49 protein-coding genes, 1 tRNA gene and 2 pseudogenes (1 of these 52 running past the window's edge) are annotated in these 57,386 nt (G+C 63.0%); 28 read left to right on the forward strand and 24 right to left on the reverse strand.

Annotated elements, in window-relative coordinates; all coding sequences use genetic code 11:
* Positions 1-386: 386 nt before the first annotated feature.
* The 4 genes and pseudogenes from AC2CGW_RS16470 to AC2CGW_RS16485 form a co-directional block, all read right to left on the reverse strand.
* A pseudogene (locus AC2CGW_RS16470) lies at positions 387-854 on the reverse strand (phage tail protein); the annotation flags it as partial.
* Positions 851-2,023: a baseplate J/gp47 family protein gene (locus AC2CGW_RS16475; protein ID WP_484574314.1), complete on the reverse strand. Its 1,173-nt coding sequence runs from the start codon at positions 2,021-2,023 to the stop codon at positions 851-853. The gene AC2CGW_RS16475 and the pseudogene AC2CGW_RS16470, both read right to left, overlap by 4 nt.
* On the reverse strand, positions 2,020-2,337 hold the full coding sequence (locus AC2CGW_RS16480) for a DUF2590 family protein (RefSeq protein ID WP_063541464.1): 318 nt from the start codon (positions 2,335-2,337) through the stop codon (positions 2,020-2,022). Before AC2CGW_RS16480 ends, AC2CGW_RS16475 begins: the two co-directional genes overlap by 4 nt.
* Positions 2,337-2,933, reverse strand: coding sequence for a hypothetical protein (locus tag AC2CGW_RS16485; RefSeq protein ID WP_484574315.1), 597 nt, complete (start codon positions 2,931-2,933; stop codon positions 2,337-2,339). Before AC2CGW_RS16485 ends, AC2CGW_RS16480 begins: the two co-directional genes overlap by 1 nt.
* A 58-nt stretch (positions 2,934-2,991) precedes the next feature.
* On the opposite strand from AC2CGW_RS16485, the gene AC2CGW_RS16490 reads away from it, so the two are divergent.
* Positions 2,992-3,567: a hypothetical protein gene (locus tag AC2CGW_RS16490; RefSeq protein WP_484574316.1), complete on the forward strand. Its 576-nt coding sequence runs from the start codon at positions 2,992-2,994 to the stop codon at positions 3,565-3,567.
* Between the two features lie 97 nt (positions 3,568-3,664).
* Here AC2CGW_RS16490 and AC2CGW_RS16495 read toward each other — a convergent pair.
* From AC2CGW_RS16495 to AC2CGW_RS16540, 10 genes are all read right to left on the reverse strand, one after another.
* A tRNA-Thr gene (locus AC2CGW_RS16495) sits at positions 3,665-3,740 on the reverse strand.
* Positions 3,741-3,837: 97 nt separating this feature from the next.
* On the reverse strand, positions 3,838-4,092 hold the full coding sequence (locus AC2CGW_RS16500; protein WP_226938352.1) for a hypothetical protein: 255 nt from the start codon (positions 4,090-4,092) through the stop codon (positions 3,838-3,840).
* Between the two features lie 21 nt (positions 4,093-4,113).
* Positions 4,114-4,383: a hypothetical protein gene (locus AC2CGW_RS16505; protein WP_484574317.1), complete on the reverse strand. Its 270-nt coding sequence runs from the start codon at positions 4,381-4,383 to the stop codon at positions 4,114-4,116.
* A gap of 129 nt (positions 4,384-4,512) precedes the next feature.
* Positions 4,513-4,719, reverse strand: a complete 207-nt coding sequence (locus AC2CGW_RS16510; protein ID WP_043211003.1) for a helix-turn-helix domain-containing protein — start codon at positions 4,717-4,719, stop codon at positions 4,513-4,515.
* Positions 4,720-4,728: 9 nt separating this feature from the next.
* A complete protein-coding gene (locus tag AC2CGW_RS16515) occupies positions 4,729-5,307 on the reverse strand; it encodes a hypothetical protein (protein WP_054895538.1) in 579 nt (192 codons plus the stop codon).
* Between the two features lie 479 nt (positions 5,308-5,786).
* On the reverse strand, positions 5,787-7,004 hold the full coding sequence (locus tag AC2CGW_RS16520; RefSeq protein ID WP_484574318.1) for a methyltransferase: 1,218 nt from the start codon (positions 7,002-7,004) through the stop codon (positions 5,787-5,789).
* Between the two features lie 116 nt (positions 7,005-7,120).
* Positions 7,121-7,810 (reverse strand): ABC transporter permease, encoded by a 690-nt coding sequence (locus AC2CGW_RS16525; RefSeq protein ID WP_186665732.1) that lies wholly within the window; start codon positions 7,808-7,810, stop codon positions 7,121-7,123.
* Positions 7,807-8,502: an ABC transporter permease gene (locus tag AC2CGW_RS16530; RefSeq protein WP_186665733.1), complete on the reverse strand. Its 696-nt coding sequence runs from the start codon at positions 8,500-8,502 to the stop codon at positions 7,807-7,809. Before AC2CGW_RS16530 ends, AC2CGW_RS16525 begins: the two co-directional genes overlap by 4 nt.
* A gap of 57 nt (positions 8,503-8,559) precedes the next feature.
* Complete coding sequence (locus AC2CGW_RS16535) at positions 8,560-9,312, reverse strand: ABC transporter substrate-binding protein (RefSeq protein WP_186665736.1); 753 nt, start codon at positions 9,310-9,312, stop codon at positions 8,560-8,562.
* A 12-nt stretch (positions 9,313-9,324) separates the two neighbouring features.
* Entirely contained in the window at positions 9,325-10,098 is a 774-nt protein-coding gene (locus tag AC2CGW_RS16540) for an ABC transporter ATP-binding protein (RefSeq protein ID WP_054895291.1), read from the reverse strand.
* Positions 10,099-10,741: 643 nt separating this feature from the next.
* On the opposite strand from AC2CGW_RS16540, the gene gabP reads away from it, so the two are divergent.
* Complete coding sequence (gene gabP / locus AC2CGW_RS16545) at positions 10,742-12,130, forward strand: GABA permease (protein ID WP_054895290.1); 1,389 nt, start codon at positions 10,742-10,744, stop codon at positions 12,128-12,130.
* A gap of 77 nt (positions 12,131-12,207) precedes the next feature.
* Here gabP and trmL read toward each other — a convergent pair whose 3' ends face one another.
* A complete protein-coding gene (gene trmL, locus AC2CGW_RS16550; protein ID WP_186665737.1) occupies positions 12,208-12,663 on the reverse strand; it encodes a tRNA (uridine(34)/cytosine(34)/5-carboxymethylaminomethyluridine(34)-2'-O)-methyltransferase TrmL in 456 nt (151 codons plus the stop codon).
* Between trmL and AC2CGW_RS16555 the strand changes: the two genes are divergently transcribed.
* Positions 12,662-13,099: a hypothetical protein gene (locus AC2CGW_RS16555; RefSeq protein WP_402762789.1), complete on the forward strand. Its 438-nt coding sequence runs from the start codon at positions 12,662-12,664 to the stop codon at positions 13,097-13,099. The two genes, trmL and AC2CGW_RS16555, sit on opposite strands and share 2 nt — an antisense overlap.
* 467 nt (positions 13,100-13,566) lie before the next feature.
* On the opposite strand, the gene ntrC is transcribed toward AC2CGW_RS16555, so the two are convergent.
* The 4 genes from ntrC to glnA all read right to left on the reverse strand — a co-directional run bounded on the left by ntrC (position 13,567) and on the right by glnA (position 18,448).
* Positions 13,567-15,003 carry a nitrogen regulation protein NR(I) gene (gene ntrC / locus AC2CGW_RS16560; RefSeq protein WP_063541426.1) on the reverse strand — a complete coding sequence of 479 codons (1,437 nt, stop codon included), beginning with the start codon at positions 15,001-15,003 and terminating at the stop codon, positions 13,567-13,569.
* Positions 15,000-16,085, reverse strand: coding sequence for a nitrogen regulation protein NR(II) (gene glnL / locus AC2CGW_RS16565; protein WP_186665741.1), 1,086 nt, complete (start codon positions 16,083-16,085; stop codon positions 15,000-15,002). Before glnL ends, ntrC begins: the two co-directional genes overlap by 4 nt.
* A gap of 263 nt (positions 16,086-16,348) precedes the next feature.
* A complete protein-coding gene (locus tag AC2CGW_RS16570; RefSeq protein WP_484574319.1) occupies positions 16,349-16,891 on the reverse strand; it encodes a chorismate mutase in 543 nt (180 codons plus the stop codon).
* 150 nt (positions 16,892-17,041) lie between these two features.
* Positions 17,042-18,448, reverse strand: a complete 1,407-nt coding sequence (gene glnA, locus AC2CGW_RS16575) for a glutamate--ammonia ligase (protein WP_063541420.1) — start codon at positions 18,446-18,448, stop codon at positions 17,042-17,044.
* Positions 18,449-18,928: 480 nt separating this feature from the next.
* Here glnA and thiI point away from each other — a divergent pair, with 480 nt between their 5' ends.
* The 5 genes from thiI to AC2CGW_RS16600 all read left to right on the forward strand — a co-directional run bounded on the left by thiI (position 18,929) and on the right by AC2CGW_RS16600 (position 24,685).
* Entirely contained in the window at positions 18,929-20,383 is a 1,455-nt protein-coding gene (gene thiI, locus AC2CGW_RS16580; RefSeq protein ID WP_484574320.1) for a tRNA uracil 4-sulfurtransferase ThiI, read from the forward strand.
* A 127-nt stretch (positions 20,384-20,510) separates the two neighbouring features.
* Positions 20,511-22,331, forward strand: coding sequence for a translational GTPase TypA (gene typA, locus AC2CGW_RS16585; RefSeq protein ID WP_186665747.1), 1,821 nt, complete (start codon positions 20,511-20,513; stop codon positions 22,329-22,331).
* Positions 22,332-22,665: 334 nt separating this feature from the next.
* Complete coding sequence (locus AC2CGW_RS16590) at positions 22,666-23,253, forward strand: 2OG-Fe(II) oxygenase (protein WP_484574321.1); 588 nt, start codon at positions 22,666-22,668, stop codon at positions 23,251-23,253.
* 2 nt (positions 23,254-23,255) lie between these two features.
* Positions 23,256-24,098 (forward strand): hypothetical protein, encoded by an 843-nt coding sequence (locus AC2CGW_RS16595; RefSeq protein WP_484574322.1) that lies wholly within the window; start codon positions 23,256-23,258, stop codon positions 24,096-24,098.
* A gap of 38 nt (positions 24,099-24,136) precedes the next feature.
* Entirely contained in the window at positions 24,137-24,685 is a 549-nt protein-coding gene (locus tag AC2CGW_RS16600) for a hypothetical protein (protein ID WP_186665750.1), read from the forward strand.
* Between the two features lie 203 nt (positions 24,686-24,888).
* On the opposite strand, the gene AC2CGW_RS16605 is transcribed toward AC2CGW_RS16600, so the two are convergent.
* Entirely contained in the window at positions 24,889-25,293 is a 405-nt protein-coding gene (locus tag AC2CGW_RS16605; protein WP_054895281.1) for a YkgJ family cysteine cluster protein, read from the reverse strand.
* A 187-nt stretch (positions 25,294-25,480) separates the two neighbouring features.
* Between AC2CGW_RS16605 and AC2CGW_RS16610 the strand changes: the two genes are divergently transcribed.
* The 3 genes from AC2CGW_RS16610 to AC2CGW_RS16620 all read left to right on the forward strand — a co-directional run bounded on the left by AC2CGW_RS16610 (position 25,481) and on the right by AC2CGW_RS16620 (position 29,788).
* A complete protein-coding gene (locus AC2CGW_RS16610; protein ID WP_186665751.1) occupies positions 25,481-27,931 on the forward strand; it encodes a glycogen/starch/alpha-glucan phosphorylase in 2,451 nt (816 codons plus the stop codon).
* Positions 27,932-28,177: 246 nt separating this feature from the next.
* Positions 28,178-29,188 (forward strand): class 1 fructose-bisphosphatase, encoded by a 1,011-nt coding sequence (locus AC2CGW_RS16615; RefSeq protein ID WP_054895279.1) that lies wholly within the window; start codon positions 28,178-28,180, stop codon positions 29,186-29,188.
* Positions 29,189-29,191: 3 nt separating this feature from the next.
* Entirely contained in the window at positions 29,192-29,788 is a 597-nt protein-coding gene (locus AC2CGW_RS16620; RefSeq protein WP_186665752.1) for a DUF924 family protein, read from the forward strand.
* A gap of 52 nt (positions 29,789-29,840) precedes the next feature.
* Here the strand turns inward: AC2CGW_RS16620 and AC2CGW_RS16625 are convergent, their stop codons facing one another.
* Positions 29,841-30,671, reverse strand: a complete 831-nt coding sequence (locus AC2CGW_RS16625; RefSeq protein WP_426351717.1) for a methyl-accepting chemotaxis protein — start codon at positions 30,669-30,671, stop codon at positions 29,841-29,843.
* A 24-nt stretch (positions 30,672-30,695) separates the two neighbouring features.
* Positions 30,696-31,931, reverse strand: a pseudogene (locus AC2CGW_RS16630) (HAMP domain-containing protein); the annotation flags it as partial.
* A 21-nt stretch (positions 31,932-31,952) separates the two neighbouring features.
* On the opposite strand from AC2CGW_RS16630, the gene bamE reads away from it, so the two are divergent.
* Positions 31,953-32,207, forward strand: coding sequence for an outer membrane protein assembly factor BamE domain-containing protein (gene bamE / locus AC2CGW_RS16635; RefSeq protein ID WP_186721366.1), 255 nt, complete (start codon positions 31,953-31,955; stop codon positions 32,205-32,207).
* Positions 32,204-32,776 (forward strand): lipocalin family protein, encoded by a 573-nt coding sequence (locus AC2CGW_RS16640; protein WP_186665756.1) that lies wholly within the window; start codon positions 32,204-32,206, stop codon positions 32,774-32,776. The genes bamE and AC2CGW_RS16640 overlap by 4 nt, the downstream gene beginning before the upstream one ends.
* A gap of 56 nt (positions 32,777-32,832) precedes the next feature.
* Here the strand turns inward: AC2CGW_RS16640 and AC2CGW_RS16645 are convergent, their stop codons facing one another.
* Positions 32,833-34,197: a formimidoylglutamate deiminase gene (locus AC2CGW_RS16645; protein WP_484574323.1), complete on the reverse strand. Its 1,365-nt coding sequence runs from the start codon at positions 34,195-34,197 to the stop codon at positions 32,833-32,835.
* Between the two features lie 143 nt (positions 34,198-34,340).
* Here AC2CGW_RS16645 and hutC point away from each other — a divergent pair, with 143 nt between their 5' ends.
* The 11 genes from hutC (at position 34,341) to hutG (ending at position 47,205) form a co-directional block, all read left to right on the forward strand.
* Complete coding sequence (gene hutC / locus AC2CGW_RS16650) at positions 34,341-35,051, forward strand: histidine utilization transcriptional repressor HutC (RefSeq protein WP_186666102.1); 711 nt, start codon at positions 34,341-34,343, stop codon at positions 35,049-35,051.
* A complete protein-coding gene (locus tag AC2CGW_RS16655; protein ID WP_484574324.1) occupies positions 35,048-35,623 on the forward strand; it encodes a HutD/Ves family protein in 576 nt (191 codons plus the stop codon). The genes hutC and AC2CGW_RS16655 overlap by 4 nt, the downstream gene beginning before the upstream one ends.
* Before the next feature lie 437 nt (positions 35,624-36,060).
* Positions 36,061-37,740, forward strand: a complete 1,680-nt coding sequence (gene hutU / locus AC2CGW_RS16660) for a urocanate hydratase (RefSeq protein ID WP_186665762.1) — start codon at positions 36,061-36,063, stop codon at positions 37,738-37,740.
* 160 nt (positions 37,741-37,900) lie between these two features.
* Positions 37,901-38,869 (forward strand): ABC transporter substrate-binding protein, encoded by a 969-nt coding sequence (locus AC2CGW_RS16665; RefSeq protein ID WP_411383418.1) that lies wholly within the window; start codon positions 37,901-37,903, stop codon positions 38,867-38,869.
* 26 nt (positions 38,870-38,895) lie between these two features.
* Positions 38,896-39,747, forward strand: a complete 852-nt coding sequence (locus AC2CGW_RS16670; RefSeq protein WP_186665766.1) for an ABC transporter permease — start codon at positions 38,896-38,898, stop codon at positions 39,745-39,747.
* Positions 39,744-40,574 carry a quaternary amine ABC transporter ATP-binding protein gene (locus tag AC2CGW_RS16675; protein ID WP_186665768.1) on the forward strand — a complete coding sequence of 277 codons (831 nt, stop codon included), beginning with the start codon at positions 39,744-39,746 and terminating at the stop codon, positions 40,572-40,574. The genes AC2CGW_RS16670 and AC2CGW_RS16675 overlap by 4 nt, the downstream gene beginning before the upstream one ends.
* 8 nt (positions 40,575-40,582) lie before the next feature.
* A complete protein-coding gene (locus tag AC2CGW_RS16680) occupies positions 40,583-42,106 on the forward strand; it encodes an HAL/PAL/TAL family ammonia-lyase (protein ID WP_484574325.1) in 1,524 nt (507 codons plus the stop codon).
* A 23-nt stretch (positions 42,107-42,129) separates the two neighbouring features.
* Entirely contained in the window at positions 42,130-43,662 is a 1,533-nt protein-coding gene (gene hutH / locus AC2CGW_RS16685) for a histidine ammonia-lyase (protein WP_186665771.1), read from the forward strand.
* 104 nt (positions 43,663-43,766) lie between these two features.
* Positions 43,767-45,170 (forward strand): amino acid permease, encoded by a 1,404-nt coding sequence (locus AC2CGW_RS16690; protein ID WP_484574326.1) that lies wholly within the window; start codon positions 43,767-43,769, stop codon positions 45,168-45,170.
* A gap of 15 nt (positions 45,171-45,185) precedes the next feature.
* Positions 45,186-46,391: an imidazolonepropionase gene (gene hutI, locus AC2CGW_RS16695; RefSeq protein WP_186665775.1), complete on the forward strand. Its 1,206-nt coding sequence runs from the start codon at positions 45,186-45,188 to the stop codon at positions 46,389-46,391.
* A gap of 10 nt (positions 46,392-46,401) precedes the next feature.
* Complete coding sequence (gene hutG / locus AC2CGW_RS16700; protein WP_186666104.1) at positions 46,402-47,205, forward strand: N-formylglutamate deformylase; 804 nt, start codon at positions 46,402-46,404, stop codon at positions 47,203-47,205.
* 57 nt (positions 47,206-47,262) lie between these two features.
* Here hutG and AC2CGW_RS16705 read toward each other — a convergent pair whose 3' ends face one another.
* The gene (locus AC2CGW_RS16705; protein WP_484574327.1) at positions 47,263-52,776 is read right to left on the reverse strand and encodes a dermonecrotic toxin domain-containing protein; all 5,514 of its coding nucleotides are present in this window, start codon (positions 52,774-52,776) and stop codon (positions 47,263-47,265) included.
* Between the two features lie 176 nt (positions 52,777-52,952).
* Here AC2CGW_RS16705 and pip point away from each other — a divergent pair, with 176 nt between their 5' ends.
* From pip to mdoH, 4 genes are all read left to right on the forward strand, one after another.
* Positions 52,953-53,924, forward strand: coding sequence for a prolyl aminopeptidase (gene pip, locus AC2CGW_RS16710; RefSeq protein WP_186665779.1), 972 nt, complete (start codon positions 52,953-52,955; stop codon positions 53,922-53,924).
* The gene (gene dtd, locus AC2CGW_RS16715) at positions 53,921-54,358 is read left to right on the forward strand and encodes a D-aminoacyl-tRNA deacylase (protein ID WP_065863878.1); all 438 of its coding nucleotides are present in this window, start codon (positions 53,921-53,923) and stop codon (positions 54,356-54,358) included. The genes pip and dtd overlap by 4 nt, the downstream gene beginning before the upstream one ends.
* 263 nt (positions 54,359-54,621) lie before the next feature.
* Complete coding sequence (locus AC2CGW_RS16720) at positions 54,622-56,367, forward strand: glucan biosynthesis protein G (RefSeq protein WP_288377173.1); 1,746 nt, start codon at positions 54,622-54,624, stop codon at positions 56,365-56,367.
* Positions 56,360-57,386: the 5' portion of a glucans biosynthesis glucosyltransferase MdoH gene (gene mdoH / locus AC2CGW_RS16725; protein WP_186665783.1), read on the forward strand. Its footprint extends 1,547 nt past the window's final position; 1,027 of the gene's 2,574 nt are visible here — the first part of the coding sequence; the start codon lies at positions 56,360-56,362; the stop codon falls past the right edge of the window. The genes AC2CGW_RS16720 and mdoH overlap by 8 nt, the downstream gene beginning before the upstream one ends.

A 57,386-nucleotide genomic window follows, 5' to 3' on the forward strand; every position in this document is an offset into this window, starting at 1 on the left:
TCCAGAAAGAAATCGGGAGCACAGCATCGGGGATCAGGTAAGCGCTTTGAATGTGGGGTTCATGGAGCGCTTACGTTGAAGTCGCGCCCCGTCGCTTGGTGGAGATCATCGATCGCGGCCAAGCTTGTGAACCCGCCGGACAGCAACTTGAGCGCGCCCAGGGCCTCGACCTTCTTCACCCCGCCCACCGTCTCGGTGGAATGGTCGTCCACGTTCCTGGTGTGGCTCTGGAACTGCTCGCGGTTGGCCAGCGACTCCACTTCGCGTTCGATCGCCTTGTCCCGGATCTTTCCGTCCGTCTGGCGCAGCCAGTTGCCGTCCGCGTCGACGCGCTGCTGGCAGGCCTCGCTGTGCTGCCAGACCTGGTCGCCTTTCGGTACCCGAGGCAGGCTCACAGGGGTGATCGACACGAAGTCATAGCGGCGGCATGTGCGCCCGTACTGCTGCACCAGGACGCGCAGCAGCTCGGGGTTTTCCGACAGCTGCGAGTCGGAAAGGCGCAGGAGCACCACGTCCCAGTCCCGATCGGGCATGCGCTCATCGATCTCGATGTAGCCCACGCCCAGGCGGCGCAAGATGCGCTTGAGGCCTGCCGTGCTGCCCGCGTCCACCGCGTTGATGAAGGCGTACTTCACGCGCAGGCGATACAGGCGCTCGGGCTCGTTGCTGAAGCGGGTGATGTCCCGCTGCCAGGCCATCAGATCCAGGATGGTCAGGTGACAGGTCTCGGCGTCGGCCTGCAGGAGCGGCCACTGGACCCAGCCCTCCACCCTTTCCCACCAGGACTGCGCCGCTGCGGTGAGCTTGGCCAGCTCGGCGCCACCGAGCCAGAACGGCAGTTTCATGCGGATCATGCGAACGTCACCTGCAGGCTGGCGATGCGGGGAATATCGAGTTGCGACACGATGTCTTCGCCGGCGAAGCGCAGCGACTCGATTTCGGGGAACTCCTGGTGCAGCTCCTCACCGAGGCGGCTCAGTGAAAAGCGCGACTGAGGGTAGGTCAGGGTCGGGCGGTAGTCGCTGGCCGTGCTCTCGCGGAACGCGGCGCGGATGAATAGCGCGATGTTGTCGTGCAGGGCCTGGCTCTGCAGGGCGGTGAGGTTCGGTCGGGGCCACACGGTCACGCTGATGGCGTGCGGGGTTTCCGGCATGACGAACACCACCAGGTCATCGCCATGGCCGTGGTTCCCGCCGTCGCGGATGTGGGCGTTGATCTGCTCCAGGAACGATTCCGCCGGCACGCCGGCGTCGAACAGAACGTAGGCGTTCGCGCTACCAGGACCGCGTGGCGCGCCGTGCTCGAAGTAGATCCCATCGGGCCGCACCCCCGGGAACGCGGCGATCATGGCGCGATACACGGCGTCGGTGTGCCATTGGTTCACCGCGCTGAATTGGTTACGGACACGAAGGCGCAACTGGTCGTCTGGCTCAGGATCCGCACCCGGTGCAGTCATCCAGTCGTCGGTGTTGATGACCTGGGCAATCCCCGGTACCGGCTCGAGCAGGATCGCGTAATAACCCGGGGCGAGGTTGTAGCCGCTGCCGACCTCGCGGGCGTTGACCTTGACCGACACCTGCAGGCGCCCGTCCGGGAACGTCGCGTCCTCGATCGTCACCAGTTGGTAGACGTGCCCGTTGATCGCAGCGGACTGCACGATCACGCCGGCGGGCATCTGCAGCTCGCCGGCGGTGTTCTCGCGGGTGAACAGCAGCACGCCCTGGGCCTTGGTTGCGCCCTTGCGCTCGGTGTTCACCGCCCACGCCAGGGTGTCCAGCCAGGCACCGCTGGCCGTCTTGACGAAAAAGTTGGGCAGGACGGTGTCGCTCAGGAACGTCAGCAGCCACATGACAGGCTTGGTCACCAGCGCAGTCACGACTCGCCAGAACGGGCTGTAGGCGCTGGTGTTGCTCAGCTTGCTGCCCTGGGCTGCCACCTCGGCCTCCCAGGCCTGGCGCAGGCCTGCCTCGGTCGTCGGAATGCCGGCATCGCTCAGCGCCCGGCGGAAATCTACGTCACTCACAGAAACACCTCGATATCGCCGAATTTCAGTGTTTTGGCCGTGACCAGGTACACGCCTGGCCGGTCCTCGAGGATCCGGGCGGTGCCCGGTACCAGGCGTTCGTCGTCTTCCACCAGCAGCTCCAACTGCAGGATGCAATCGGCCTGGCGTTGGCGGCTGCGCTCGGCCACCAGGGTCACCAGCAGCCCGCTTTCGCGGATCATGTGGGCGATGTCCTGAGCGATGCTGGCCCTGTCCTCAATCAGCAGCGGCTGGCGGGAGGGATCCAGGACCAGGTCGTTGTCCTGAATCAGTAGGTCGATGTACTCGCTCATCAGCCCACCGCCATGCCGATCATGTTTTCCAGCTCCAGCGGGGTCATTGGCTTGCCGCCGGTGTTGATCTCCACCTTTTCAACGTGCATGCGTCGATCCTGGCTCTGTGTGTTGTTCTGAATCTGCTTCATCAGCCCGCCCTGGGGCACCGCATTGGGCCGAACGGGTGTGATGCTGGGCGCAGCCTGAGCCAGGCGCTCGCGGCTACGCTCGGCCTGCTCGATCTGTGCTGTCGGCATGGCGTCCGTGCGCATCAGCAGCGGTGTGACCGGCTCCACGGACGCTGGGAGCGCAGCACCCGGCGCAAGCGCTGCGCCAGGAAGCGCCACAGGCATTGGCGTGACCCCGATCGGCACAGCCTGGCCAGGGATCTGCGGCACGTTGGGCGGGGTAGGCACGTCGCCGAAAGTGGTCTCGATGTTCACGCCCGGGATCTTGTTCAGCATGTCGATCAGGCCGCTGATGGACTTCTGGAAGATGGCCACGATGCCGTCCCACGCGGACTGCGCCATGGCTCCCCAGCCGGCCATCGAGCCGAACCAGTTGTTCAACTGCTGCACCTGGTCAGCGATCCATTGGAATGCCTGGGTGGACATCTAGCTGAGGTGGTGACACTCAACCCCCTAACAAGTCTCGGAACCAAGGAAGTAGGTAATGGGTGAAACGTTGGATTGGTATGTAGTCGTTTGGAATTTGGCCGCCCCGGCAGCCCCTGCCGTGCCAAACAAGACGACTGACTGGAGCACGCTGGGTGTGGCCCTGATAACCGCCTTTGCAGGTATTGGCGGCACCTATTTAACTGCTGCTCGGCAATCCAAGGCTGAGAGTCGGAGCGTCCGGGCGGCGATCATTGCTGAGGTACTGGCTCTTGTCGAATTGTTCGAGCGAAGGGCTTATCTGGACAAGCTGAGAACCGAAGCAAAAACCCTGAAAAAACCGCGTCCACTGAATTTGCCTCTGACCTTCCAGATCAACCTTCCAGAGCATTACAACCGAATCTACCAAGAGAACGCCAAGCGATTGGGCTCCTTGAGCAGTATTGAAGCTGCGCAGGTGGTCCGCTTCTATCAATTGATTGATAGCTTGCGGTCTGACGTAACGGAGGGGGGGGGCCTGTTTAATGGGACCCGTGATGCCCAACACTTTGAATCGGCAGCCGAAGTGCTTTCGGCAGCTTTGGAGGTTGGTAACTCTATGACTCTGGACAGGAAATCATGGTGGCGGGGGTAGCGGCAGTGTGGACACATTGTGGACGTTGGAAGTGTCCGCAGTAGACGCTTGTCCACTTCCAGAATGACGAAAGCCCCGCATTGCGGGGCTTCTAAGGTGGTGCCGGCACCAGGAATCGAACCCGGGACCTACTGATTACAAGTCAGTTGCTCTACCATCTGAGCTATACCGGCATAGGCGCGTCATTATAGCGATCGGTTGGCTGCTGTAAACCACTTCCTTGCATTCAACGCGAAATCGCCTAAGTCACCGCCCCAAAAGGAGAAAATCCTACCAGCCGCGGTGGATGGTGTTGACGCTCGGTTCAGGCTCTGCGGGGTTGAAAAACAGCTTGTGGTTGTCGCAACCGCGCTTGCGGCAGCGGTCGTCCACTCGCAGGGGCAGGCCGCGGTCGCCGCCGAGCTGCATGCCGGGGGTTTCCCAGTCCAGGTTCGAGGTTCTTGGGGTGTAGCTGCTGCTACTGCTGGAGCAGCCGCTCAGGGCCAGGCCAAGGGCCAGAAGGGTGAAAGGCGTGGTGTATTTCACGTGTCGAAATCCGTTCATCTATCAATCTGGGTTGCGAATGCGCTGGATGGTGCCACCGCAGGCCATGTAGCAGCTGTCGTATTCGCGGCCGCAACTGTAGCTGGATGAGCTGCCGAATGGGTAGCTCGGTTGGTAGCAGTTGTGACGCGCTTCCTTCTTGCTCTTGCCGGTCTTGCAGTACTGGTAGGCACGCATTTCGGCCTGGTACAGGGCGCGCTGGCTGTTTTGTTCCAGACGCTCCAGTTGCTGGCAATGCCTGCGCTCGCTCGAGCAGCTATTGATGCAGTTCATGCCATGCGCGCTGGGCGGTGGCGAATACCTATATGTGTAACTCGGGCCGCAGCCGCTGATCAGCCAGGTGGCCAGGAGTACGGCGAGTAAACCTTTGTGGGGCAAATACATGGGTGTTGCAGTCCTTGATCATTCCTCGCTGAACTCCAGCAGGTCGCCGGGTTGGCAGTTCAGCGCGCGACACAGCTTCTCGAGGGTTTCGATCTTGAAACCCTTGATCTTGCCGTTCTTCAGCAGCGACAGGTTCGCTTCCGTTATGCCGATGATTTCCGCCAGGTCTTTGGAACGGATCTTGTTCCGGGCCATGACGACGTCGAGGCGGATGATTATCGGCATAAGGGCTGGCTAGACATAACAGTTGTGTTCATCGCTGATGGTCTTGGCGTCACGCATGAGCAGCGAGAAGGCGCAGAGCAGAATGCCTTTCATGATCTCGTAGACAGCCTCGGATGATACACCGATCGACACGCTGAAGCTTCTTTCCCCAGCAGGCAGGTCGATGGCCAGTGCCAAGCCCTCGAAAGTGCCGATCAGCGACCAGAGCAGCGGCGAGCCGATGCACAGCAGGCCGACCCACCAGAGCAGGCGGATGTTGGGCAGGGTCCAGGTCTGGCCCTTGGACAGGCGCATGAAGAAGATGCCGGTCAGCAGCAGGGCGAATGCCGAAATGGCGGTGGGAATCAGGTCGAGGAAGAACACCAGGCCGATCGCCAGGTGAGACGGTTGGTAGCCTTCGGCCAGGAGCAGCGGCATCTGGTCGCCGTAGGCCTGCAGGTAGGCGGAAACCATGGTGGGGTAGTCGAGCAGCCAGAGCAGCGGCGTGCCGCCGAACTCGACGGCAGCGGTGGTCCAGGCCAGAAGTGCGGCCAGGGCGCCGATGGTGCGCAATCGGGAGCGCGCATAGGCGACGGATCTACTGTTCATGGGGTGCCTCCGTACAGTGATGAACGGGGTGGATTATTCTTGATAAATTATCGTAATACAATAATTTATTTTGCTGTAATAGCTTTTGCGACGCTTTGCCGCAGTGGGAACTTGAACCAGGTGTGGGAGCGGGTTTACCCGCGAAGAAGACACCGCGCTGCCTGGCACGGGCTACGCCCGTGTTCGCGGGACAAGCCCGCTCCCACAGGGGATTGGGCAGGCCTTTAGATTCTGAACAAAAGGAGTTGCTACCAGGGGCTTGCGTCGGATCTGGGATTTGGCTTATGCACAAGCGGCATGCAGGTGCTGCGCGAGAGGCATGCCGAAGCGCTGCGCCGTTGGTCTTTGCGCAAAGGCCTGTTTTTGTTGGCGTTCGCTTACTGAAGGGAATAAGTGAAGCGGGTGAAATAGCCAGTGGATCCAATAAGCCGTGAATTTCATCACAAGCTTGTTCACAGAGTTATCCACAGGTTTTCCGTTTATTCCCGCTCCCCCAGCAGCAGCAGGTTGCGCGGAGTCAGTGGATAGCTGCAGAACTCGCCCAGGCGCACGTTGTAACCCTGTTCCTGCAGGAACAGCGCACGATCGAGCACCAGCCACAGCTCCAGCGGTCGACGGAACAGGTTGCGCAGCAGTTCGAGGTTGCGCACTTCGGCCAGGCGTTGCCAGCCGGCGGCTTCCAGCGCTGCCCAGTCGGGGTGGCCGTTCAGCGGCACCTGGCGCAGGGCTGCGAGGTCGCGGCAGTAGTCTTCGAAGGATTTGTCCAGCCAGGCGGTTGGCAGCGATGGGGTCGGCAGGTAGTCGTCGCAGTGGCGCTGCTGGCGCTGCAGCAGGTCGAAGCCCAGGCGACGGGCCATCGAGGTGTCGCGCAGGCGGCGCGCGCGGGCGCCGGAGGTGACGGTTTCGCTCAGTGGCAGGCCGAGGTCGGTGATGCTCAATTGCAATGTCGAGGCCTGCGCGGTGCTCGACAGTGCCTGGTAATGATCGCGCTGGGTGCGGTTGTAGCAGCAGGGTGCGATTGCGATCTGCCGGCAGCCTTGTTCGCTGGCCAGTTGCAGCAGGCGCACGTGCAGGTCGCCGCAGGCGTGCAGGGCGACCACGCTGTGATCGCGGGTCAGGTGGCGAACGCTGTCAGCGGCCATCACATCCTGGTGCAGGTGGTGCGCGGGCAGGTGGTGGTGGTCACTCAGGGCCTGGCCGGCTGCGACGAGCTCGGCGTCGTATTCGAGGCAGGTCAATTGCTGGCCGGGCTGCAGCAGTCGGCGGCCCAGGTGTCCTTTGCCCGAACACCAGTCCAGCCAGTGGGTCGTGGGCTGCTTGAAGCTCAGGCGGCTGCCGAAGGCTTCGATCTGCTGCCACTTGCGGCCGGGCACGTTGACCGCCAGGCGATGACCCGCTGTGTGCAGGTCGGCCAGGGGCAGTTCGTCGACGCGGGACAACTGCCGGGCCTGGTCCGCGAGTTGCGGGAAGGGCGCGGGGGCGGGCAGTCGTTCGGGGTGCTGTGCGGCGGCTTCGGCTTGCTCCAGGGTGCGGGTGCGCAGCCATTGGGCCAGCTCGGGATGGCGGGATTCCCATTCCAGGTGCAGGGCGGTGAAGGGGCGGGGTTTCCAGAGGGGTTGGTGCTGGCGCAGGAACTGGTCCAGGGCCTGGAAGCGCGCGTTCAGCTGGTCGGGGGGGAGGAATGGGGTCGAGGGCATGGCGGGTGGTCGGTGGGGCGGCCTTCGCGGGCAAGCCCGCTCCTACAACAACCCCTCAAGCATGTGGGTAGCTGTGGCAGCGGACTTGCCCGCGAAAAGGTCAGCGCGGTTTCAGATCACCGCCCCTGGCAGGCGTCGACGCGCAACCAGCGCTCGAGCAGCTTGAAACCCTGCACCAGGACGAACGAAATCAACAGGTAGAACACGCCCGCCGCAAAGAAGATCTCCACCGGCAGGTAGGTGCGGGCGATGATCGTGCGCGCCATGCCGGTCAGTTCCAGCAGCGTCACCGTACTGGCCAGGGCGCTGGCCTTGAGCATCAGGATCACTTCGTTGCTGTACGCCGGCAGGCCGATGCGCGCGGCGCGCGGCAGCATGATGTAGAACAGTGCCTTGCCGCGCGACATGCCCAGCGCGCGCGCCGCCTCGATCTCGCCCTTGGGGATCGCCTGCAGCGCACCGCGCAGGATCTCGGCGATGTAGGCGGCGGTGTGCAGAGTCATGGTCAGCACCGTGCACCAGAACGGATCGCGCAGGTAGGGCCACAGCGAGCTGCTGCGCACCAGGTCGAACTGCGCCAGGCCGTAGTACACCAGGAACAACTGCACCAGCAGCGGTGTGCCGCGGAAGAAGAAGATGTAGCCGTAGGGCAGGGCGCGCACGTACCAGTGGCGCGAGGAACGGGCGATGCCCAGCGGGATGGCCAGGATCAGCCCGGCAACGACCGCGATGGCCACCAGCTCCAGGGTCAGGGTCGCGCCCTGGGCCAGGCGTGGCAGCCACTTGATGATGACTTCCCAGTTCATTGCGCGGCCCTCATGAAGCCGCGAGCGGCGCGTTTTTCAAGGAAATGCATGCCGGCCATAGCGACGATGGTCAGGCACAGGTAGATGCAGGCGGCGACGGCATAGAAGGTGAACGGCTCCTTGGTCACGGTCACGCCGATCTGGGCGTGGCGCATGATTTCTTCGAGGCCGATCACCGACACCAGCGCAGTGTCCTTCATCAGGATCATGAACAGGTTGCCCAGGCCCGGCAGGGCCACGCGCCACATCTGCGGCAGGATGATCCGCGACAGGATGCGCCCCTTCGACAGCCCCAGTGCCAGGCCCGCTTCACGGTGGCCCTTGGGGATCGCCAGGATCGCGCCGCGGAACACTTCCGTGGCGTAGGCGCCGAAGCACAGGCCCAGGGCGATCACGCCCGCGGCGAAGGCGCTGAGCTCCAGGCCGGGCATGTTCAGGGCATCGCCGAGGCTGCTCATCAGCCCGACGGTGCCGAAATAGATCAGCAGGACCCACAGCAGCTCGGGCACGCCGCGAACCAGGGTCGAGTAGGTGCCGCCAAGCCATTGCAGCGGCTTGATCGGCGAGGTCTTGGCCAGTGCGCCGAGCAGTCCAAGGACCAGTCCCAGCAGCAAGGCACAGAGCGCCAGTTTTACGGTCATCAGGGTGCCAGCCAACATGGCCGGACCGAATCCGTGCAGGTCGATATTCATGGGCAGGGTGCGTTCAAGGGACCGGCACCGCGCAGCGGCGGTGCCAGTCGGGGCGTATCAGTAGATGCTGAACGGGAAGTACTTGTCGTTGATCTTCTTGTACGTGCCGTCGGCGATGATTTCCTTCAGAGCAGCGTTCAGCTTCTCACGCAGCGGATCGCCTTTACGCACGGCGATACCGATCTTGTCGCTCTCTTCCACCGGGTCGCCCTTGAACTCGTAGTTCTGGCCGTCCTTGCTTTTGAGCCACTCGTACTGCACGTACTTGTCGGCCAGGATGCCGTCGATACGGCCGGCGATCAGGTCCAGGTAGGCGTTTTCCTGGGTGTCGTAGAGCTTCACATCGACATCGCTGCCGTAGTGGTCTTCCAGCCAGGTGCCGGCCAGGGTGGCGCGCTGGGTGCCGATGGTCTTGCCCTTGAGCGAAGCCTTGTCGGTCTTGAAGTCAGCGTTTTTCGGCGCGATGAACTGCAGCTTGTTGGAGTAGTAGGGCTCGGTGAAGTCCACGGCCTGCTTGCGCTCGTCGGTGATCGACAGCGACGACACCAGGAAGTCGAACTTCTTGGCGTTCAGGGCGGGGATGATGCCGTCCCAGTCGGAGGTCACGACCGAGCACTCGACTTTCATCTTGGCGCACAGGGCGTCGCCGATGTCCTTGTCGAAGCCGACCACGTTACCGCTGGCATCCTTGTTGTTGAAAGGCGGGTAGGCCGCCTCGATACCCATGCGCAGTTTTTCCGCGGCCAGGGCGTTGGCCGACATCACCAGCGTGGCGGCAGCGGCCAGGAGGAATTTCTTGTAGGTCTGCATGTGTTGCTCCGTTTAGCGGTGGCTGGACATGAATTGCTTGCAACGCGCCGAGGTCGGGTTTTCGAAGACCTGTTGCGGCGATCCTTGCTCTTCCACGAGGCCCTGGTGCAGGAAGACCACTTCACTGGACACCTGGCGGGCAAAGTTCATCTCGTGCGTTACCAGCAGCATGGTACGGCCTTCGTCGGCCAGTGCGCGGATAACGTTAAGCACTTCCTGGACCATTTCCGGATCGAGCGCCGAAGTCGGCTCGTCGAACAGGATGACCTTGGGCTTCATGGCCAGGGTGCGGGCGATGGCGGCGCGCTGCTGCTGGCCACCGGAAAGTTGGGCGGGATAGCTGTGACGCTTGTCGTGGATGCCGACCTTGTTCAGCAGCGCCTCGGCCGCTTCGATGGCCTCGGCCTTGCTCTGGCCGAGCACGCGGCGTGGCGCCTCGATGATGTTGTCGAGGATCGACATGTGCGGCCACAGGTTGAAATTCTGGAAGACGAAGCCGATTTCGCTGCGCAGACGGTTGATCTGGCGGTTGTCGGCGGCGATCAGGTCGCCGGTCTTGGTGGGCTTGAGCTTGAGCGCTTCGCCGGCGACGAGGATTTCACCCTGGTGCGGGTTCTCGAGCAGGTTGATGCAGCGCAGCAGGGTGGACTTGCCGGAACCGGACGAACCGAGGATCGAGATCACGTCACCGTCGCGCGCGGTCAGCGAAATGCCCTTGAGAATTTCCTGATCGCCGTAGCGTTTGTGCAGATTGCGGATTTCCAGCGCGGGCGTGGCCTGGGCCATGTGCGGTCCTCATGTGTTCGGGTGCGTTCCCAGCTGTTGGCGGCCTTCCTGGCGAGCGCAACGCTAGCATAGCGGCGTAATGGCGGCCAACCGGGTCGCAGCGGGCTCGGGTCGTTGACAGGACAGTTTGTCGCATCGCTGCAGTGCAACGTCGCGCGGATGTCCGCAACACGGTGCGCTTGGCGCCGGAGCCTTGATGAAAAAAGGCGCGATGGTGCCAGTTTTGGGCGGGGGAGGGAAGGAGTTTTGGTTTTGTTCACTAGTGCGCCCCCGCGCCAATCGTAGGAGCGGGCTTGCCCGCGAAGGCCACATCACCGACTCAAGGTTGCACGCCGAGGTTGCACCTTTTGTGCCCCTGATCGGTGCAAAGGTGTTACCAAGGACTACCTTTAGTGCATTTGTAAGTGGGTATTTCAGTAATGCACACTTGGCCCGCAGGCCTGGATGTGCATTCGGTCAAACCCTGGCCGAATGCCCGCAAGGCCCCGCCATTCGGGACTGAGGCAATATTCAGACGAATGATTTTCCGCGCTGGCGCACTTATTGCCAGCTGGAAAGCGCCGATTGCCAAGGCGTCTAAATCAACCCCTGGCGCGCTTCGTTATCAGCAATCGGGTGGTCCACTCCTTACAAAGGTAGTTTTATGAGCGGTAAGCACAATTCCAATGACCTCGCTCAGGGGCTCAAACAACGGCATGTCACCATGCTGTCCATTGCTGGCGTCATCGGCGCCGGTCTGTTCGTCGGCTCCGGCCACGCCATTGCCGCAGCCGGCCCGGCGGTCCTGCTCGCCTATGCCGCTGCCGGTACTCTCGTGGTGCTGGTGATGCGCATGCTCGGCGAGATGGCCGTCGCCTCGCCAGACACCGGTTCGTTCTCGACCTACGCCGACCGCGCCATCGGGCGCTGGGCCGGCTTCACCATCGGCTGGCTGTACTGGTGGTTCTGGGTGCTGGTGATCCCGCTGGAGGCCAACGCCGCTGCAGCGATCCTGCATGCCTGGTTCCCGGCCGTCGACCTGTGGGCGTTCTCGCTGGTCATCACCCTGGCGCTGACCATCACCAACCTGTTCAGCGTGAAGAACTACGGCGAGTTCGAGTTCTGGTTCGCCCTGCTCAAGGTGCTGGCGATCATCGCCTTCATCGTCGTCGGCTGCGCGGCCATGTTCGGCATGGTGCCGGGCAGCCAGGTCAGCGGTGTCAGCCACCTGTTCGATACCCAGGGCTTCATGCCCAATGGCCTCGGTGCAGTGCTGGCGGCCATGCTGACCACCATGTTCTCGTTCATGGGCACCGAAATCGTCACCATCGCGGCCGCCGAGTCCAAGGACCCAGGCAAGCAGATCAGCCGTGCGACCAACTCGGTGATCTGGCGTATCTGCCTGTTCTACCTGGTGTCGATCTTCCTGGTCGTGGCCATGGTGCCGTGGAACGATCCGACCCTCGCGGAAAAAGGTTCCTACCAGACCGTCCTGAGCCTGATCGGTGTGCCCAATGCCAAGCTGATCGTCGACATCGTCGTGCTGATCGCCGTGACCAGCTGCCTGAACTCGGCGCTGTACACCTCTTCGCGCATGCTGTTCTCCCTGAGCAAGCGTGGCGACGCACCGGCCGTGGCCCAGCGCACCACCAAGGCGGGCACCCCGCACTGGGCGGTCATGCTGTCGACCGCTGCGGCCTTCCTCTGCGTGTTCGCCAACTTCGTCGCGCCGGCCCAGGTGTTCGAGTTCCTGCTGGCCAGCTCCGGCGCCATTGCGCTGCTGGTGTACCTGGTGATCGCCGTTTCCCAGCTGCGCATGCGTGCCCAGCGTGAAGCGCGCGGCGAGAAGATCTCGTTCAAGATGTGGCTGTTCCCGGGGCTGACCTGGGCGACCATTGCCTTCATCGTGGCTGTGCTGGTGGTGATGGCGCTGCGTGAAGATCACCGGATCGAGATCATCGCGACGGCCTTGCTGAGCATCGCCGTGGTCGCGGCGGGCCTTTTGCTGCACCGCAAGCGCGGTGCTGCCGGGCAGGTGGCGCTGGATAACTGATCCGCATCGAGCAAATGAAAAGGCCGCGTCCTGTGAGGGGCGCGGCCTTTTTCATGGGCGGCGAATCGCTGTCTTGCTCAGGCAAAGCCTTGCTGGCGCCAGGCCTCGTATACCGTGACGGCCACGGTATTGGACAGGTTCAGGCTGCGACACCCGGGCCGCATCGGCAGGCGCAGGCGTTGCTCGGCGGGCAGGCTGTCCAGCACCTCGGCAGGCAGGCCGCGGCTTTCAGGGCCGAACAGGAAGGCATCGCCCGGCTGGTAGGCCACTTCATGGAAGGGGTGCGAGGCCTTGGTGGTGAAGGCGAACAGGCGCGGCTGCCCCAGGCTCTCCAGGCATGCTTCGAGGCTCTCGTGGCGCTTGAGCGTGGCATACTCGTGGTAATCCAGCCCCGCACGACGCAGGCGCTTGTCGTCCAGCTCGAAGCCGATCGGCTCGATCAGGTGCAGGTCGCAGCCGCTGTTGGCGCAGAGGCGGATGATATTGCCGGTGTTCGGCGGAATTTCTGGTTGAAAGAGGATGACGTGAAACATGCACGGCTCCAGGCACGAAGATGACGAGCATTCTACCCTCGAACCGGACCCGCGTTCGAAGGCTTGGCCGCGTGTGTTGCTGTCGATGGCGATCGTCGGTGTGATGGTGGGGCTGATGATCGGTCGCCTGACCGCGCCTGACGTACGTGTGCTCGAGCGGGTCGAGGTGGTGCAGGATGGCCTCGACCTGTGGTTCAACGAAGCCCCCAAGCTGCATGGCGAAAACGTCGAAGGGACGGTGGCCGTGGTGTTCCAGGCCGAGGGCAAGGCCCAGCGCGGACAGTTGAGCCTGCAGGGGCGGCCGGTGGGCTGGCGCTTGCAGCAGAGCGAGGAAGGGTTGGTGCTGACGGTGGTTGCCGCGCGTCCTCTGAGCGGCACCTGGGCCGCTGCAGAGGACGCCGGACACTGGCGAGTGCAGGTCAGGCTGCACGAATAAAAGAGGGGATGTCTCGGCCTGCCTGTACCAAGGTCCCCAAAACGGGCGATGTTGCGAATAAAAGAGGGAGTCCCGGCCTGCCTGTACCGAGGTCCCCAAAACGGGCGGTGTTGCGAATAAAAGAGGGGGATATCCCGGCCTGCCTGTACCGAGGCCCCCGAAACTGGAGATACAGTACCTATTGCAGGTGGCGTGCCAGTTTTGAAAAGCCCGGAAATACTGGGCTTTCAGGGCGGTTTTGCGAGGATTCAAGGGATTTGTGCCTTGCCGAGGTGCAGGTGGCACAGGATCGGTGCAGAGGAGGGCTGGTGGGGTAGGCAGGCTATGTTTTTGTAGGAGCGGGCTTGCCCGCGAAAAAGACACCGCGGTGCATGGCACGGGCTACGCCCGTGTTCGCGGGCAAGCCCGCTCCTACAGGAGCCGGGCTTGCTTTGGGATCGGATGAGCGCAGCGCGACGCGTCAGGCCTCAGTGATCCTCTCCCTCATCGTCATCCCCGCCATCGACCTTCATCCCCAGCTCCTTGATCTTGCGAGTCAGGGTGTTGCGCCCCCAGCCCAGCAGCACTGCGGCATCGCGTCGGCGTCCGGCGGTGTGTTTGAGCGCGGTCTCGATCATGATCCGTTCGAAGCTCGGCACGGCGCTGTCGAGCAGGTTCGACTGCCCGCGCGCCAGGGCCTGGTCGGCCCACTGGCGCAGCGCCTGCTCCCAATTGGTGACCGGCGCGGCATCGTGCGGCAGGTTGAGCAGCTCTGGCGGCAGGTCGCCGATCAGCACCTCGCGGCTGGAGGCCATCACCGTGATCCAGCGGCAGGTGTTCTCCAGCTGACGTACGTTGCCAGGCCACGGCAGGTTGCGCATGAACTCCTCGGTTTCCGGCTTCAGCAGCTTGGGCTCGACCGCCAGCTCCCGCGCCGCGCGGCCCAGGAAGTGGCGGGCCAGGGCCGGGATATCCTCGCGCCGGTCCGCCAGGCGCGGGATGTGGATACGAATCACGTTCAGGCGGTGGAACAGGTCTTCACGGAACTTGCCGGCCTGTACCAGTGATTCCAGGTTCTGGTGGGTCGCGGCGATGATGCGCACATCCACCTTCACCGGTACATGGCCACCGACCCGATAGAACTCGCCATCGGCCAGCACGCGCAGCAGGCGGGTCTGGGTGTCGGCAGGCATGTCGCCTATCTCGTCGAGGAACAAGGTGCCGCCGTCAGCCTGTTCGAAGCGTCCGCGTCGCTGGTTGGCCGCGCCGGTGAAGGCGCCTTTCTCGTGGCCGAACAGCTCGGACTCCATCAGGTCCTTGGGAATCGCCGCCATGTTCAGGGCGATGAACGGCGAAGCCGCACGCGGGCTGTGGCGGTGCAGGGCGTGGGCGACCAATTCCTTGCCGGTACCGGACTCGCCGTTGATCAGCACGGTGATGTTGGAGTGGCTCAGCCGCCCGATGGCGCGAAACACCTCCTGCATCGCCGGGGCTTCGCCGATGATCTCGGGCGTGCGGGCGAGTACGGGCGGCGCTTCGAGCGCCTGTTGTTCCTGGGCATGCTGGTTGGCGCGCTTGACCAACGACACCGCCTCGTCGACGTCGAACGGCTTGGGCAGGTACTCGAAGGCACCGCCTTGGTAAGACGCCACCGCGCTGTCCAGGTCGGAATGGGCGGTCATGATGATCACCGGCAGGCGCGGGTGCTGTTCGCGAATCTGCGCGAGCAGGTCCAGGCCGCTGGCGCCAGGCATGCGGATGTCGGAGATGATCACGTCCGGCTGCTGCCGGGCCAGGCGACCCATGACTCCGTCGGCACTGTCGAAGCTCTGGGTGGTCATGCCCTCTTGTTGCAGGGCTTTTTCCAGGACCCAGCGGATGGAACGATCATCGTCGACGATCCACACGGTTTCACTACGGCTCATGGGGCTGTGGCTCCTTGTTCCAGGGGCAGGAAGATCGAGAAGGTGGTATGGCCGGCATGGCTTTCACACTCGATCAGCCCCTGATGCTGACTGATGATGTTCTGGGTAATGGCCAGCCCGAGGCCGGTACCGTCCGGGCGCCCGCTGACCATGGGATAGAAGAGGGTGTCCTGCAGTTCCGAGGGAATGCCGGGGCCGTTGTCGATGATCTCGACCCGTGCCACCAGCCTGTGGCGCACATGGCCGATGGTGAACTGGCGCACCGCGCGGGTGCGCAGGGTGATGCGGCCCAGGCGCAGTTCGTTCTGCCCGCTGATCGCCTGCATGGCGTTGCGCACGATATTGAGTACGGCCTGGATCATCTGCTCGCGGTCGATCAGCACGTCCGGCAGGCTCGGGTCGTAATCGCGCACCAGGGTGATGCCGCCCTGGCTTTCGGCCTCTACCAGGCTGCAGACACGTTCGAGCACTTCGTGCACGTTGGTCATCGACAGCGACGGCAGCTTGTTCGAGCCGAGCATGCGGTCGACCAGGTTACGCAGGCGGTCGGCTTCTTCGATGATGACGTTGGTGTAGTCGCGCAGGCCATCTTCGGGCAGCTCGCGGGCCAGCAGCTGGGCGGCGCCGCGGATGCCGCCGAGCGGGTTCTTGATCTCATGGGCGAGGCCGCGCACCAGCATCTTGGTGGTTTCCTGCTTGCTCAGCTGCGCTTCTTCCTTGGTGATGCGCAGCAGGCGGTCGCGCGGGTGGACTTCGAGCAGCAGCAGGGTGTTGCCCTGGTGCAGGATCGGCGTCACGGCGTAGTCGACGGTGATGCTCTGGCCGGTCAACGAGGTCAGTTGGGCTTCGCGCTTGGTGAACGGGTGCGCCTGCTCCACGGCCTGGCGCAGGGAGTTGAGCGCCTCGGTCGATTCGGTGAACAGTTCACTGATGAACTGGCCATGGCTGCGCTGGCCGCTGACGGCCAGGAGCATTTCCGCTGCCGGGTTCATGTACTCAAGGCGCAGTTCGCTGTTGAGCAGCAAGGTGGCAGTGGTCAGGTTGTCCAGTAGCAGACGGTGCTGTGCATCGCTGATGGTCATGGGGCGTCGTTGACCTCTTTTGGCGCTGTTCTGGCACATGGCGCCCCTGGTCGAGCCAGGGGCGGGCACGCTGGTATTCCGCTGATAGCCTGAAAATGCAAGAAACAAACCAAGGCTCCGAAAAGAAGCGGAATTGCCCGATAAAGCGCTGGGTATGCGCAAAATCGGCTCAGAAAAGCCTGGTTTACCGATTCTCCTGACCTAATTTGGGGTGCATTGCAGGGCGTTCAGCGGTTTTGTGCACCAATATAGAGCATAGGGCCTCAGGGGCGTTGGCAGAGGTTGGCGGTGGCCCGGATGAGGAGCAGCCGACGCGGGGCGTCGCTGGAGCGCAAGGCAATGGCTTCGGCCAGTGCGTGGCCGCACTGCGCGGGAGGCGCCTGGTCGAAGCGGGCGAGGGCGTCGAGCAGTCGGCCTTGCAGCAGGTCCAGGCGCGGACGGATCTCGCTGGCGAGGTCCTGGCGTGGGATGTCGGGGGCTTTTTGCAGCAGGTGCCATTGCGTGAGCAGGTGGTACTGCCTGAGCTTGTTGGCTTCTATCTGGTCGCTGAAGAACTGGCTGGCGCGTGCCGGATCCAGCCCGTGCTCGGGGGCAAGCTGGCTCACGTTCAACAGCACCTGTCGTTCGCGAGGGCTGTCCTGCACCGGCTGCTGGCGATCCCATTTATGCAGGGCGACCGCCTGGGCGATATCCAGCCGTTGTTCGATGCTGTCGAGCAGCGGGTCGAAGGTGGTGTCGGGTGGGGTGGCGTTCACGCAGCCGGACAGGGCAATGACGCAGAGCAGGGCAAGTGGCAGTGGGTGCATGGGAATCTCCTGGCAGGTGGAGATGCGAGTGTGGCCAATGCTGCTCGGTGCACCAGTAGGATGCGTCCGAATGGCTTGAGTGTAAAAACAGAAACGGCCTCCCGAAGGAGGCCGTTTCTCTAGACGGTCACGGCGCAAGCGCCGCGCGCATCAAACGCTGTAGTACAGGTCGTATTCCAGCGGGTGAACGAAGGTACGGACCTTGATTTCTTCTTCGGACTTCAGCTCGATGTAGGCATCGATGAAGTCGTCGGAGAACACGCCGCCCTTGGTCAGGAACGCACGGCCCTTGTCCAGCTCTTCCAGGGCTTCTTTCAGGCTACCGCAAACCTGTGGGATTTCCTTGGCCTCTTCAGGCGGCAGGTCGTACAGGTTCTTGTCGGCGGCATCGCCTGGGTGGATCTTGTTCTGGATACCGTCCAGACCGGCCATCAGCAGTGCGGCGAAGCACAGGTACGGGTTGGCAGCCGGGTCCGGGAAGCGCGCTTCGATGCGGCGGGCTTTCGGGCTGGAAACGTAAGGAATACGGATCGAGGCCGAACGGTTACGGGCCGAGTAGGCCAGCATGACCGGGGCTTCGAAGCCTGGTACCAGACGCTTGTAGGAGTTGGTGGCCGGGTTGGTGAAGCCGTTCAGGGCCTTACCGTGCTTGATGATACCGCCGATGAAGTACAGGGCGGTGTCGGACAGGCCGGCATAGCCTTCGCCGGAGAAGGTGTTCTTGCCGTCCTTGGAGATCGACATGTGAACGTGCATGCCCGAGCCGTTGTCGCCGTACAGCGGCTTCGGCATGAAGGTTGCGGTCTTGCCGTAGGCGTCGGCGACGTTGTGCACGCAGTACTTCAGGGTCTGGACTTCGTCAGCCTTGGTGACCAGGGTGTTGAACTTCACACCGATCTCGTTCTGGCCGGCAGTCGCCACTTCGTGGTGGTGAACTTCGATGACCAGGCCCATTTCTTCCATGGCGTTGCACATGGCAGTACGGATTTCGTGGTCGTGGTCGCACGGCGGAACCGGGAAGTAGCCGCCTTTGACGGCAGGGCGGTGGCCCTTGTTGCCGCCTTCGACGTCCTGGTCGGTCATCCAGGAGCCTTGTTCGGAGTAGATCTTGAACATCGAGCCGGAGATGTCCGACTTGAACTTCACCTGGTCGAAGATGAAGAACTCAGGCTCCGGGCCGACGAACACGGTGTCGCCGATGCCGGTGCTCTTCAGGAACTCTTCGGCACGCTTGGCGATGGCGCGTGGGTCGCGGTCGTAGCCTTGCATGGTGGACGGCTCGATCACGTCGCAGACCAGGATCAGGGTCGGCTCTTCGGTGAACGGGTCCAGCACGGCGGACGAGTCGTCCGGCAGCAGGATCATGTCGGAAGCTTCGATGCCTTTCCAGCCCTCGATGGAGGAGCCGTCGAACATCTTGCCAGCTTCGAAGAAGTCTTCATCCAGCGCATCGCGAGCCGGCATGGTGACGTGGTGCTGTTTGCCTTTGGTGTCCGTGAAACGCAGATCAATCCACTTGACGTCATGATCTTTGATGAGTTGAACCGACTTCGACATGTTGTCCTCCGGATGGTCTAGGGTGCGCTTGGCCGCTGCCCTGGAAAAAGGGTGTCGCCGGGCGCGGATAGTCGGCCAAGCTTACCTGCATCACAAGGGAGCAAATTGCATGCCAGTGCCCGAAAATGGCGATGGCGCCATGAAAATGGGCGTTTGCGGGCGTTTGGCGAGGGAAGGGTGTGAGGCTGTGCACTCATAAAAGGCATTTCCTTGCGACAATGCTTCATTTTGGTGCGCTTATTTGTGCGTGATGCGTTTTTTGAGGGCCTCTTCGCGGGCAAGCCCGCTCCCACGGGGTTGCCGGTGGGCGCAGATCCTGTAGGAGCGGGCTTGCCCGCGAAAGGGCCTTTGCAAGCGCCATCAATCCCACCCGAAAGCCCTCGAACAAACCTCTGATCAAAAGTTGCTCAAACCTCGAGCCATTTCCGCTATAATTCGCGCCCCTCATTTTCGGCAGGCCCCGGGCGCGCTGTTAACTCAATGAAACTTATCGTCAAAGTCTTCCCAGAGATCACCATCAAGAGCCGGCCGGTGCGCAAGCGCTTCATCCGCCAGCTCGGCAAGAACATCCGCAACGTGCTCAAGGATCTGGATCCGGAGCTCGTGGTCGATGGTGTCTGGGATAACCTCGAAGTGGTCACCCGCATCGAGGACGAGAAGATCCAGCGCGAGATGATCGAACGCCTGACCTGCACCCCAGGGATCACCCACTTCCTGCAGGTGCAGGAATATCCGCTGGGCGACTTCGACGACATCGTCGACAAATGCAGGCAGCACTTCGGCCACCTGCTGGCCGGCAAGCGTTTCGCTGTGCGCTGCAAGCGCGGTGGCCACCACGACTTCACCTCGATGGACGTCGATCGCTACGTCGGCAGCCAGCTGCGCCAGCAGTGCGGCGCCGCCGGCATCGACCTGAAGACCCCCGAAGTGATGGTGCGTATCGAGATCCGCGATCAGCGCCTGTACGTCATCCACAACCAGCACAATGGCATCGGCGGCTACCCGTTGGGTGCGCTGGAGCAGACGCTGGTGCTGATGTCCGGTGGTTTCGACTCCACCGTGGCCGCCTACCAGATGATGCGCCGCGGCCTGATGACCCACTTCTGCTTCTTCAACCTCGGTGGCCGTGCCCACGAGCTGGGGGTGATGGAAGTCGCGCACTACCTGTGGAAGAAATACGGCAGCAGCCAGCGCGTGCTGTTCATCAGCGTGCCGTTCGAAGAAGTGGTCGGCGAGATTCTCGGCAAGGTCGACAACAGTTATATGGGCGTGACGCTCAAGCGCATGATGCTGCGTGCCGCGGCGCGCATGGCTGACCGCCTGGAAATCGACGCCCTGGTCACCGGCGAGGCGATCTCGCAGGTTTCCAGCCAGACCCTGCCCAACCTTGCGATCATCGATTCGGCCACCGACAAGCTGGTGCTGCGCCCGCTGCTGGCCAGCCACAAGCAGGACATCATCGATACCGCCTACCAGATCGGCACCGCCGATTTCGCCAAGCACATGCCCGAGTACTGCGGCGTGATCTCGGTGAACCCGACCACCCATGCCAAGCGCCACCGCATGGAGCATGAAGAGAAGCAGTTCGACATGGCGGTGCTCGAGCGCGCCCTAGAGCGCGCCAAGCTGATCTCCATCGACCACGTGATCGACGAGCTGGGCAAGGATATCGAGATCGAGGAAGTGGCCGAGGCGCTGCCGGGCCAGATCATCATCGACATTCGTCACCCTGACGCCCAGGAAGACGAACCGCTGCAGATCGACGGCGTCGAAGTCCAGGCACTGCCGTTCTACGCGATCAACAGCAAGTTCAAGCAGCTCGATGCCAACCGCCAGTACCTGCTTTATTGCGACAAGGGTGTGATGAGCCGTCTGCACGCACACCACCTGCTCAGTGAGGGACATGCCAATGTGCGTGTTTATCGTCCGGCATAAGACGCCAGGGCTGTATGGCGGCAGCATCCGCCATCGCCCTCCCGACCTGCGGGCCCGCTGAGCCTTTTACCTTCATATTGGCTGCCTAGACTGGCGGCAAACCGAATCCTCTGCACGAGATACAGTTGTGATCGAAAATCTGCGTAACATCGCCATCATCGCCCACGTTGACCATGGTAAAACCACCCTGGTCGACAAACTCCTGCGCCAGTCCGGCACCCTGGAGCGTAACGAGCTCAACGACGAGCGCGTCATGGACTCCAACGACCAGGAAAAAGAGCGCGGCATTACCATTCTGGCGAAGAACACCGCCATCAACTGGAACGGCTACCACATCAACATCGTCGACACCCCCGGCCACGCCGACTTCGGTGGCGAGGTAGAGCGTGTAATGTCGATGGTCGACTCGGTGCTGCTGCTGGTCGATGCCCAGGACGGCCCGATGCCGCAAACCCGCTTCGTAACCAAGAAAGCCTTCGAAGCCGGCCTCAAGCCAATCGTTGTGATCAACAAGGTCGACCGTCCGGGCGCGCGTCCTGACTGGGTTCTGGACCAGATCTTCGACCTGTTCGACAACCTCGGTGCCACCGACGAACAGCTGGACTTCAAAGTCGTCTACGCCTCGGCCCTGAACGGCATCGCCGGTCTGGACCACACCGAAATGGGTGAGGACATGACCGCGCTGTACCAGTCGATCGTCGACAACGTACCTGCGCCGGACGTTGACCGTGAAGGTCCGTTCCAGATGCAGATCTCGGCTCTGGACTACAACAGCTTCCTCGGTGTTATCGGCGTTGGCCGTATCGCCCGTGGTCGCGTCAAGCCGAACACCCCGGTTGTCGCCATCGACACCAACGGCAAGAAGCGCAACGGCCGTATCCTCAAGCTGATGGGCCACCACGGCCTGCACCGCGTCGACGTCGAAGAAGCCCAGGCTGGCGACATCGTCTGCATCAGCGGTTTCGACGAGCTGTTCATCTCCGACACCCTGTGCGCCCCGGACGCGGTAGAGGCGATGAAGCCGCTGACCGTCGACGAGCCAACCGTTTCGATGACCTTCCAGGTCAACGACTCGCCGTTCTGCGGTAAAGAAGGCAAGTTCGTCACCAGCCGCAACATCAAGGACCGTCTGGACAAGGAGCTGCTGTACAACGTAGCCCTGCGCGTTCAGGAAACCGATTCCCCTGACAAGTTCAAGGTATCGGGCCGTGGTGAGCTGCACCTGTCGGTTCTGATCGAAACCATGCGTCGCGAAGGCTTCGAGATGGCCGTTGGTCGTCCTGAAGTGATCATCCGCGAAGTGGATGGCGTGAAGCAGGAACCGTTCGAGAACGTCACCATCGACATCCCTGAAGAATCTCAGGGCAAGGTCATGGAAGAGATGGGTCTGCGTAAGGGCGACCTGACCAACATGGTCCCGGATGGCAAAGGCCGTGTTCGCCTGGAGTACAACATCCCGGCCCGTGGTCTGATCGGTTTCCGTAACCAGTTCCTGACCCTGACCAACGGTGCAGGCATCCTGACCTCGATCTTTGATCGCTACGACACCATGAAGTCGGGCCAGATGTCCGGCCGTCTGAACGGTGTTCTGGTTTCGGTCGAGACCGGCAAGGCCCTGACCTACTCGCTGGAAACCCTGCAGGCGCGCGGCAAGCTGTTCGTCGAGCACGGCCAGGAGATCTACAACGGTCAGATCATCGGCCTGAACAGCCGTGACAACGACCTGGGCGTGAACCCGACCAAAGGCAAGAAGCTCGACAACATGCGTGCTTCGGGCAAGGACGAAGTCATCGCCCTGGTTCCGCCGGTTCGCCACACCCTCGAGCAGGCCCTGGAGTTCATCCAGGACGACGAGCTGTGCGAAGTCACACCGAAGTCGATCCGTCTGCGCAAGAAGATCCTGGACGAAGGCGAGCGTACCCGCGCTGCCAAGAAAGCCAAGAACTGAGTTAGCTCAGGCTGAATGAAAACGCCCCCGGTCGAAAGGCCGGGGGCGTTTTTGTTGGTGGCGTTATCGAACTCCTGTCATCGGAGTGTTGGTTTATATGAGGCAGCGGACGATAACGTTGCTTTTCTATGTGGGAAATTGCCCCGCGCCAGCGTGAGATTTAAATTTTCGTTCCTGTTAATAATCTTGGATGTGGGTAAGTTATAGAAAAGCAAGGTGTTTTTCTTTCCTAGGGGCTGACAGGTTTTTTGTCGAGGCGTGTTTTTCCTCGTGTGCGAAACTCTATGAGTCTTTTATTTTTCTATCTCTTGTCGAGTATGCATGAGGAAGAAAAATGACTGGAGTTATTACCCATAAAGATATCTGTGTGATCGACGATGGGGTCGGTGATCAGGAACATGCAAAAGTTTTGCAGCTTTTAACCGAATCATTGTGGCGTTATGGGTGGCCCTATCCTTATTCGGCACTTGATCGCCCATGTTGGCATAGCTTTATCGCTGGCACTCGCAGGAATGAATTGGAAGATTGTGAGCAGGAACTGCGTGAGCGTGCGGATTGGGGGTTCTTAGCGGATATCTGGGCACGTATAAAAGCAGTGCACATGCCGTCTGCCGTATTGCTAGGTGTCTATGCAAATGGACAGACAAGTGGCCAGGATGGTCCCATTCATCGTGACAATACGTCCGAGGCACCTGGGCGAACGGTGATGCTGTTCTGTAGTGAGCACTGGGCTACCTGTTGGGGAGGGGAGTTGATGTTTTATGACTATGACAAGGAAAACATCGTCATGTCAGTTCAGCCCAAACCTCGAAGAGTTGTCATTTTCAATGGAGAGATACCGCACGGAGCACGGGCTCCGGCTGCGAGCTGCAATAGGCTGCGCATGAGCATCGCATTCAAGACGCTGATCAGGGAGTCGTAAACATGGCCCGATCAGTCGAAATTATCTTAGGGTATGTCGATACGCCCGTCGGTGCAGGCGCGGCGGCCAGCTCGCTTATAGATCAATACAACAGTGACAAGAAGGGCTTTTCCCTGGTGAACCAAAGTGCCCAGACAGGTGCTGCGGTCGCAGGCGTTACGTCGATTGTGAGGCTGACGGCGGGGTTCACACCGTTTCTGAATATAAAGACGAATACGTTAGCGGCGACCACTGTGTTGCTGAAAATTACGGCAGAGTATCGCCAGGATCAGAAATTTGATTCTGGAGATGTATTGAGCTTGGTTGGGAATGTCGCAGGGGTTGTCGGAAGTGTTGCTTTATTGGCCGGTTCTGGGCCTGTTGCAGTTGTCTTGACCGGTGTAGGTGTTTTTACTAATGTGGCGGGAGTGGTCGGGAGTGATGCTGCGAAAAATTTGTATGATTCGTTGTTGTCACCTGTACTGGAGAAATATTTCGTTGCAGATCCAGGTGCTGTTTATCCAGATTACTGGGTGGCACCGGATTTGACGCTTGCATCTTTGGGGCAGATTAGTGCAGCCTATTCGGGCCGGATTGCAGTAAGTAATTGGGATCCCGATACTCAGGTGGTGTTGCTCGGTAGTGATCATTCTCATACTTACGGTGTGATGGGGAGTAGTGGGGGGAGTGGGTATGTTGAAAATGGTGCTGGACCTGGTCAGGTAGTCGAACCCAGCGGTAATTCTATAGGGGTAGGGCCTTTGATTTTTCCAGTGCCTGAGTCACCAGGCTGGAGTATTGATATTGGTCCTTTTGAGATCATCCAACCTGGCATGGGTCTTGGAGGGGGCGATAAATATCACTGATGATGGACTAGATCAAGTGGCTGTCCATGGAGGGGCGTATGGCTTCATTTGCCGAGTTTTATAAGATACTCAAGGCGTCCCCTCCATTGAGGCGTATTAAGTTGCTTTTGCTTGTCATGGTTTGTCTGGTGGCCAGTGCCGCACTATATTTTAGTGGGTGGGAAGTCTACCGCATGCCTGATGTCTCTAGACAGACGGTTATTGAAGGGCGGGTATCCGGTTATCCAAGTAGCTGGGAACACAACCGTTCGATCGTGAGGTTCGCCGTTGCGTACAAGTTGGATGGAGTCACAGAGGGAAAACCTATCTATCTCTACCAAAAGCTGTACGAGCAGTCGGGTTTACGGATTAATTCCAAGGTCCTCCTGAATGTGGAGCGCCTGGAAGAAGGCAGTATGGTTCGTGAACTTGCTACGTTGGACGGACGGGTTCTCTACAATGACCGGCTCCACCGACAGGTTGTCGCCTGGAACAATAAATCGATAAGAGCCATAGTGGTGATGTTGGGGTTGGTGTCGATCCTCATCGCACTCGCTATGTTGGTGATCGCTGTGCGTCATCGGCGCGAGCTTTTTCAGGCCGGATGACCCGCTCGCGCAAGAAGATCCTCGACGAAGGCGAGCGTACCCGCGCTGCCAAGAAAGCCAAGAACTGAGTTAGCTCAGGCTGAATGAAAACGCCCCCGGTCGAAAGGCCGGGGGCGTTTTTGTTTGTCTGCAGCTTGCGTTATGTTCGTGCCGGCCTCTTCGCGGGCTTGCCCCGCGAAGAGGCCCGAACCGGCGCTACAGGCCTATCGCCCAACCACCTTGGGCTTGTATGCACAATACCCCGGCCGCGGTCCGACCTTGGGGTGGTTGCGGCAGGTGTCCGGGCGCTTGTCATAAATGGTGCACAGCCGGCTCTTGCGGTCCAGATACATGCAATCGTCGTTGCTCATTCGGGTCAGGGTGAAAATGCCCGACTTCTGGTTGAAGCGCTCGATGATGCCTTCTTTCTGCAGGCGCTTGGCGACGTTCTTCGGCGGCTCGTCCTTCTCGAACTCGTCCACCACGCCGATGCGGATCAGATCCTTGATCTTAACCTCCACAGGCAGGGTACAGCAGGTCGAATGGCAGCCATGGCACATGCTGCTGGTGTAGCGCTGCCAGGTTTCCAGGCGGTCGACTTCGGCGGCGGCGATCAGGGTCGGTTTCATTTTAATAGTGGGCGGATCACGGTCTTGGGGCGCGCGATCATACCGGAGTTGTTCAATTTGTGAACAACCTTTTGCCGGAATCGCCAAGGCGGCATGAAAACTGCGAACCGTAGCCTGTCACTCCCTGTCGAAGGGTCTAGTCTCTTCAATCTCCCTCCGTATTCGTCAACTTGCCCGAGGATGCCGCATGTCCCAGGAACCCAAAGCTCGTGACGCCGAGGTGGCCGCTTTTCGCGCCGCTGTACTGGACAAACTGACCTACGCGGTCGGCAAGGACCCGGAACATGCCTTCGACCATGACTGGTTCGAAGCCATCGCCCTGGCCGCCCGCGATCACATGGTCGACCACTGGATGGACCACACCCGCCAGGCCTACCGGCGCAGCCAGAAGCGGGTCTACTACCTTTCCCTGGAGTTCCTCATCGGCCGGCTGCTGTACGACAGCCTGAGCAACCTGGGCTATCTGGAGATCGCCCGTGAAGCGCTCGAGGGGCTGGACGTGGACCTTGAACGCATCCGCCTGCTCGAGCCCGATGCCGCGCTGGGCAATGGCGGCCTGGGACGGCTGGCGGCGTGCTTCATGGAAAGCATGTCGACCCTCGGCATCGCTGCCCATGGCTACGGTATCCGCTACGAGCACGGGCTGTTCCGCCAGGCCATCGTCGATGGCTGGCAGCAGGAGCAGACCGAAAACTGGCTGGACTTCGGCAACCCCTGGGAGTTCGAGCGCGCCGAGGTGATCTATCCGATCAGTTTTGGCGGCAGTGTCGAAACGCTGCACGACGCCCAGGGTGTTGCCCGGCAGGTCTGGACGCCGGGCGAAACCGTGCGTGCCGTGGCCTACGACACGCCCGTGGTCGGCTGGCGCGGCTCCAGCGTCAACACCCTGCGCCTGTGGCGCGCCCGGGCGCTCGAAGAGTTGCACCTGGAGCGCTTCAATGCCGGCGATCACCTGGGGGCGGTGGCCGAAGTGGCGCGGGCCGAAAGCATCTCGCGGGTGCTTTACCCGGCGGACAGCACCGAAGCGGGGCAGGAATTGCGCCTGCGCCAGGAATACTTCTTCGTCTCCGCGTCGCTGCAGGATCTGCTGCGACGTCACCTGAACATGCACGATGACCTGCTCAACCTGCCGGACTCGGCGGCGATCCAGCTCAACGACACCCACCCCTCGATCGCCGTCGCCGAGCTGATGCGCCTGCTGGTCGACCAGCATGCCATTCCCTGGGAAAAGGCCTGGGAGCTGACGGTCGGCACCTTGGCCTACACCAACCACACCCTGCTGCCCGAGGCCCTGGAAACCTGGCCTGTGGCGCTGATGGAACGCATGCTGCCGCGGCACATGCAGATCATCTACCTGATCAACGCGTACCACATCGACGCGCTGCGGGCCAAAGGGCTGCACGACTTCGACGTGCTGCGCGCGGTGTCGCTGATCGAGGAGGACAACGGCCGCCGTGTGCGCATGGGCAACCTGGCGTTTCTCGGCTCGCACAGCGTCAACGGCGTGTCGGCGCTGCACAGCAAGCTGATGAAGAGCACGGTATTCGCCGAACTGCACAAGCTGTATCCGCAGCGGATCAACAACAAGACCAACGGCATCACCTTCCGCCGCTGGCTGTACCAGGCCAATCCGCAGTTGACCGGCATGTTGGTCGACGCCCTGGGCGCCGAGGTGCTGGACGATCCGGAGGGCAAGCTCAAGGCGCTGGCGCCCCACGCCGAGAAAGCCACCTTCCGCAAGCAGTTCGCCGCCCAGCGCCTGCATAGCAAGCGCGCACTGGCGAGCATCATCCAGGACCGCATCGGCGTGACGGTCAACCCCGAAGCGTTGTTCGACGTGCAGGTCAAGCGTATCCACGAGTACAAGCGCCAGTTGCTCAACCTGTTGCATACCGTCGCGCTGTACCAGGCCATGCGCAATGACCCCGGCACCCCGTGGGCGCCGCGGGTGAAGATCTTCGCCGGCAAGGCGGCAGCCAGCTATCACCAGGCCAAGCTGATCATCAAGCTGACCAACGACATCGCTCGGGTGGTCAACAACGACCCCACCGTGCGCGGGCTGCTCAAGGTGGTGTTCCTGCCCAACTACAACGTCAGCCTGGCCGAGAGCATCATCCCGGCGGCCGACCTTTCCGAGCAGATCTCCACTGCCGGGTACGAAGCGTCCGGCACCAGCAACATGAAGTTCGCCCTCAACGGCGCGCTGACCATCGGCACCCTCGACGGCGCCAACGTCGAGATGTGCGAGCAGGTCGGCGCGGAAAACATGTTCATCTTCGGCCTGACCGCCCAGCAGGTCGAGGCGCGCAAGCGTGCGGGCGATTTTGGTGCAGCGGCGGCCGTGGCCGCCTCCGGGCGCCTGGGCGATGTGTTGCAGGCGATCCGCAGCGGGGTGTTCTCGCCGGATGATCCAGGGCGCTATGCCGGGCTGATCGACGGCCTGGTGGCCTACGACCGCTTCCTGCTGTGCGCCGATTTCGATGCGTACTGGGACGCCCAGCGGCGGGTCGAGGAGCTGTGGCATACGCCGCAGGAGTGGTGGCGCATGGCGGTGCTCAATACCGCACGGATGGGCTGGTTCTCGTCGGACCGCACCATTCGCGAATATGCCACCGAGATATGGAAGGCGTTGGATTAGCAGGGTGTCAGTTCCGGCCCTATCGCGGGGCAAGCCCGCTCCCACAGGTGCACCGTTGGTCTCGGGATCAGCGGGGTGCCTGTGGGAGCGGGCTTGCCCCGCGATCAGGTCGCCGCCGACCAACTGCCTGAACTCATCGCCCGAACCACCGTCTGATCCGCCAGGCGAGTCTCTTCGCTCGCTAGGCTGCCACTCTCCCTGTAAACTGCGGGGGTTTTTCTACCCCTTTCCACTTCGGAGCCATACATGTCCCGCGTTACCCTGAGTCGCTATCTGATTGAGCAGACCCGCAGCAACAACACTCCTGCCGATCTGCGCTTCCTGATCGAAGTGGTGGCGCGCGCGTGCAAGGAGATCAGCCACCACGTGTCCAAGGGCGCCCTGGGCGGCGTGCTGGGCAGCATGGGCACCGAAAACGTGCAAGGCGAAGTGCAGAAGAAGCTCGACGTCATCTCCAACGACATCCTGCTCGAGGCCAACGAGTGGGGCGGCCACCTGGCCGGCATGGCGTCCGAAGAAATGGACAACGCCTACCAGATCCCGGGCAAGTACCCCAAAGGTGCCTACCTGCTGGTCTTCGACCCGCTGGACGGTTCGTCGAACATCGACGTCAACGTCTCGGTCGGCACCATCTTCTCGGTGCTGCGTTGCCCGAACGAATACCTGAGCCAGAACGAAACCCTCAACGAAAACGCCTTCCTGCAACCAGGCACCCAGCAGGTCGCCGCCGGTTATGCGATCTACGGCCCGCAGACCATGCTGATCCTCACCCTGGGCAACGGCGTCAAGGGCTTCACCCTGGACCGCGAACTGGGCAGCTTCGTCCTGACCCACGAAAACATCCGCGTGCCGGAAACCACCGCCGAATTCGCCATCAACATGTCCAACCAGCGCCACTGGGAAGCCCCGGTGCAGCGTTACGTGGGCGAGCTGCTGGCCGGTGAGACCGGGCCGCTGAAGAAGAACTACAACATGCGCTGGATCGCCTCGATGGTGGCCGACGTGCACCGCATCCTGACCCGTGGCGGCCTGTTCATGTACCCGCGCGACGCTCGCGAGCCGAGCAAGCCGGGCAAGCTGCGCCTGATGTACGAAGCCAACCCGATGTCGTTCATCATCGAGCAGGCTGGCGGCGCATCGACCAACGGTTACGAGCGTATCCTCGACATCAAGCCTGAGAGCCTGCACCAGCGTGTGTCGGTGATTCTGGGCTCGAAGGAAGAGGTCGAGCGCGTCACCGCCTATCACAAGGAGTAAGTCATGCTCGCACCTTGGCAGCCGTTGCTGGAGTGGTGGTTCGGTTGGGGCACCAGTGCCCAGGCCGTGGCTGACGAGAAGAGTACGCAGTGGTTCGGCAAGCATCACGATGCCGATGCCCAGGCACTGTTCGGCGATCTGGTCGAACAGGCCCTGGCCGGTGGGCTCGACGAGTGGCAGCAAAGCCCGCAGGGCTGGCTTGGTCTGTTGCTCCTGCTCGACCAGTTGCCGCGCATGATCTACCGCGACACGCCGCGCGCCTTCGAGGGCGACCGGCGTGCCCAGGTGGTGGCCATGCAGGGTTTGCAGAAGGGCTGGGATTATCAGCTGCTGCCGATCCAGCGCGTGTTCGTGCTGCTGGTGCTGGAGCACGCCGAGGTGCTGGATTGGCAGAACCTGTGCGTGGAGCGCTACCGGACGTTGCTGGACGAGCAGCCTGAGGCCAATCGTCGCCTGTTCGAAGGCTTCCTGGACTATGCCGAGCAGCACCAGCGGGTGATCGCTCGGTTCGGCCGTTTCCCGCATCGCAATCTGTTGCTGGGGCGGCCGAGTACCAGTGAAGAGATGGACTTTCTGCTGGAGCCGGGCTCCCGGTTCTAAATCAGCGCAGCCTTCTTCGCGGGTTTACCCGCGAAGAAGGCGCCGTCGAACCTTAGATCCTGAAACTCCCCACCAACTGCTTCAACCGATCGACCTGATGCTCCAGGTCGTTGCAGGCACGCAAGGTGCTCTGCAGGTTCTGCACCCCTTGCTGGTTCAGCGTATTGATCTCGGTGATGTCGACATTGATCGACTCGACCACTGACGTCTGCTCTTCGGTCGCCGTAGCCACCGACTGGTTCATGCCGTCGATCTCGCCGATACGTTGGGTCACGCTGCCCAGGCGGTCACCTGCGCGGTTGGCGATCTCGACGCTGTGATCACTGTGCTGCTGGCTCTGGTTCATGGTGCTCACCGCCACTTGCGCGCCAGCCTGCAGTTCCTCGATCAACCCCTGCACCTGCTGCGCCGACTCCTGGGTGCGGTGCGCCAGGTTGCGCACTTCGTCGGCCACCACGGCAAAGCCGCGCCCGGCCTCGCCGGCCCGCGCGGCCTCGATGGCGGCGTTTAGCGCCAGCAGGTTGGTCTGCTGGGAGATGCCGCTGATCACGTCGAGAATCTGGCCGATGTTCACCGTGTGGGCGTTGAGCGTCTCGATGTTGCCGCACGAATCGCTGATCCGCGCCGACAGCTTGTTCATCACATCGATGGTCTGGCCAACCACCTGCTGGCCTTCCGCGGCCAGGTCACGGGCGTCGCTGGAGTGCTGCGAGGCGAGGGCGGCATTCTGGGCGATCTCCTGGGCTGCGGCGCCCAGCTGGTTGATCGCCGCCGCCACGCTGCTGGTGCGGCTGGACTGCTGGTCGGCATTTTCGATGGAGGCGTTGGAGGCACTCACCACTTGGCTGGCCACGGCGTTGACCTGGCCAGTGGCCGAGGCCACTTCGCGGATCGACTCGTGAATACGCTCGACGAAGCGGTTGAACGATTGCCCCAGGCTGCCGAACTCGTCCTGGCCGTGGATGGTCAGGCGCCGGGTCAGGTCGCCTTCGCCCTCGGCGATGTCACGCATCGCGCGGCCCATGACATGCAGCGGCTCCATCAGCACGCGGATCAACAGGCCGAGCAGGGCGATGATCACCACTATCGCGATCAGCGTTGCCACCACTGCCGAGGTGCGCAGTTCGCCCAGCATGGCGAAGGCGGCGTCCTGATCCAGGACCAGGGCGACGTACCAGTCCGCCGGCACGCCATCGACGTGGCTGAAGCTGATGAACTGGCTGTGTCCGTCCGCTTCGACTTCAGCCATGCCCTTGGCGATGCGCGGGGTAGCGTTGGGGTAGAGGTCGGCCAGGGTCTTGAGCGCCAGGTCGGCCTTTGGATGGATGAGGATCTTGCCTTCACCGTTGACGATGAAGGCATGGCCCTTGCCGCCGAAGTCCAGGGCATTGACCAGGTTGCTGATGGTCTGCAGGTCAGTGTCGACGCCGCTGACGCCGATCAGTTGCCCGGCCTGCTGCACGGGCGTGGCGAGGGTGACCACCAGCTTGCCGGCCGACGCCGAGATATAGGGCTCGGTGATGATGGTCTGGTTGGCGGCGCTGGCGGCCTTGTACCAGCCGCGGGCGCGCGGGTCGTAGTCGGGGGCGCGATTGCCGACCGGCACCGATTGCATGCGGCCATCTTTGCCGCCGAAGTAGGTGAGCTGGAAGTTGCTGGCATACACCGGCAGCGCCAGGCTGCGGTCAAGGCTGGCCTTCTGCGGCCCGTCCACGGCGATCTGCTGGGCCAGTGACTGCAGCAGTTGCATGCGGCTGTCGAGCCAGGTACGGATGTTGCCCGCGGTCAGGTTGCCCAGGGCTTGCAGGTTGGTTTCGGTGTCGCTGCGCAGCGACTGGCGCTGGCGATAGTCGTTGAACAGCACGAAGCAGGCGAAGGCGACGGCCACCACGAGTGCGGCGGCCACCAGGATCTTGTGGCTGAACTTGAGATTTTTTGTCATGTGCAAGGTCTGCGCAGGCATTTCGGGAGGAGGGTGCGGCAAAAGGCCACATCGCTGAATGCTATGTCGCCTGCGATGAAATAGCCATGAGCGTTTTGTGACAGCACCCGACCAACGGCATGGTACGAAAGCAGGGGTAGCAGGGAACCGGGGAGGCATTTTTGCTTCTAAGCTCTCTGCAGGCCGTCTCGCCTGTTGCATCCATCTCCAGGAGAGCCCTTCATGTCGTTGCGTTCCCTCGCCCTGTTGTCCTTGTTGGTCGTCCTGACCGCCTGCAGCAAGATCAACCAGGAAAACTATTCCAAGCTCAAGGCCGGCATGACCAAGGCCGAGGTCGAGCAGTTGCTCGGCTCGCCGAAGGAGTGCTCCGGAGCACTCGGCATGAGCAGTTGCACCTGGGGCGACGAGAAGAGTTTCATCAGTGTCCAGTACGCCGCTGACAAAGTGCTGATGTACTCCGGGCAGGGCCTCAAATGAAGCGCGTGCACCTGTTGCTGGCGCTGGGTCTTGCGCTGGTGCTCGGCGGTTGTGCCAGCTCGTCGGTGGATTCGCTGGCGCCCAAGACGGCTGGCAACGTCGACCTCAAGCGCTACCAGGGCAAGTGGTTCGAGCTGGCACGCCTGCCGATGCGCTTCCAGGAAGGCTGTGCGCAATCCGAAGCCCATTACAACCTCAGGCCCGATGGCAGCCTGGGCGTGCTCAATCGTTGCCGTACCGAAGGTGACGAATGGCTGCGCGCCGAGGGCCGCGCCGGCATCGAGGAGCCGGGGCGCACCGACAAGTTGTGGGTGGAGTTCGACAACTGGTTCACTCGCCTGGTGCCGGGGCTGACCAAGGCGGACTACTGGATCCTGTACGTGGACGATCACTACCGTACCGCGATTGTCGGCAGCCCCAACCGCAAGTACCTGTGGATCCTGTCGCGAACCCCGAGCCTGCCGGCGTGGGAGCGCGAGAATCTGTTGTCGAAGGCTCGCCAGCAGGGGTATGACACCAGCCGGCTGATCTGGCGGGTGTCGGACAAGGCAATCGTTGCCCGGCATTGAGTTGCCGGGTTCCAGATCCAGGCTTGGCGCGATCAAGCAGGTGATCGCGCTGGCTTTCAGCCCAGCAGTGTGCGCAATACCGCTGCGAAGGCCTGCCCGCTTTGCTCTTCCAGCGCGTGTCGCCCCTGGCGCACCACCCACTGTCCGTTGACCATCACATCACGCACCTGACGGTCGCTGCCGGCGAACAGCCAGCGGTTGAGGATGCCGTCGCCGCTCGAGGTCGCCAGGTACGGATCCTGCCCATCGAGCACCAGCCAATCGGCACGCTTGCCCACCGCCAGCTCGCCAATCTCTTGCCCCAGGGCCTGCGCACCGCCTGCCAGCGCCGCGTCGTAGAGGGTACGGCCGACCATCGGCTGGTCGCTGCGGTATAGCCGGTTGCGCCGCTGGTCGCGCAGGCGCTGGCCATACTCCAGCCAGCGCAGTTCCTCGACCACGCTCAGCGAGACATGGCTGTCCGAGCCGATGCCCATGCGCCCGCCCTGGGCCAGGAAGTCGACGGCCGGGAAGATGCCATCGCCCAGGTTGGCCTCGGTGGTCAGGCACAGCCCTGCCACCGCGCCGCTGCGGGCCATGGCGCTGACTTCGTCGGCCTCGACGTGGGTTGCATGCACCAGGCACCAGCGCGAATCCACCTCGACGTGCTCGTACAGCCATTGCACCGGGCGACGGCCGCTCCAGCTGAGGCAGTCGTTGACTTCCTTCTGCTGCTCGGCGATGTGGATGTGCACCGGGCATGCCTTGTCGCTGGCGGCCAGCACTTCGGCGATCTGTTGTGGCGTGACCGCGCGCAGCGAGTGGAAGCACAGGCCCAGGTGCTGCGCGGGTTGCGCGGCCAGCAGCGGCTTGAGCTGTTGCTGCAGGCGCAGGTACTGCTCGGTGGCGTTGATGAAGCGCCGCTGGCCCTCGTTCGGTGCCTGGCCGCCGAAGCCGGAGTGGGAGTACAGCACCGGCAGCAGCGTCAGGCCGATGCCGCTGGCGCGCGCCGCGGCGCTGATCTGGCGCGACAGCTCGGTGGGATCGGCGTAGGGCTTGCCGGTGTTGTCATGGTGCACGTAGTGGAATTCGGCCACCGAGGTGTAGCCGGCCTTGAGCATCTCGATGTACAGCTGGCGGGCGATGACCTGCAGCTGCTCGGGAGTGATCAGGCCGACCAGGCGGTACATCAGGTCGCGCCAGGTCCAGAAACTGTCGTTGGGGTTGCCGACCACCTCCGCCAGGCCTGCCATGGCGCGCTGGAAGGCGTGGGAATGCAGGTTGGGCATGCCCGGCAGCAGCGGGCCGGCCAGGCGCTCGGCGCCTTCGGCACTGGCGTTCGCGTCTATTTTTTCGAGCCGCCCGTCGGCGGACACCTCAAGGCGGACATTGCTGGCCCAGCCTGAAGGTAGCAGGGCACGTTCGGCGAAGTAGGCGGACATCACTCGGTCATCCTGTATCGTTATTTGTATATACATATACAGACGTTTGCCTGCCGGGTAAACTGCGGCAAGCTACCGTCAATCAAATTGCACAAGGATGCATAGCCGTGCCGACACCTTCCGTCTCCGCGCTGGTGGCCCAGATGGGCGAAGGGCCGGCGCCGCTGTATGCGCGGGTCAAGCAGATGATCGTCCAGCAGATCGAAAACGGCAGCTGGCCGCCCCATCATCGCGTCCCGTCGGAAAGCGAGCTGGTCAGCCAACTGGGCTTCAGCCGCATGACCATCAACCGCGCCCTGCGCGAGCTGACCGCCGAGGGTCTGCTGGTCCGCATGCAGGGCGTCGGGACTTTCGTCGCCGAACCCAAGACCCGCTCGGCGCTGTTCGAAGTCAACAACATCGCCGACGAGATCGCCGGGCGCGGGCATCAGCACCGCTGTCAGGTGATCGTTCTGGCCGAAGAGCCTGCCGGCTCCGAGCGTGCCCTGGCGCTGGACATGCGCGAAGGCCAGCGGGTGTTCCATTCGCTGATCGTGCATTACGAAAACGGCGTGCCGGTGCAGATCGAGGACCGCTACGTCAATGCACTGATCGCGCCAGACTACCTCAAGCAGGACTTCACCCGGCAGACGCCCTACGCCTATCTGTCCCAGGTCGCCCCGCTGACCGAAGGCGAGCACGTGGTCGAAGCGATCCTGGCTGAGCCTGACGAATGCAAGCTCCTGCAGATCGAGCGTGGCGAGCCGTGCCTGCTGATTCGCCGGCGTACCTGGTCGGGCCGCCAGCCGGTCACCGCCGCGCGCTTGATTCACCCCGGTTCCCGTCATCGCCTGGAAGGACGTTTCAGCAAATGAGCCAGTTGCAGTTGTTGCGTGCCCGCGATTATCCGCGCATGCCCTGGAAGAACGGTGGTGGGTCCACCGAAGAGATCACCCGCGATGCGGGCGTTGGCCTGGACGGGTTCGGCTGGCGCCTGTCGATCGCCGATATCGAGGCCTCCGGCGGCTTTTCCAGCTTCACCGGTTACCAGCGGATCATCACCGTGCTGCAGGGCGATGGCATGCGCCTGTCGGTGGACGGTCACGAAAGCCGGCCGTTGCTACTGTTCGATGCCTTTGCGTTCAGTGGCGAGAGCCAGGTGGCCTGCACGCTGCAGGGTGGCCCGATCCGCGACTTCAACCTGATCTATGCGCCGAACCGGTACGGGGCGCGGTTGCAGTGGTTTGCCGCTAGCACCCGCCTGTTCAGTGCGGCCGAGACCGTGCTGGTGTTCAGTGCCGAGGCGGACTTGCACGTTGCGATCCAGGGGCAGGAGTCGGGGCTTGGGTTGTATGACTGCCTGCAGCTCAGTGGTAACGCGGGCTTGCTCGAGGTCGAGGTATCGGGGCGCTGCTGCGTTATCGAGTTGAGCCCTCGCCACGTGTGAGTTTCGCGGGCCCTATCGCGGGACGAGCCCGCTCCTACAGATTCAGCGCTGTCCTGGACCTGTAGGAGCGGGCTCGTCCCGCGATAGGGCCCTCAAAAACCCTGCAAAACAGTTACCCGGTAACGCCCGCAAACAGCGCACCCTGTTACCGAATGCCCCAAAGTGGCGCAAAGCCATTGCCGTCTGAATTCCCACCAAATCCTTCCCCCTGATTTTTCTCCCCCCCTCAAGCCCTTGAGTCACAAGGTCTGCAGCCCATCACCCGAACACCTCTAACCACCCGTTTCGACGACTTGGCAATTCAATTGCATATGCTTGTATGTACAAGTAAAGATAAGTGCGCGATAGTGGATAGGCCGTCCCATCCGCACGGTACTGAACAGCCCCGGCCCGCCGATCTCGTCGGGTTTGAATAGATCGCTCAAGGAGCACCTTTCGTGACTGACAAAAAGCCCACCACCTTCCGTGACGTCGAGATCCGCGCCCCACGTGGCACCCAGTTGAACGCCAAGAGCTGGCTGACCGAAGCCCCGCTGCGGATGCTGATGAACAACCTGGATCCGGAGGTGGCCGAAAACCCCAAGGAGCTGGTGGTGTACGGCGGCATCGGCCGTGCTGCGCGCAACTGGGAGTGCTATGACAAGATCGTCTCCACCCTCAAGGAGTTGAACGACGACGAAACCCTGCTGGTGCAGTCGGGCAAGCCGGTCGGCGTGTTCAAGACCCACAGCAACGCCCCCCGTGTACTGATCGCCAACTCCAACCTGGTGCCGCACTGGGCCAACTGGGAGCACTTCAACGAGCTGGACGCCAAGGGCCTGGCCATGTACGGCCAGATGACCGCCGGCAGCTGGATCTACATCGGTAGCCAGGGCATCGTTCAGGGCACCTACGAAACCTTCGTCGAAGCCGGTCGCCAGCACTACGGCGGCAACCTCAAGGGCCGCTGGGTGCTGACCGCAGGCCTGGGCGGCATGGGCGGGGCCCAGCCTCTGGCCGCGACCCTGGCTGGCGCCTGCTCGCTGAACATCGAATGCCAGCAGGTCAGCATCGACTTCCGCCTGCGCACCCGTTATGTCGACGAGCAGGCCACCGACCTCGATGACGCCCTGGCACGCATCGCCAAGTACACCGCCGAAGGCAAGGCGGTTTCCATCGCCCTGCATGGCAACGCTGCTGAAATCCTCCCGGAACTGGTCAAGCGTGGCGTGCGTCCGGACATGGTCACCGACCAGACCAGCGCCCACGACCCGCTCAATGGCTATCTGCCGATCGGCTGGACCTGGGAGCAGTACCGCGACCGCGCCAAGACCGACCCGGCTGGCGTGGTCAAGGCCGCCAAGCAATCGATGGCCGTGCATGTACAAGCCATGCTCGACTTCCAGAAGGCCGGCGTGCCGACCTTCGACTACGGCAACAACATCCGCCAGATGGCCCAGGAAGAAGGCGTGAAGAATGCCTTCGACTTCCCAGGCTTCGTGCCGGCCTACATCCGTCCGCTGTTCTGCCGCGGCATCGGCCCGTTCCGCTGGGCAGCCCTGTCGGGCGACCCGCAGGACATCTACAAGACCGACGCCAAGGTCAAGGAACTGATCCCGGACGACGAGCACCTGCACCGCTGGCTGGACATGGCCCGCGAGCGCATCAGCTTCCAGGGCCTGCCGGCACGTATCTGCTGGGTTGGCCTGGGCCTTCGCGCCAAGCTGGGCCTGGCGTTCAACGAAATGGTGCGCAGCGGCGAGCTGTCCGCCCCGGTGGTGATCGGCCGCGATCACCTGGACTCCGGCTCCGTATCGAGCCCGAACCGTGAAACCGAATCCATGCAGGATGGCTCCGATGCCGTGTCCGACTGGCCGCTGCTCAACGCCCTGCTCAACACTGCAGGCGGTGCCACCTGGGTTTCCCTGCATCACGGCGGTGGCGTGGGCATGGGCTTCTCCCAGCACTCGGGTGTGGTCATCGTCTGTGACGGTACCGACGAAGCGGCAGCGCGCATTGCCCGCGTCCTGACCAACGACCCGGCCACCGGCGTGATGCGTCATGCCGATGCCGGTTACCAGATTGCGATCGATTGCGCCAAAGAGCAGGGTCTGAACCTGCCGATGATTACGGGTTGATCGGCGTCCCAGGGGCTGCTGCGCAGCCCCATCGCGGGACAAGCCCGCTCCTACTGTAGGAGCGGGCTTGCCCGCGAAGGGGCACGCAGTGGCCCCAGGTGATCCACCTTCTTTGCAAGGACTGCCGATTTCCACTTCTTAAGTTTGGGAGCGTCACGCAATGAAAACCAACAAGACCTTGCTTGCTTCGCTGTTCGCCCTTGGCCTGCTCGGCAGCGCCGGTGCCACTCAGGCCGCTACCTGGTGCGAATCCGGCAAACCGGTGAAATTCGCCGGGCTGAACTGGGAAAGCGGCATGCTGCTGACCGACGTGATGCAGTTCGTTCTCGAGAAGGGCTACGACTGCAAGACCGACAGCCTGCCGGGCAACTCCATCACCATGGAGAACGCCCTGGGCACCAACGATATCCAGGTCTTCGCCGAGGAATGGGTGGGTCGCAGCGAGGTGTGGAAAAAGGCTGAGGCAGCCGGCAAGGTGGTCGGCGTCGGCGCACCGGTGGTCGGTGCGGTCGAAGGCTGGTACGTGCCGCGCTACGTGATCGAGGGCGATGCCAAGCGCAAGCTCGAAGCCAAGGCGCCGGATCTGAAGAACGTGGCCGACCTGGCCCAGTACGCCAGTGTCTTCAAGGATCCTGAAGAACCGAGCAAAGGCCGTTTCTACAACTGCCCGGCCGGCTGGACCTGTGAGCTGGACAACACCCAGATGCTCAAGGAATACGGCCTGGAAGACAAATTCACCAACTTCCGCCCGGGCACCGGTCCGGCGCTGGATGCTGCGGCGCTGTCGAGCTACAAGCGCGGCGAACCGATCCTCCTCTACTACTGGACGCCGACCCCGCTGATGGGCCAGATCGACCTGGTCAAGCTCGAGGAAAAGCCGGGTGTGGACAAGACCGTGTCGATCAAGGTCGGCCTGTCGAAAACCTTCCACGAACAAGCGCCGGAGCTGGTCGGCGTACTGGAGAAGGTCAATATTCCGCTCGACATTCTCAACCAGAATCTGGGGCGCATGAGCAAGGAACGCATCGAATCGCCGAAGCTGGCCAAGATCTTCCTCAAGGAACATCCTGAAGTCTGGCAGGCGTGGGTCAGTGAAGACGCTGCCAAGAAGATCAATGCGGCGCTCTGAGCGTCCTCACCTGATGAGTGGTACCTATGTTCCCTGACAACCTCACATTCTCCATCGCCGACTGGGTCAATGGCTGGGTCGATGCGCTGGTGACCAACTACGGCGATGTGTTCCGGCACATTTCCGACACCCTGCTGTGGGCCATCGTCAACCTCGAAGGCCTGCTGCGTGCGACGCCCTGGTGGCTGATGCTGGGGGTCGTCGCGGTCATCGCCTGGCACGCCACCCGCCGCATCCTGCCGACCCTGGTGATCACCGGCCTGCTGTTCCTGGTCGGCGCTGTCGGCCTGTGGGACAAGCTGATGCAGACGCTCGCGCTGATGCTGGTGGCCACGCTGATCTCGGTGCTGGTGGGCATCCCACTGGGCATCCTGTCGGCGCGCAGCAATCGCCTGCGGGCGGTACTGATGCCGCTGCTGGACATCATGCAGACCATGCCCAGCTTCGTGTACCTGATCCCGGTGCTGATGCTGTTCGGCCTGGGCAAGGTGCCGGCGATCTTCGCCACGGTCATCTATGCCGCGCCGCCACTGATCCGCCTGACCGACCTGGGGATTCGCCAGGTCGATGGCGAGGTGATGGAAGCGATCAACGCTTTCGGCGCCAACCGCTGGCAGCAGCTGTTCGGCGTGCAGTTGCCGCTGGCGCTGCCGAGCATCATGGCCGGGATCAACCAGACCACCATGATGGCCCTGTCGATGGTGGTGATCGCCTCGATGATCGGCGCCCGCGGCCTGGGTGAGGACGTGCTGGTCGGCATCCAGACCCTCAACGTTGGCCGCGGCCTCGAAGCGGGCCTGGCCATCGTGATTCTCGCGGTGGTGATCGACCGCATTACCCAGGCCTATGGTCGGCCACGTCATGAGGTGAGCAAATGAGCACGCAGCCGATCAGCAAGATCGAAGTGAAGAACGTCTTCAAGATCTTCGGCGAGCGCGCCGGGGAAGCCCTGCAACTGATCCGCGAGGCGCGCAGCAAGGAGCAGGTGCTGTCGCAGACCGGCTGCGTGGTTGGGGTCAACGACCTGTCGCTGTCGATCGGCAGCGGCGAGATCTTCGTCATCATGGGCCTGTCCGGCTCGGGCAAGTCCACCCTGGTGCGCCACTTCAACCGCCTGATCGACCCCACCAGCGGGCAGATCCTGGTGGATGGCGAAGATATCCTGCAGTACGACATGGACGCCCTGCGCGAATTCCGCCGACGCAAGATCAGCATGGTGTTCCAGAGTTTCGGCCTGTTGCCGCACCGCAATGTGCTGGACAACGTCGCCTACGGCCTGAAGGTGCGTGGCGAGAGCAAGCAGCTGTGCCAGGAGCGTGCGCTGCAGTGGATCGAGACCGTGGGCCTGAAGGGCTACGAGAAGAAGTATCCGCACCAGCTCTCCGGCGGCATGCGCCAGCGCGTGGGCCTGGCCCGGGCGCTGGCCGCCGACACTGACATCATTCTCATGGACGAGGCTTTCAGCGCCCTCGACCCACTGATCCGCGCCGAAATGCAGGACCAGTTGCTGGAACTGCAGAAAACCCTGCACAAGACCATCGTGTTCATCACCCATGACCTGGACGAGGCGGTACGCATCGGCAACCGTATTGCCATTCTCAAGGATGGCCGCCTGATCCAGGTGGGTACGCCGCAGGAAATCCTTCACTCGCCGGCCGACGAATACGTTGACCGTTTCGTTCAGCGCCGCGCCGTCGCGGTATGAGGAGCATCATGTCGAAACCTGAAGTCGTGGTGATCGGCAACGGGCCTGTACGGTGGCAGGACATCGCCGCCGTGGCCCGCCATGGCGCGCGCCTGGAGCTGGCACCGCAGGTCTGGGCGCGCATCGACAATGCCCAGGCCATCGTCCGGCGTATCGTCGACAGCGGCGAGCGCGCCTATGGCGTGAACACCGGCCTGGGCGCCTTGTGCAATGTCTCGCTGCAGGGCGAGCAGCTCAGCGCACTGTCGCGCAACACCTTGCTCAGCCACGCCTGCGGCGTCGGCCCTGCGCTGCCGGACGAACAGACGCGGGCGATCATCTGCGCCGCCATCGTCAACTACAGCCATGGCAAGTCGGGCCTGCAGCGTTCGGTGGTCGAGGCGCTGCTGGCGTTGCTCGAACATGGCATTACCCCGCAGGTTCCGTCCCAGGGTTCGGTGGGGTATCTGACGCACATGGCCCACATCGGCGTGAGCCTGCTGGGGGTGGGCAAGGTCAGTTATCGCGGGCGCCTCGTGGAGGCCGCCGAGGCCTTGGCCGATGCCGGGCTTGCGCCTGTGCAGCTGGGGGCCAAGGACGGGCTGTGCCTGGTCAATGGCACGCCGTGCATTACCGGCCTCGCCAGCCTTGCACTGGATGACGCCAGCCGCCTGCTGCAATGGGCCGATGTGATCGGCGCCATGAGCTTCGAGGCCCTGCGCGGCCAGATCGCCGCGTTCGACGCCGAGATCATCGCCCTCAAGCCACACCCAGGCATGCAAGTGGTGGGCGAGAACCTGCGCGCGCTGCTCGATGGCAGTGAAGTGATCGCCTCGAGCAAAGGCATCCGTACCCAGGACGCCCTGAGCATCCGCTCTATCCCGCAGGTGCATGGCGCGGCGCGCGACCAACTGGCCCATGTGGTGTGTCAGGTCGAGGCCGAGCTCAACGGCGCCAACGACAACCCGCTGCTGCTCGGCACACCGGACGATTTCCGTGTGGTCTCGCAGGCCAACCCCCACGGCCAGTCGGTGGCCCTGGCTGCCGACCTGCTGGCGATCGCCATGGCCGAGATCGGCTCGATCGCCGAGCGGCGTCTGGACCGCCTGGTCAACCCGCATGTCAGTGGCTTGCCGGCGTTCCTGGTCAGCAACCCGGGCGTCAACTCGGGGATGATGATCGCCCAGTACGTCGCCGCCTCGCTGTGCGGGCAGAACCGCCAGCTGGCGCAGCCCGCGGTGCTCGACAATTTCGTCACCTCGGGGCTGCAGGAAGATCACCTGAGCATGGGCACCAATGCTGCGCTCAAGCTGCACCAGGTGTTGGAGAACTGCACGCAGATCCTCGCCATCGAGTACCTGCTGGCCGCCCAGGCATTCGAATTCCTCAAGGAACAGCGTTTCGGCGCGGGCACCGACGCGGCCTGGCGCTTGCTGCGCGAGAGCGTGCCTGCCTACCTGCAGGACCGCTGGCTGGCGCCGGACATCGCCAGCACCGCGGCCTTGCTCAAGGATCCACGGTTGCCGCAGCCGCTGCTGGCTGCGCTGCACTAAACAAAATAACAAGGAGCATGAACATGGAAGCTTTTACCCTGACCCCCGGCCAGTTGACCCTGGCCCAGTTGCGCCGCATCCACCAGGCGCCGGTGCGCCTGAGCCTCGATGCCGACGCTGGTGCCGCCATCGACGCCAGCGTTGCCTGCGTCGAGCGCATTCTGGCCGAAGACCGCACGGCCTACGGCATCAACACCGGCTTCGGCCTGCTGGCCTCGACCCGCATCGCCAGCCACGACCTGGAAAACCTCCAGCGCTCGCTGGTGCTGTCCCACGCTGCCGGGATCGGCGCGCCGCTGGACGATGCGCTGGTGCGTCTGATCATGGTGCTGAAGATCAACAGCCTCAGCCGTGGTTTCTCCGGCATCCGCCGCAAGGTCATCGATGCGCTGATCAGCCTGGTCAACGCCGAGGTCTATCCGCACATTCCGCTGAAGGGCTCGGTTGGCGCCTCTGGCGACCTCGCGCCGCTGGCGCACATGTCGCTGGTATTGCTGGGCGAGGGCAAGGCGCGTTACCAGGGACAATGGCTGAATGCCAACGAAGCCCTCGCGGTGGCAGGCCTCGAGCCGCTGACCCTGGCTGCCAAGGAAGGCCTGGCCCTGCTCAACGGTACGCAGGCGTCCACCGCCTATGCGCTGCGTGGCCTGTTCCAGGCCGAAGACCTGTTCGCCGGGGCCATCGCCTGTGGTGCGCTCACCGTGGAAGCGGCACTGGGCTCGCGCTCGCCGTTCGATGCGCGTGTCCATGAGGTGCGCGGGCAACGTGGCCAGATCGACGCTGCCGCCTGCTACCGCGACCTGCTGGGCGACTCCAGCGAGATTTCGCAGTCGCACAAGAACTGCGGCAAGGTCCAGGACCCTTACTCGCTGCGTTGCCAGCCGCAAGTCATGGGCGCCTGCCTTACGCAACTGCGCCAGGCTGCCGAGGTGCTGGCCATCGAGTCCAACGCGGTATCCGACAACCCGCTGGTGTTCGCCGCCGAGGACGAGGTGATTTCGGGCGGCAACTTCCACGCAGAGCCTGTGGCCATGGCGGCTGACAACATCGCGCTGGCCATTGCCGAGATCGGCTCGCTGAGCGAACGCCGCATCTCGCTGATGATGGACAAGCACATGTCGCAGCTGCCGCCGTTCCTGGTGGAAAACGGCGGGGTCAACTCCGGCTTCATGATCGCCCAGGTCACCGCCGCCGCACTGGCCAGCGAGAACAAGGCCCTGTCGCACCCGCACAGCGTCGACAGCCTGCCGACCTCGGCCAACCAGGAAGACCACGTGTCGATGGCCCCGGCCGCCGGCAAACGTCTGTGGGAGATGGCCGAGAACACCCGTGGCGTGCTGGCCATCGAATGGCTGGGCGCCTGTCAGGGCCTGGACCTGCGTGAGGGCCTGAAGACCTCGGCCAAGCTGGAGCAGGCGCGCCAGACCCTGCGCCGCGAGGTGCCGCACTATGACCGTGACCGCTTCTTCGCGCCGGATATCGAGGTGGCGGTGGAGCTATTGGCCGACGGGCGCCTGACCGGGTTGCTGCCCGCCGGAGTACTGCCGAGCCTGTGATCGGTGTCGATGCCATCGCGGGCCGAGCTCGCTCCCGTAGCCGAACCTGCAGTCGCGGGCTCGTCCCGCGATGAGGCAATCAAGAACAACAATAAGGACGAACCATGCAACCAGCACAAGGACTCAAGCGCGGGCTGACCGCCCGACACATTCGATTCATGGCCTTGGGATCGGCCATCGGCACCGGCCTGTTCTACGGCTCGGCGTCGGCGATCCAGATGGCCGGGCCAGCAGTGCTGCTGGCCTACCTGATCGGCGGCGCGGCGGTGTTCATGGTCATGCGCGCCCTCGGCGAGATGGCCGTGCACAACCCCGTGGCCGGTTCTTTCGGGCAGTACGCCAGCACCTATCTCGGGCCAATGGCCGGATTCGTGCTCGGCTGGACCTATGCCTTCGAGATGATCATCGTGTGCATCGCCGACGTCACCGCGTTCGGGATCTACATGGGCTTCTGGTTTCCCGAGGTGCCGCGCTGGATCTGGGTGCTGGGCATCGTGTTCCTGATCGGCGGGCTGAACCTGTGCAACGTCAGGGTGTTCGGCGAGATGGAGTTCTGGCTGTCGCTGCTCAAGGTCGGCGCCATCGTGGCGATGATCGTGGCCGGCTTCGGCATCATGGCGTTCGGCCTGGGCCAGGCCGGTGGCGAAACCAGCGTCGGTGTCGCCAACCTGTTCGAGCATGGCGGCTTCCTGCCCAATGGTGTCGGTGGCCTGGTCGCCTCGTTCGCGGTGGTGATGTTCGCCTTCGGCGGCATCGAGATCATCGGCATTACCGCCGGTGAGGCGCAGGACCCCAAGCGCGTCATCCCCAAGGCGATCAACGCCGTGCCGCTGCGCATCCTGCTGTTCTACGTGCTGACGCTGTTCGTGCTGATGTGCCTGTACCCCTGGCCACAGATCGGCACCCAGGGCAGCCCCTTCGTGCAGATCTTCAGCAACCTTGGCATCGGCTCGGCCGCTGCGGTGCTGAACGTGGTGGTGATTTCCGCGGCGGTTTCGGCGATCAACAGCGACATCTTCGGTGCGGGTCGCATGATGTATGGCCTGGCCGAACAGGGCCAGGCGCCGCGCGGGTTCGCGCAGTTGTCCAGGCACGGCGTGCCGTGGCTGACGGTGCTGGTGATGGGCGCTGCTCTGCTGCTGGGGGTGCTGCTCAACTACCTGATTCCGGAAGACGTCTTCCTGCTGATCGCCTCGATCGCTACCTTCGCCACCGTGTGGGTGTGGCTGATGATTCTGGTCACCCAGGTGGCCATGCGTCGGCGCATGAGCCGCGAGCAAGCGGTGGCGCTGGAGTTCCCGGTGCCGTTCTGGCCATGGGGCCCGGCGCTGGCGATTGTGTTCATGTTGTTCATTTTCGGTGTGCTCGGCTACTTCCCGAACACCCAGGCGGCGCTGCTGGTGGGCGTGGCGTGGGTGGTGTTCCTGGTGCTGTCCTACCTGTTGTGGTGCAAGCCGCGCTCAGGGCAGGGCCAGGTCGCCCGGGAGCAGGCCGAACTGCACCGCTGACTTGTGGAGAGCTTTATGAGAACCCTCTGGCAGCACTGCCACGCGGCCACCATGGCCAACGGCAGCTACTCGATCATCGAGGACGCGGCGATCGTCACCAATGCCGGGCTGATCGAATGGATCGGCCCCCAGGCCGAACTGCCGGGCGTCGATGCCGAACGCGTGGTCGACCTGGGCGGCGCCTGGGTCACTCCCGGCCTGATCGACTGCCACACCCACACGGTGTTCGGCGGCAACCGCAGCGGTGAGTTCGAGCAGCGCCTGCAGGGCGTCAGCTACGCCGAGATCGCCGCCCAGGGCGGTGGCATCGCCAGCACCGTGCGTGCTACTCGCGCGGCCAGTGAGGACGCACTGCTGGCCAGCGCCCGTCAGCGCGTTCAGGCGTTGCTGCGCGATGGTGTGACCACCCTGGAGATCAAGTCCGGCTACGGCCTGGACCTGGCCAACGAGCGCAAGATGCTGCGCGTTGCCCGACGCATCGCAGAAGAGCTGCCGGTGACCGTCCGCGCCACCTGCCTTGCCGCCCACGCGTTGCCGCCGGAGTACGCCGGGCGGGCCGACGACTACATCACCCATGTCTGCGACGAGATGCTCCCGGCCCTGGCCGCTGAAGGGTTGGTGGATGCGGTGGATGCCTTCTGCGAGCACCTGGCGTTCTCGCCGGCGCAGGTCGAGCGGGTGTTCATCAAGGCGCGCGAGCTGGGGTTGCCGGTCAAGCTGCACGCTGAACAATTGTCGTCGCTGCATGGCTCCACGCTCGCGGCGCGCTACCAGGCGCTGTCGGCCGATCACCTGGAATTCATGACCGAGGAAGATGCCATCGCCATGGCTCAGGCTGGCACCGTCGCCGTGCTGCTGCCGGGGGCGTTCTACTTCCTGCGCGAAACCCAGTTGCCGCCGATGGACGCTCTGCGTCGGCATGGCGTGAAGATCGCTCTGTCCAGCGACCTCAACCCCGGCACCTCGCCAGTGCTGTCGCTGCGCCTGATGCTGAACATGGGCTGCACCCTGTTCCGCATGACCCCGGAAGAAGCCTTGGCCGGTGTCACCCTGTACGCCGCCACGGCCCTGGGCCTGGGCGACAGCCATGGTTCGCTGGAGACTGGCAAGGTCGCCGACTTCGTCGCCTGGCAGATCGAACGACCTGCCGACCTGGCCTACTGGCTGGGTGGCGACCTGCCTAAGCGCGTGGTGCGCCTGGGCCATGAAATTTCCCACTGAGCGAGGCGTCATGGACAAGGTATTGAGTTTTCATCAAGGTCGCCTGCCGCTGCTGATCAGCATGCCCCACGCCGGCCTCAAGTTGACCCCGGCGGTCGAGGCCGGGCTGGTGGACGAGGCCAAAAGCCTGCCGGACACCGACTGGCATATCCCGCAGCTGTACGATTTTGCCCGTGAGCTGGGTGCCAGCGTGGTGGCGGCGCAGTACTCGCGCTTCGTCATCGACCTGAACCGACCGGACGATGACAAGCCGTTGTATGTCGGCGCCACCACGGGTCTGTACCCGGCGACGCTGTTCGAGGGCGAGCCGTTGTTCAGGGACGGCCAGGTGCCGTCGGCCGACGAGCGTGCCACCTACCTGGAGCAGATCTGGCGCCCTTACCACGGCACGATCCGCCAGGAGCTGGATCGCCTGCGCGCCGAATTCGGTTACGCGCTGCTGTGGGATGCCCACTCGATCCGTTCGGTGATCCCGCACCTGTTCGAGGGCAAGCTGCCGGACTTCAACCTCGGCACCTTCAACGGCGCGAGCTGTGACTCGGAGCTGGCCGAACGGCTGGAGAAGGTGTGTGCTCAGGCGCCAGCCTATACCCATGTGCTCAACGGGCGCTTCAAAGGCGGACACATCACCCGGCATTACGGGGATCCGACCAATCATATCCATGCAGTGCAACTGGAGCTGGCGCAGAGCACCTATATGGAAGAGGTGGAGCCGTTCGCCTACCGCGAGGATCTGGCGCGGCCCACGCAGGAGGTGCTGCAGCATCTGCTCGCGAGCGTGCTCGAGTGGGGCAAGATGCGTTACGGCAAGTGAGCCCAGCCCCAGGCCGGAACAAAGCCGGCCTGGGGACGGTGCGGTGTCGCCAACACGTCACTCGCGTTCGGGGTTGGCCTGAATGGTCAGCTCCAGAATCAGGCGGGCCTCTTTTGCGTCCTTGTCACGCTTCAAGTTGTCGAACTCCGGCGCGAGTTGCTCCAGGGTGCTGTCGGGGAACTGCTCGGGCAACTCCAGTACCTGCGCCTGGTACTGCTGTTCGATTGCATCGAAGCGCGCCTGGTTGGTGTGGCGCAGGTAGCGAATCCATTCTTGGTTGCTGGTGGCGTAGTTCAGGAACGATTCGCCCTGTTCTTCGCGGTGCACCTGGTCCACGGCCAACGCCAGTTCGTTACGGCTGACGTCGGCAGATGCCTGATACAGCATGTTGTCGTCCGGTACGCCAAGCTTGAGTTCTTCGTTCAACCCACGTCGATAGGCCAGGCGCACCTCTGCCTCGTCGCGTCCCCTGGCCTTGTCCCGGGCGATCTCGTCCAGGCGGTGCAGGCGGTACAGGCGACGCAGCTCACGGTAGAGCGTGTGCTCCGATTCTGCCGGCTCGGTCAGCAGGCGCCGGCCGTCGATCAGCAGTTCGATGTTCTGGAACACCAGCAGCGCGCCGTCATGGCAGGTCTGGCTGCCGGTGTCGGGCTGTACCAGGGCCTCCTCGGCCACGGCGTTGAACAGCAGACGCTCCTCGGTAATGACCGAGGCCTTGACCAGCATCAGACGCACGCGCTCGCAGAACGATTGGCGGGTCTGCCCGTTGCGATAGGGGGCGGCCTGGCGCAACCGGCCGACCAGCGCCAGCAGGTTGGCGGCCTCACCGCCTTCTTCGAGGGTATCCCAGGCGCTTTTCAGGGCTTCGTTCTGCGCCTCTGTGCCGAGCAACCAGTCGTCGATGTTGGGCAGATCGTTATCGACCGAAAGCATCGGGTTGTGCAGGTGCCCGCCAGCCATTTCATCATCTGAGGAGGTGAGCAGGAGCAGGTCGTCGGGCATGTCCATGGCGAAGGTGTAGCTGTGCTGGCTGTCCGACGAGGTGCGCGCGCGCATCATGGTGTCCATGCTCAGCGGGTTACCGAACAAGGCGATCGATGAAATCGGGAAGTCGTTGTTGATGTTGCTGAGAATGTGTTCGGGAAGTGCAGTGAGCTGATTTTCACTGAGATCCAGCATGTCCATCGGCAGCAGGCTGTCGACCCAGGTCGGCCAGTGCTGCAGGCCCATGTTGTTCAGGTCGAGGCGGCGCAGGTTGCGCAGCCCTTCGGGCACTTGGGTGATGCTACCCATGCGGTTGCCGCCCAGGTCCAACAGCGTCAGGTTGCTCAAGTGGGCGAGGGTTGCAAGCAGGTTGTCGTTCACCTCCAGGCCCATGTCACGTATCGAGAGGTAGGTCAGGTTTGGCAGGCGCAACAGTGCCGTGGGCAGGGTCTGGGTGGCGCCGATGTACTCCACCAGGTTCAGGCTCTCGACGTTCGGCAGCCGGGCGAAGAACGTGTTCAACTGCTCCGTGGTTCCGCTGGCTCGGGATATGGACAGGTTGCGCACCCGCTCGTTGAAGAAAGCCGGCAACTGTGGCGGGAAATGCCCCAGGTCCATGTCTTCCAAGCGCAAGGTCGTCTGGGTCAGGCCTTGTTCCTGGCTTTGCCAGAAGGTGCTCAACGCGGAGCCGATACGGCGGCGGGCAAGCGTCGCGGCTTGGCTTAGCGGTGCGCTCGAACTGGAGGCGTTGGCCCACTGGTCGATGGCCTCGTGCAGCGCCTGGCGTTGCTGGATGTGTTGGTCCAGGCGGGTGCGCAGGCTGGGTGAGATATCGACCGTGATGTTGGGCGTCGATGTGTCCTGGGCCAGCAGCAGGCGCAGCAATTGGTCATCGCTGATGCGGTTGCCTTCCAGTGAGATGACGGTGCGTGGGCGTGCGTCGGCGTGGCTGCCGAACAGCATGCCAGGCAGTACCCGCAGGTTGTTGTCGCGTAGCGACAGTTCGCCGATGTTCGCCAGTGACCCCAGGCTCAGACCCTGCGGCCATTGGTCGAGGGTCATACGGTCGAGGCCAAGGTAGTCCAGCGTGAGCTCGCGAAAATCCGGGCGGTAGCGTTCTGAAAGGCGGTTGCCGCCGAGGTCCAGGCGACGCAGACGGCGTAGACCGGCGAGGCTGTTGATGTCGCTTTCGGACAGTTGCAGGTTCTGGTTCAGCAGGCTGAGCGATTCGAGCTCGGGGAAGTGCGTGGCCATCAAGCCGACGCTGAAGAGTAATTGGGAGGGGGCCGCGGTTTCCGAGTAGGGGCGGCTGATTTCGAGTGAGCGCAAGCCTGGCAACTGTTGGAACAGGTTGTTCAGGTGCCGTTCGTATACTGCCCAACCCACGCTATTGCCGAATGACGGCTCGGTCAGTTGCAGGTGCGTGATCGTTGCGCTGAGGAAGTCGGGCAGGCCTGCGGGGAAGCTGCTGAGGTCGATGCGCTCCAGGTGCAGTGGGGCTTGGGTGTCGCCGAGGCTGGGCAATGCGTTGCGGTGCCAATGATTCATGAAGCGTGCCTGAAGCTCGGAGAACGCTTGGGGCGCAGTGAGGGTGTCGGGGTGGACCGTCGTGCGCCAATCGTCCAGCCAGCGCTGCAGGGTGGTGCGTTGTTCTTGCAGCTGGCGCAGGCGGTTATGGATGTCCGAGCGGTTCATGCCGCTGGTTTCAAGGCGGGTCAGGATCTGTTCGGCCGAGTGGGAGAGGTGTTCCGGCAGTTCGAGGGTGCGGATGATGCGCAGCAGGGTATGGCGTGTGAAATGCCCCCCGGCCGCACCTTGGCCGCCCAGCGGGTAGCCGATGCGTCCGTCGGCCAGGCGCATCGGTGAGCGGTAGCCCGAGTTCAGCGGTTGCATGCCCAGCAGGCGTCTGAGTGCAGGGCGCGGCAGGGGGGTGGCCTGGATCAGGCGTTTCAGGGCAAGGGCTTGTTCGGCATCGTTGCCCGTCAGTGTTTTGCGCAGTGCGGCGGGTATAACTTCGAGCAGCGCGCTGTACAACGAGGCGTGTGTGGACAAGTCGGTACCCGTGGCGGCACTCGATTGCGCAAGGTAGCCCGCGGCGGTGCTGACCACGGTCTGGCCCTGCGTGTCGGCTGCACCGATCTCGAAGCTGCCGCCAGGCAGCTGCTCCAGGGTCATGCGGGTGCCGGCTGGCCAGTCGGACAACCGCTCCAGCGTGTACAGCGCCAGCCGCTCGCTATCGGCGTTGCGCACCGAGTCCAGGTACAGCCCCTCGTAGGCCCGCGCCAGGCGCACCTGCTGCTGATAGATGCGTATTTCCTGGGCCAGGCGGTAGGGCACCTTGGCCTGTGCCAGGGTTTGCAGTTCCTCGGGCGTGGCGTGGCGCAGCAGTTCCTCGACGATGACACCCGGTAGTTGCGGGTAGCGCTGGCGGATGACCTCTGCGGACGGCATCGCTGTGCTCGACAAGGCGCTGTAGCGCTTAGCGAATTCGGCCTGGGCCTTGTGTGGCTCGGCGTAGGCGGGCGCCTGGCTGATCTGCTGGTCCAGCTTGAAGCGCGTCAGGGTGTCTTCGAGCAGTGCGGGAAGCCGTTGATTCTCGGTGACGATCCGGCGCAGTACGTCTTCCCGGGTGTCGCTGATCTCCAGAATGCGGCTGATGGTTGCATCGTCGAACGCCGTGGCCAGCGGGCTGGCGCGACGCATGAGGGCGGGTGCCTGCCAGGTCAACGGCTGGTCCAGTTCGTGCTGCCAGGCACCGGCACCATTGTGACGCAGGCTGGGCTGGTAGCTCTGCGGGTTATGCGGGTGTTCGAGTCGATACTCACCGGTATGCGCCGCCTGGGTCAGCGAATAGTGGGTGCCGTCCAGCGCCAGCCAGGTCTTGCCTTGGTGGTGGTAAAGGCCGAACTCATCTGGCTGCAGGTCGGCAGGCAACAGGATGTCGTGCGCGAACGGTCGCAGGTCGGGCGCCCACAGGCGGGTCTGGCCATTGGGCAGTTCGATAGGGGTGAGCTCTTCTATGAACGAGGGCGTTTCCACCGCAACGCGCTCGAGCGCCGGTATCTCGCCTGTGCCGCCGGCGGCCCCCAGGGCGGCGGTGAGCGCCACGTTCTCGACCACGTCCATCAGATACTCGAATGCCTGTTGCTGGTCGCCGTTGGCCCAGCTGTCGAGACCCTCGAAAATCTCATAGCTCAGTTGGATCGCGGCCACACCCATCATCACTTGGCCCAACACGGGTACGAAGAAGCCGCTGATGTTGAGGGCGTTGAAGGCCAACTGGGTGAAGTAGGCTCGACGCTTTGTGGCGGTCTTTTCGTCTTCGACGGCGGTGGGCACCGCGTGGAATGCCGCGTCCTCCTTGAGTCGCTGTTGCTTCTGCTCGACCAGGTGCGTGAGCAGCGGCTTGCGAAAAGGCTTCAGGGTTACGGGTACCCAGGCTTCGGGGTCACGTACCCGCTCGACCTGGCGTTCTTGGCCGTTGGGGGTAGGTTTCAACGTGCTCCAGTCGATGGGCCGCAGACAGTCGATCAGCTTTTCGACGAAGGTGGCGCTGTCACGCGCCGACACTGCGCGCTTGAGCTGGCTGTCCGGCATTTTCCCCAATTGCTCGCGCAAGTGGGCCTGCGCCTCGTGCACTGAGTGGTGCTGTTTCAAGGGTATGGCGCTGCCGGGAAGGTAGGTGACAAGGAGGCCTTTGTACGGCAAGAGCAGCGGATCGTAGATCAGCAGTTGTTCGGGGGAGGGGACTGCGCCGATGACCATGGCTCCGGTCAATGGCACCCCGAACAGCGCCAGTGCGGCGCAACGCACCGGGCTGCCCTGGTACTCGGCCGACGTGTCCTCGACGAGGCTGAGCAGTATCGAATGCAGCTCGGCGTCGATCGCTTGGCTGAGGCGGGCTTTGTGCACTTCCACGCGCAAGGCCGCCTGTTCGGTAGCGCGCAGCGCTGGCGCTGCGGTGTTCAACAGGTCGGCGATCAGCGTCTGGTACTGGCCGCCGATATCCAGTTCACGGCTCAGGGCTGCGAACTCATGGGGCGCGATGGCTAGTTGCTTTCCGACAGGAGTGAGGAACCTGAAGACGTTGCTGTCGACTACGGCCGCGCTGAGCGATTGTCCATCCAGCCCATTGGGCTGGGCTTCGGCCTCCTCGAAGTTCTGCAGCGCGCAGTGCAACAGCGATTGAGTGGCCAGCTTCAGCGCGCGCTGCCCGTCGACGACGGGGTCGCCTTCCAGTTGCGCCTTGTAGGCTTCGGCCTTGCTGGCATTGATCAGGTAGTGGGTGGCCACGTCGAGGGATAGCCTGAACCGCGTGTGAATCGCCTGTTGCAACTGCTGGGTGGCGAACGCAGTCAGCGCCGGGAGCGCGCTCATTTGTGCATCGAGCTTTGCACTTTGGGCCTGGTAGTCGGCATAGGCTTGGGCGAGGTCATGGGTCGTGGCGTTGGCCTGCGCGAACCAGGTCGGCGGAGTTTTGAGGGTTTTGCGCATGACGGCGTGCATGCGGGCGGGGGTCGTGCGCATCCACGACGGCATCTTGTGCTCGATCAGGGCGTGGGGCGTGAGGGGGGCTGGCTTGTTCATGGCGGTTTCTCATGGGAAAACACCGATGTTAGTGAGCCACGCAGGCCAGGCTGACATAACAGTTTATGGGGGCCTTGAGACAATGATCGGGCATGCCCATCACACGGGTACATGCTCAAAGCGCAATTCAGGTTTATGATGGCCCTCGGCCGAACAATCCCCACACGGAGTGCGCAATGCAGACCCTCTACCCGCAGATCAAACCCTACGCCCGGCACGATCTGGCCGTGGAAGCGCCGCACGTGTTGTACGTCGATGAAAGTGGTTCGCCTGAAGGTTTGCCGGTGGTGTTCATCCACGGAGGTCCGGGCTCGGGCTGCGACGCCCAGAGCCGTTGCTACTTCGACCCCAACCTCTACCGCATCATCACCTTCGACCAGCGCGGCTGTGGGCGCTCCACGCCGCACGCGAGCCTGGAGAACAACACCACCTGGCACCTGATCGAAGACCTGGAGCGCATCCGCGAGCACCTGGGCATCGACAAATGGGTGCTGTTCGGTGGCTCCTGGGGCTCGACGCTGGCGCTGGCCTACGCCCAGACTCACCCCGAGCGCGTGCATGGCCTGATCCTGCGTGGGATCTTCCTGTGCCGCCCCCAGGAAATCGAATGGTTCTATCAGGCGGGCGCCAGCCGTCTGTTCCCTGACTACTGGCAGGACTACATCGCGCCGATCCCGGCGGATGAGCGCGGTGACCTGGTCAAGGCCTTCCACAAGCGCCTGACCGGCCACGACCAGATCGCCCAGATGCAGGCCGCCAAGGCCTGGTCGACCTGGGAAGGCCGCACCGCCACGCTGCGTCCCAACCCGCTGGTGGTCGATCGTTTCTCCGAGCCTCAGCGCGCGCTGTCGATCGCCCGCATCGAATGCCACTACTTCATGAACAATGGCTTCCTCGAGCCGGACCAGTTGATCCGCGACTTGCCGAAGATCGCCCACCTGCCGGCGGTGATCGTGCATGGCCGCTACGACGTGATCTGCCCGCTGGACAACGCCTGGGAGTTGCACCAGGCCTGGCCGAACAGTGAGCTCAAGGTGATCCGCGATGCCGGTCACGCCGCGTCCGAGCCGGGCATCACCGATGCCCTGGTACGCGCCGCGGACCAGATGGCCCGTCGCCTGCTCGACCTGCCCCTGGAAGAAGCATGAAGGGCCTGCTGCAGCGTGTACGCGCAGCTCGGGTCGAAGTCGAGGGCGAGATCGTCGGCGCGGTAGACCAGGGTTTGCTGGTGCTGGTGGCGGTCGAGCCTGAAGATACCCGCGAACATGCCGATAAGCTTTTGCACAAGCTGCTGAACTACCGGGTGTTCAGTGACCCGCAGGGCAAGATGAACCTGTCGCTCAAGGATATCGGCGGCGGGCTGCTGCTGGTCTCGCAGTTCACCCTGGCCGCCGACACTCGTAGTGGCATGCGGCCAGGTTTTTCGACGGCGGCACCGCCTGCTCTGGGGGCCGAGCTTTTCGACTATCTTTTGCAGCAGGCTAAGCTTCAGCACTCGAACGTCGAGAGTGGCCGTTTTGGTGCAGACATGCAGGTTCACCTGGTCAATGATGGCCCCGTAACATTTATGTTACAAATATAAGCCGCAAAAACCCCTTGTTTGTAGGAAAACAAGGGGTTTTGTACGATAAATAGTTTGTCCAGCCTGATGCGTTGTAACGCAGCCTGCTGGATAATCGCGCGCTGCGTGAGCCTGCGTTCGCAGGTTCGTTTCACTCTGACTCGAGCATTGTCTGGATCCGTTTGGGGAATCATTGCGCCCTTGCGGGGTCCGAACAGTGCTCGCCAACCCGGCATTGGTCGCTGGCCGTTGGTTTCATGATCTGTTTACGGCGAGGGTTGCTCGTGATTGTAAGTCCCTGTAATGCACCAAGAATCCCCGGCAATCGGCTGCGCACGGCCTTGTTGGCAGGCGCAGCGCTGGTTGGCCTGATGAGCGCAGGCCAGCTGTGGGCATTCAATCTTGACGATGTTGCAGCCAAGGCAAAGGATCTGGCCGGCCAGAAGTACGAAGCACCGAAGAGCAACCTGCCTCCGGTGTTCCGCGACATGAAGTACGCGGACTATCAGAAAATCCGCTTCATCCAGGAAAAGGCCGAATGGGCGAATGACAAGACCCCGTTCAAGCTTTCCTTCTACCATCAGGGCATGCACTTCGACACGCCGGTGACCATCAACGAGATCACCGCCAAGAAGGTCGAAGAGATCAAGTACGACCCGAGCCGCTTCGAGTTCGGCGACGTACCGCATGACCCCGATGCCACCAAGAACCTCGGCTACGCCGGTTTCCGCGTGCTCTACCCGATCAACAAGCCTGACAAGCAGGATGAGATCATGACCCTGCTGGGCGCCAGCTACTTCCGGGTGGTCGGCAAGGGGCACGCCTATGGCCTGTCCGCCCGTGGCCTGGCCATCGACACTGCGCTGCCGTCGGGCGAAGAGTTCCCGCGCTTTCGCGAGTTCTGGATCGAGAAGCCCAAGCCTGCCGACAAGCACCTGGTGATCTACGCGCTGCTCGATTCGCCGCGCTCCACCGGCGCCTACAAGCTGACCGTGCGTCCGGGCGACGACACCATCGTCGACGTCAAGTCCAAGGTGTTCCTGCGTGACCACGTCAGCCGCCTGGGCATTGCCCCGCTGACCAGCATGTTCCTGTTCGGCCCGAACCAGCCGTCGAAGGTGCAGAACTACCGTCCGGCGCTGCACGATTCCGAAGGCCTGTCGATCCACGCCGGCAACGGCGAATGGCTGTGGCGTCCGCTGAACAACCCGAAACACCTGGCCGTGAGCAACTTCAGCGTCGAGAACCCGCGTGGTTTCGGCCTGATGCAGCGCCAGCGTGCCTTCAGCGACTTCGAAGACCTCGACGACAACTACCAGAAGCGTCCAAGCACCTGGATCGAGCCCAAGGGCGACTGGGGCAAGGGCACCGTCGACCTGGTCGAGATTCCGACCGCCGACGAGACCAACGACAACATCGTTGCTTTCTGGAGCCCGGAAACCCTGCCTGAGCCAGGCAAGCCGTTCGAGTACAACTATCGCCTGCACTGGACCATCAGTGAGCCCAAGTTCCAGGCCCAGGACCTTGGCTGGGTCAAGCAGACCCTGCGTTCGACCGGTGACGTCAAGCAAGCCAACCTGATCCGTCAGGCCGATGGCAGCGTGGCCTTCCTGGTCGACTTCGACGGCCCGGTCCTTGCCGCCCTGCCGGCCGACACTGCCGTGCGCAGCCAGGTCAGCGTTGGCGACAACGCCGAGGTGGTCGAGAACAATCTGCGCTATAACCCAGAGATCAAGGGCTGGCGTCTGACCCTGCGGTTGAAGGTCAAGGATCCGAAGAAGTCCACCGAGATGCGTGCCGCGCTGGTACGCGATGTTCCGGTCGAGGCACCGAAGGAAACCAAGCCTGCCGAAACCCAGCAGGACAAGGCGGCCGCCAAGCACGCCAAGGCTCAGCATGCCAAGGCCGAGAAAGCCGAGAAGCCGGCCGAGCAACCAGCCGCCGACGCGGCGTCCACCAACGGGGCCCCGGCCACCACCGAGAAGGTGCTGACCGAAACCTGGAGCTATCAGTTGCCTGCCGATGAGTAACTCAAACGCAAGGCCGGAATCGCTTGGCGAGTACCTGGCCCACCTTCCTCTGAGCGACGAGCAGCGAGCGGAACTCGCCAGCTGCTCTTCCTTCAGCGAGCTGCACCAACGCCTGGCGGCTGATCCGGCCGCCAGCGCCACCGAGGCCGTCCAGGCTTCGGTGGGTTCCCGTCTGACCGTCGGCAGCGCCGCCGAGCTCGAAGAGGCCGAGATGCTCGGCGTCGACGGCGGTGGCCGCCTGTGCCTGAAGATCGCCCCGCCGATCAAGCGCACCAAGGTCCTGCCCGAGCCCTGGCGCACCAATATCCTGGTGCGCATGTGGCGGCGCATGACCGGCCGCACCAACGCCCCGCAACCGCCCAAGCGCGAGCTGCCGCCGGCACGCTGGCGCCGGGTCGGCTCGTTGCGCCGCTACATCCTGCTGGCGCTGATGATCGGCCAGACCATCGTCGCCGGCTGGTATATGAAGGGCATCCTGCCGTACCAGGGCTGGTCGTTCGTCGACCTGGAAGAAGTGGTCAACCAGCCGATCTGGGATACCGTCGTGCAGGTCTGGCCCTATGCCTTGCAGACCTCCATCCTGATCCTCTTCGGCATCCTGTTCTGCTGGGTGTCGGCGGGCTTCTGGACCGCGCTGATGGGCTTCCTCGAGTTGCTCACCGGCCGTGACAAGTACAAGATTTCCGGCAGCAGTGCGGGCAACGAGCCGATCCCGGCCGATGCCCGCACCGCGATCGTCATGCCGATCTGCAACGAGGACGTGCCACGGGTCTTCGCCGGCCTGCGCGCGACCTTCGAGTCGGTGGCCGCCACCGGCAACCTGGACCGCTTCGACTTCTTCGTGCTCAGTGACACCAACGACACCGACATCGCCGTTGCCGAGCAGCAGGCGTGGCTGGAGGTGTGCCGTGAGGCGAAAGGTTTCGGCCGTATCTTCTATCGCCGCCGCCGCCGCCGTGTGAAGCGCAAGAGCGGTAACCTCGACGACTTCTGCCGTCGCTGGGGGGGCGAGTACAAGT

This window comes from Pseudomonas sp. SYWMCR5 (genome assembly GCF_057197165.1).

Bases quoted from the DNA above. Each gene is read 5' to 3' on its own strand.
- AC2CGW_RS16555 (WP_402762789.1), top strand. From the start codon at position 12,662: ATGCACGGCTCCAGGCACGAAGATGACGAGCATTCTACCCTCGAACCG.
- AC2CGW_RS16515 (WP_054895538.1), bottom strand. From the start codon at position 5,307: ATGAACAGTAGATCCGTCGCCTATGCGCGCTCCCGATTGCGCACCATC.
- AC2CGW_RS16590 (WP_484574321.1), top strand. From the start codon at position 22,666: ATGACTGGAGTTATTACCCATAAAGATATCTGTGTGATCGACGATGGG.
- AC2CGW_RS16640 (WP_186665756.1), top strand. From the start codon at position 32,204: ATGAAGCGCGTGCACCTGTTGCTGGCGCTGGGTCTTGCGCTGGTGCTC.
- AC2CGW_RS16680 (WP_484574325.1), top strand. From the start codon at position 40,583: ATGTCGAAACCTGAAGTCGTGGTGATCGGCAACGGGCCTGTACGGTGG.
- AC2CGW_RS16485 (WP_484574315.1), bottom strand. From the start codon at position 2,933: ATGTCCACCCAGGCATTCCAATGGATCGCTGACCAGGTGCAGCAGTTG.
- hutG (WP_186666104.1), top strand. From the start codon at position 46,402: ATGGACAAGGTATTGAGTTTTCATCAAGGTCGCCTGCCGCTGCTGATC.
- AC2CGW_RS16615 (WP_054895279.1), top strand. From the start codon at position 28,178: ATGTCCCGCGTTACCCTGAGTCGCTATCTGATTGAGCAGACCCGCAGC.
- hutC (WP_186666102.1), top strand. From the start codon at position 34,341: ATGGGCGAAGGGCCGGCGCCGCTGTATGCGCGGGTCAAGCAGATGATC.
- glnL (WP_186665741.1), bottom strand. From the start codon at position 16,085: ATGACCATCAGCGATGCACAGCACCGTCTGCTACTGGACAACCTGACC.
- AC2CGW_RS16570 (WP_484574319.1), bottom strand. From the start codon at position 16,891: ATGCACCCACTGCCACTTGCCCTGCTCTGCGTCATTGCCCTGTCCGGC.
- thiI (WP_484574320.1), top strand. From the start codon at position 18,929: ATGAAACTTATCGTCAAAGTCTTCCCAGAGATCACCATCAAGAGCCGG.
- hutH (WP_186665771.1), top strand. From the start codon at position 42,130: ATGGAAGCTTTTACCCTGACCCCCGGCCAGTTGACCCTGGCCCAGTTG.
- AC2CGW_RS16530 (WP_186665733.1), bottom strand. From the start codon at position 8,502: ATGAATATCGACCTGCACGGATTCGGTCCGGCCATGTTGGCTGGCACC.
- hutI (WP_186665775.1), top strand. From the start codon at position 45,186: ATGAGAACCCTCTGGCAGCACTGCCACGCGGCCACCATGGCCAACGGC.
- ntrC (WP_063541426.1), bottom strand. From the start codon at position 15,003: ATGAGCCGTAGTGAAACCGTGTGGATCGTCGACGATGATCGTTCCATC.
- AC2CGW_RS16510 (WP_043211003.1), bottom strand. From the start codon at position 4,719: ATGCCGATAATCATCCGCCTCGACGTCGTCATGGCCCGGAACAAGATC.
- AC2CGW_RS16595 (WP_484574322.1), top strand. From the start codon at position 23,256: ATGGCCCGATCAGTCGAAATTATCTTAGGGTATGTCGATACGCCCGTC.
- AC2CGW_RS16605 (WP_054895281.1), bottom strand. From the start codon at position 25,293: ATGAAACCGACCCTGATCGCCGCCGCCGAAGTCGACCGCCTGGAAACC.
- AC2CGW_RS16505 (WP_484574317.1), bottom strand. From the start codon at position 4,383: ATGAACTGCATCAATAGCTGCTCGAGCGAGCGCAGGCATTGCCAGCAA.
- trmL (WP_186665737.1), bottom strand. From the start codon at position 12,663: ATGTTTCACGTCATCCTCTTTCAACCAGAAATTCCGCCGAACACCGGC.
- AC2CGW_RS16675 (WP_186665768.1), top strand. From the start codon at position 39,744: ATGAGCACGCAGCCGATCAGCAAGATCGAAGTGAAGAACGTCTTCAAG.
- AC2CGW_RS16525 (WP_186665732.1), bottom strand. From the start codon at position 7,810: ATGAACTGGGAAGTCATCATCAAGTGGCTGCCACGCCTGGCCCAGGGC.
- AC2CGW_RS16645 (WP_484574323.1), bottom strand. From the start codon at position 34,197: ATGTCCGCCTACTTCGCCGAACGTGCCCTGCTACCTTCAGGCTGGGCC.
- AC2CGW_RS16600 (WP_186665750.1), top strand. From the start codon at position 24,137: ATGGCTTCATTTGCCGAGTTTTATAAGATACTCAAGGCGTCCCCTCCA.
- AC2CGW_RS16670 (WP_186665766.1), top strand. From the start codon at position 38,896: ATGTTCCCTGACAACCTCACATTCTCCATCGCCGACTGGGTCAATGGC.
- dtd (WP_065863878.1), top strand. From the start codon at position 53,921: ATGAAGGGCCTGCTGCAGCGTGTACGCGCAGCTCGGGTCGAAGTCGAG.
- AC2CGW_RS16620 (WP_186665752.1), top strand. From the start codon at position 29,192: ATGCTCGCACCTTGGCAGCCGTTGCTGGAGTGGTGGTTCGGTTGGGGC.
- AC2CGW_RS16520 (WP_484574318.1), bottom strand. From the start codon at position 7,004: ATGCCCTCGACCCCATTCCTCCCCCCCGACCAGCTGAACGCGCGCTTC.
- glnA (WP_063541420.1), bottom strand. From the start codon at position 18,448: ATGTCGAAGTCGGTTCAACTCATCAAAGATCATGACGTCAAGTGGATT.
- AC2CGW_RS16690 (WP_484574326.1), top strand. From the start codon at position 43,767: ATGCAACCAGCACAAGGACTCAAGCGCGGGCTGACCGCCCGACACATT.
- pip (WP_186665779.1), top strand. From the start codon at position 52,953: ATGCAGACCCTCTACCCGCAGATCAAACCCTACGCCCGGCACGATCTG.
- AC2CGW_RS16610 (WP_186665751.1), top strand. From the start codon at position 25,481: ATGTCCCAGGAACCCAAAGCTCGTGACGCCGAGGTGGCCGCTTTTCGC.
- AC2CGW_RS16705 (WP_484574327.1), bottom strand. From the start codon at position 52,776: ATGAACAAGCCAGCCCCCCTCACGCCCCACGCCCTGATCGAGCACAAG.
- AC2CGW_RS16480 (WP_063541464.1), bottom strand. From the start codon at position 2,337: ATGAGCGAGTACATCGACCTACTGATTCAGGACAACGACCTGGTCCTG.
- AC2CGW_RS16540 (WP_054895291.1), bottom strand. From the start codon at position 10,098: ATGGCCCAGGCCACGCCCGCGCTGGAAATCCGCAATCTGCACAAACGC.
- AC2CGW_RS16655 (WP_484574324.1), top strand. From the start codon at position 35,048: ATGAGCCAGTTGCAGTTGTTGCGTGCCCGCGATTATCCGCGCATGCCC.
- gabP (WP_054895290.1), top strand. From the start codon at position 10,742: ATGAGCGGTAAGCACAATTCCAATGACCTCGCTCAGGGGCTCAAACAA.
- AC2CGW_RS16490 (WP_484574316.1), top strand. From the start codon at position 2,992: ATGGGTGAAACGTTGGATTGGTATGTAGTCGTTTGGAATTTGGCCGCC.
- bamE (WP_186721366.1), top strand. From the start codon at position 31,953: ATGTCGTTGCGTTCCCTCGCCCTGTTGTCCTTGTTGGTCGTCCTGACC.
- AC2CGW_RS16665 (WP_411383418.1), top strand. From the start codon at position 37,901: ATGAAAACCAACAAGACCTTGCTTGCTTCGCTGTTCGCCCTTGGCCTG.
- AC2CGW_RS16535 (WP_186665736.1), bottom strand. From the start codon at position 9,312: ATGCAGACCTACAAGAAATTCCTCCTGGCCGCTGCCGCCACGCTGGTG.